The 57671-nt window shown below is 66.1% G+C and carries 47 protein-coding genes and 2 pseudogenes (2 of these 49 cut by a window edge); 28 read left to right on the top strand and 21 right to left on the bottom strand.

Annotation, left to right across the window (positions count from 1 at the left end):
* The 6 genes from ACQP06_RS18655 to ACQP06_RS18680 all read left to right on the top strand — a co-directional run.
* Positions 1 to 66 carry the end of a histidine phosphatase family protein gene (locus tag ACQP06_RS18655; protein ID WP_433665816.1) on the top strand. The gene continues 675 nt to the left of window position 1, outside the view, so the window shows 66 of its 741 coding nt (coding positions 676–741); its start codon lies beyond the left edge, outside the window; the stop codon is at positions 64 to 66.
* 20 nt (positions 67 to 86) lie between these two features.
* Entirely contained in the window at positions 87 to 692 is a 606-nt protein-coding gene (locus tag ACQP06_RS18660; RefSeq protein ID WP_433665817.1) for a DUF3090 domain-containing protein, read from the top strand.
* A gap of 4 nt (positions 693 to 696) precedes the next feature.
* Positions 697 to 1494: an SCO1664 family protein gene (locus ACQP06_RS18665; protein ID WP_433665818.1), complete on the top strand. Its 798-nt coding sequence runs from the start codon at positions 697 to 699 to the stop codon at positions 1492 to 1494.
* A gap of 167 nt (positions 1495 to 1661) precedes the next feature.
* Positions 1662 to 2900, top strand: a complete 1239-nt coding sequence (gene mshC, locus ACQP06_RS18670) for a cysteine--1-D-myo-inosityl 2-amino-2-deoxy-alpha-D-glucopyranoside ligase (RefSeq protein WP_433665819.1) — start codon at positions 1662 to 1664, stop codon at positions 2898 to 2900.
* Positions 2901 to 3020: 120 nt separating this feature from the next.
* The gene (locus ACQP06_RS18675; RefSeq protein WP_433665820.1) at positions 3021 to 3935 is read left to right on the top strand and encodes a GNAT family N-acetyltransferase; all 915 of its coding nucleotides are present in this window, start codon (positions 3021 to 3023) and stop codon (positions 3933 to 3935) included.
* 120 nt (positions 3936 to 4055) lie between these two features.
* Positions 4056 to 7130 (top strand): type II toxin-antitoxin system Rv0910 family toxin, encoded by a 3075-nt coding sequence (locus ACQP06_RS18680; protein WP_433665821.1) that lies wholly within the window; start codon positions 4056 to 4058, stop codon positions 7128 to 7130.
* Between the two features lie 37 nt (positions 7131 to 7167).
* Here ACQP06_RS18680 and ACQP06_RS18685 read toward each other — a convergent pair whose 3' ends face one another.
* Positions 7168 to 8703 (bottom strand): multicopper oxidase family protein, encoded by a 1536-nt coding sequence (locus ACQP06_RS18685; RefSeq protein WP_433665822.1) that lies wholly within the window; start codon positions 8701 to 8703, stop codon positions 7168 to 7170.
* A 233-nt stretch (positions 8704 to 8936) separates the two neighbouring features.
* Here ACQP06_RS18685 and ACQP06_RS18690 point away from each other — a divergent pair, with 233 nt between their 5' ends.
* On the top strand, positions 8937 to 10043 hold the full coding sequence (locus ACQP06_RS18690; protein ID WP_433665823.1) for a sensor histidine kinase: 1107 nt from the start codon (positions 8937 to 8939) through the stop codon (positions 10041 to 10043).
* A complete protein-coding gene (locus tag ACQP06_RS18695; protein ID WP_433665824.1) occupies positions 10040 to 10672 on the top strand; it encodes a response regulator in 633 nt (210 codons plus the stop codon). Before ACQP06_RS18690 ends, ACQP06_RS18695 begins: the two co-directional genes overlap by 4 nt.
* Before the next feature lie 7 nt (positions 10673 to 10679).
* On the opposite strand, the gene ACQP06_RS18700 is transcribed toward ACQP06_RS18695, so the two are convergent.
* From ACQP06_RS18700 to ACQP06_RS18720, 5 genes are all read right to left on the bottom strand, one after another.
* A complete protein-coding gene (locus ACQP06_RS18700) occupies positions 10680 to 11333 on the bottom strand; it encodes an enoyl-CoA hydratase-related protein (RefSeq protein WP_433665825.1) in 654 nt (217 codons plus the stop codon).
* Between the two features lie 23 nt (positions 11334 to 11356).
* Positions 11357 to 11953, bottom strand: coding sequence for a TetR family transcriptional regulator (locus ACQP06_RS18705; protein WP_433665826.1), 597 nt, complete (start codon positions 11951 to 11953; stop codon positions 11357 to 11359).
* Between the two features lie 91 nt (positions 11954 to 12044).
* Entirely contained in the window at positions 12045 to 13847 is a 1803-nt protein-coding gene (gene fadD11, locus ACQP06_RS18710; RefSeq protein ID WP_433665827.1) for a fatty acid--CoA ligase FadD11, read from the bottom strand.
* 86 nt (positions 13848 to 13933) lie between these two features.
* Positions 13934 to 15310 (bottom strand): SPFH domain-containing protein, encoded by a 1377-nt coding sequence (locus ACQP06_RS18715; RefSeq protein WP_433665828.1) that lies wholly within the window; start codon positions 15308 to 15310, stop codon positions 13934 to 13936.
* A 158-nt stretch (positions 15311 to 15468) separates the two neighbouring features.
* The gene (locus ACQP06_RS18720; protein ID WP_433590278.1) at positions 15469 to 16047 is read right to left on the bottom strand and encodes a TetR/AcrR family transcriptional regulator; all 579 of its coding nucleotides are present in this window, start codon (positions 16045 to 16047) and stop codon (positions 15469 to 15471) included.
* A 94-nt stretch (positions 16048 to 16141) separates the two neighbouring features.
* On the opposite strand from ACQP06_RS18720, the gene ACQP06_RS18725 reads away from it, so the two are divergent.
* The 3 genes from ACQP06_RS18725 to ACQP06_RS18735 all read left to right on the top strand — a co-directional run bounded on the left by ACQP06_RS18725 (position 16142) and on the right by ACQP06_RS18735 (position 19185).
* Positions 16142 to 16960: an SDR family oxidoreductase gene (locus tag ACQP06_RS18725; RefSeq protein ID WP_433665829.1), complete on the top strand. Its 819-nt coding sequence runs from the start codon at positions 16142 to 16144 to the stop codon at positions 16958 to 16960.
* A 14-nt stretch (positions 16961 to 16974) separates the two neighbouring features.
* Entirely contained in the window at positions 16975 to 18048 is a 1074-nt protein-coding gene (locus tag ACQP06_RS18730; protein WP_433665830.1) for an NAD(P)H-dependent amine dehydrogenase family protein, read from the top strand.
* 129 nt (positions 18049 to 18177) lie between these two features.
* Positions 18178 to 19185 (top strand): pentapeptide repeat-containing protein, encoded by a 1008-nt coding sequence (locus tag ACQP06_RS18735; protein WP_433665831.1) that lies wholly within the window; start codon positions 18178 to 18180, stop codon positions 19183 to 19185.
* Positions 19186 to 20431: 1246 nt separating this feature from the next.
* On the opposite strand, the gene ACQP06_RS18740 is transcribed toward ACQP06_RS18735, so the two are convergent.
* Positions 20432 to 20842, bottom strand: coding sequence for a hypothetical protein (locus ACQP06_RS18740; RefSeq protein WP_433665832.1), 411 nt, complete (start codon positions 20840 to 20842; stop codon positions 20432 to 20434).
* A gap of 910 nt (positions 20843 to 21752) precedes the next feature.
* Here ACQP06_RS18740 and ACQP06_RS18745 point away from each other — a divergent pair.
* The 4 genes from ACQP06_RS18745 (at position 21753) to ACQP06_RS18760 (ending at position 26759) form a co-directional block, all read left to right on the top strand.
* Entirely contained in the window at positions 21753 to 22538 is a 786-nt protein-coding gene (locus ACQP06_RS18745) for an FkbM family methyltransferase (protein ID WP_433665833.1), read from the top strand.
* Between the two features lie 168 nt (positions 22539 to 22706).
* A complete protein-coding gene (locus ACQP06_RS18750; protein ID WP_433665834.1) occupies positions 22707 to 23189 on the top strand; it encodes a cation:proton antiporter regulatory subunit in 483 nt (160 codons plus the stop codon).
* A 6-nt stretch (positions 23190 to 23195) separates the two neighbouring features.
* Complete coding sequence (locus ACQP06_RS18755) at positions 23196 to 24374, top strand: cation:proton antiporter (RefSeq protein ID WP_433665835.1); 1179 nt, start codon at positions 23196 to 23198, stop codon at positions 24372 to 24374.
* A gap of 291 nt (positions 24375 to 24665) precedes the next feature.
* A complete protein-coding gene (locus tag ACQP06_RS18760) occupies positions 24666 to 26759 on the top strand; it encodes an acyltransferase family protein (protein WP_433665836.1) in 2094 nt (697 codons plus the stop codon).
* A 424-nt stretch (positions 26760 to 27183) separates the two neighbouring features.
* Here ACQP06_RS18760 and ligA read toward each other — a convergent pair whose 3' ends face one another.
* The 4 genes from ligA to ACQP06_RS18780 form a co-directional block, all read right to left on the bottom strand.
* A complete protein-coding gene (ligA, locus tag ACQP06_RS18765; protein WP_433665837.1) occupies positions 27184 to 29175 on the bottom strand; it encodes an NAD-dependent DNA ligase LigA in 1992 nt (663 codons plus the stop codon).
* 151 nt (positions 29176 to 29326) lie between these two features.
* Positions 29327 to 30238: a pentapeptide repeat-containing protein gene (locus tag ACQP06_RS18770; RefSeq protein WP_433665838.1), complete on the bottom strand. Its 912-nt coding sequence runs from the start codon at positions 30236 to 30238 to the stop codon at positions 29327 to 29329.
* Positions 30239 to 30354: 116 nt separating this feature from the next.
* Positions 30355 to 30723, bottom strand: a complete 369-nt coding sequence (locus ACQP06_RS18775) for a hypothetical protein (RefSeq protein ID WP_433665839.1) — start codon at positions 30721 to 30723, stop codon at positions 30355 to 30357.
* Positions 30724 to 31103: 380 nt separating this feature from the next.
* The gene (locus ACQP06_RS18780) at positions 31104 to 32204 is read right to left on the bottom strand and encodes a GGDEF domain-containing protein (protein WP_433665840.1); all 1101 of its coding nucleotides are present in this window, start codon (positions 32202 to 32204) and stop codon (positions 31104 to 31106) included.
* 548 nt (positions 32205 to 32752) lie between these two features.
* Here ACQP06_RS18780 and ACQP06_RS18785 point away from each other — a divergent pair.
* Positions 32753 to 32959 carry a hypothetical protein gene (locus ACQP06_RS18785; RefSeq protein WP_433665841.1) on the top strand — a complete coding sequence of 69 codons (207 nt, stop codon included), beginning with the start codon at positions 32753 to 32755 and terminating at the stop codon, positions 32957 to 32959.
* A gap of 285 nt (positions 32960 to 33244) precedes the next feature.
* Here the strand turns inward: ACQP06_RS18785 and ACQP06_RS18790 are convergent, their stop codons facing one another.
* The 4 genes and pseudogenes from ACQP06_RS18790 to ACQP06_RS18805 form a co-directional block, all read right to left on the bottom strand.
* Positions 33245 to 34513: a diguanylate cyclase domain-containing protein gene (locus ACQP06_RS18790; RefSeq protein ID WP_433665842.1), complete on the bottom strand. Its 1269-nt coding sequence runs from the start codon at positions 34511 to 34513 to the stop codon at positions 33245 to 33247.
* 751 nt (positions 34514 to 35264) lie between these two features.
* Positions 35265 to 36125: pseudogene (locus tag ACQP06_RS18795) on the bottom strand (DUF4158 domain-containing protein); the annotation flags it as partial.
* 212 nt (positions 36126 to 36337) lie between these two features.
* Positions 36338 to 36463: a hypothetical protein gene (locus ACQP06_RS18800; protein WP_433665843.1), complete on the bottom strand. Its 126-nt coding sequence runs from the start codon at positions 36461 to 36463 to the stop codon at positions 36338 to 36340.
* 78 nt (positions 36464 to 36541) lie between these two features.
* Positions 36542 to 37225, bottom strand: a complete 684-nt coding sequence (locus ACQP06_RS18805; RefSeq protein ID WP_433665844.1) for an alpha/beta fold hydrolase — start codon at positions 37223 to 37225, stop codon at positions 36542 to 36544.
* Positions 37226 to 37359: 134 nt separating this feature from the next.
* Between ACQP06_RS18805 and ACQP06_RS18810 the strand changes: the two are divergent.
* Positions 37360 to 37818: pseudogene (locus ACQP06_RS18810) on the top strand (ATP-binding protein); the annotation flags it as partial.
* A gap of 465 nt (positions 37819 to 38283) precedes the next feature.
* Here ACQP06_RS18810 and ACQP06_RS18815 read toward each other — a convergent pair.
* On the bottom strand, positions 38284 to 38655 hold the full coding sequence (locus ACQP06_RS18815; protein WP_433673361.1) for a nuclear transport factor 2 family protein: 372 nt from the start codon (positions 38653 to 38655) through the stop codon (positions 38284 to 38286).
* A gap of 1210 nt (positions 38656 to 39865) precedes the next feature.
* On the opposite strand from ACQP06_RS18815, the gene ACQP06_RS18820 reads away from it, so the two are divergent.
* Positions 39866 to 41725, top strand: coding sequence for a CHAT domain-containing protein (locus ACQP06_RS18820; RefSeq protein ID WP_433665845.1), 1860 nt, complete (start codon positions 39866 to 39868; stop codon positions 41723 to 41725).
* A 212-nt stretch (positions 41726 to 41937) separates the two neighbouring features.
* Here ACQP06_RS18820 and ACQP06_RS18825 read toward each other — a convergent pair whose 3' ends face one another.
* Positions 41938 to 42492, bottom strand: coding sequence for a hypothetical protein (locus tag ACQP06_RS18825; protein ID WP_433665846.1), 555 nt, complete (start codon positions 42490 to 42492; stop codon positions 41938 to 41940).
* A gap of 186 nt (positions 42493 to 42678) precedes the next feature.
* On the opposite strand from ACQP06_RS18825, the gene ACQP06_RS18830 reads away from it, so the two are divergent.
* Positions 42679 to 43086, top strand: coding sequence for a hypothetical protein (locus ACQP06_RS18830; protein ID WP_433665847.1), 408 nt, complete (start codon positions 42679 to 42681; stop codon positions 43084 to 43086).
* A gap of 182 nt (positions 43087 to 43268) precedes the next feature.
* On the opposite strand, the gene ACQP06_RS18835 is transcribed toward ACQP06_RS18830, so the two are convergent.
* Positions 43269 to 44396, bottom strand: coding sequence for an NADH:flavin oxidoreductase (locus ACQP06_RS18835; RefSeq protein ID WP_433665848.1), 1128 nt, complete (start codon positions 44394 to 44396; stop codon positions 43269 to 43271).
* A gap of 431 nt (positions 44397 to 44827) precedes the next feature.
* Here ACQP06_RS18835 and ACQP06_RS18840 point away from each other — a divergent pair, with 431 nt between their 5' ends.
* From ACQP06_RS18840 to ACQP06_RS18865, 6 genes are all read left to right on the top strand, one after another.
* Positions 44828 to 45742, top strand: coding sequence for a cytochrome P450 (locus tag ACQP06_RS18840; RefSeq protein ID WP_433665849.1), 915 nt, complete (start codon positions 44828 to 44830; stop codon positions 45740 to 45742).
* Positions 45743 to 45747: 5 nt separating this feature from the next.
* On the top strand, positions 45748 to 46623 hold the full coding sequence (locus ACQP06_RS18845; protein WP_433665850.1) for an SDR family NAD(P)-dependent oxidoreductase: 876 nt from the start codon (positions 45748 to 45750) through the stop codon (positions 46621 to 46623).
* A gap of 38 nt (positions 46624 to 46661) precedes the next feature.
* Positions 46662 to 47513 (top strand): acyl-CoA thioesterase domain-containing protein, encoded by an 852-nt coding sequence (locus ACQP06_RS18850; RefSeq protein WP_433665851.1) that lies wholly within the window; start codon positions 46662 to 46664, stop codon positions 47511 to 47513.
* Between the two features lie 148 nt (positions 47514 to 47661).
* The gene (locus ACQP06_RS18855) at positions 47662 to 48888 is read left to right on the top strand and encodes a cytochrome P450 (RefSeq protein WP_433665852.1); all 1227 of its coding nucleotides are present in this window, start codon (positions 47662 to 47664) and stop codon (positions 48886 to 48888) included.
* A gap of 11 nt (positions 48889 to 48899) precedes the next feature.
* Positions 48900 to 50072: an acyl-CoA dehydrogenase family protein gene (locus tag ACQP06_RS18860; RefSeq protein WP_433665853.1), complete on the top strand. Its 1173-nt coding sequence runs from the start codon at positions 48900 to 48902 to the stop codon at positions 50070 to 50072.
* A 9-nt stretch (positions 50073 to 50081) separates the two neighbouring features.
* Positions 50082 to 51194 (top strand): acyl-CoA dehydrogenase family protein, encoded by a 1113-nt coding sequence (locus ACQP06_RS18865; RefSeq protein ID WP_433665854.1) that lies wholly within the window; start codon positions 50082 to 50084, stop codon positions 51192 to 51194.
* 86 nt (positions 51195 to 51280) lie between these two features.
* On the opposite strand, the gene ACQP06_RS18870 is transcribed toward ACQP06_RS18865, so the two are convergent.
* Positions 51281 to 52099 carry an acyl-CoA thioesterase domain-containing protein gene (locus tag ACQP06_RS18870; protein ID WP_433665855.1) on the bottom strand — a complete coding sequence of 273 codons (819 nt, stop codon included), beginning with the start codon at positions 52097 to 52099 and terminating at the stop codon, positions 51281 to 51283.
* Positions 52100 to 52216: 117 nt separating this feature from the next.
* Positions 52217 to 53749, bottom strand: a complete 1533-nt coding sequence (locus ACQP06_RS18875; protein ID WP_433665856.1) for a DHA2 family efflux MFS transporter permease subunit — start codon at positions 53747 to 53749, stop codon at positions 52217 to 52219.
* A 91-nt stretch (positions 53750 to 53840) separates the two neighbouring features.
* On the opposite strand from ACQP06_RS18875, the gene ACQP06_RS18880 reads away from it, so the two are divergent.
* Positions 53841 to 54560, top strand: coding sequence for a TetR/AcrR family transcriptional regulator (locus ACQP06_RS18880; protein WP_433665857.1), 720 nt, complete (start codon positions 53841 to 53843; stop codon positions 54558 to 54560).
* 56 nt (positions 54561 to 54616) lie between these two features.
* Here the strand turns inward: ACQP06_RS18880 and ACQP06_RS18885 are convergent, their stop codons facing one another.
* Entirely contained in the window at positions 54617 to 55366 is a 750-nt protein-coding gene (locus ACQP06_RS18885; RefSeq protein WP_433665858.1) for a hypothetical protein, read from the bottom strand.
* Between the two features lie 511 nt (positions 55367 to 55877).
* Here ACQP06_RS18885 and ACQP06_RS18890 point away from each other — a divergent pair.
* Together ACQP06_RS18890 and ACQP06_RS18895 are read left to right on the top strand one after the other, a co-directional pair.
* The gene (locus ACQP06_RS18890) at positions 55878 to 57131 is read left to right on the top strand and encodes a phthiocerol/phthiodiolone dimycocerosyl transferase family protein (RefSeq protein WP_433665859.1); all 1254 of its coding nucleotides are present in this window, start codon (positions 55878 to 55880) and stop codon (positions 57129 to 57131) included.
* Positions 57132 to 57145: 14 nt separating this feature from the next.
* Positions 57146 to 57671: the beginning of a cytochrome P450 gene (locus tag ACQP06_RS18895; protein ID WP_433665860.1), read on the top strand. 671 nt of this gene lie beyond the right edge of the window; the window shows 526 of its 1197 coding nt (coding positions 1–526); it begins with the start codon at positions 57146 to 57148; the stop codon falls past the right edge of the window.

Genomic DNA, 57671 nt, shown 5'->3' on the forward strand with positions numbered 1-57671 from the left:
GGAGAAACGGGTACCACCGACAGTACGGATAATGGGGCTGGCGAACGCCCCGATTCATCAGTGTGAGTGAACCGAATGGAGGTGCAATGGGCCGGGCAATCCATATCTTCCGCACCCCCGATCGTTTCGTCGCCGGCACCGTCGGCGAGCCGGGCGACCGCGCGTTCTACCTGCAGGCGGTGCAGGAGCCGCGGGTGATCAGCGTGCTGCTCGAGAAGCAGCAGGTGAAGGTGCTGGCCGATCGGATGGGTCTGCTGCTCGACGAGGTGCAACGGCGCTTCGGGACCTCGGTGCCCCCACAGGCCGCCGACGTGGCCGACACCGCGCCGCTGGTGACGCCGATCGACGCCGAATTCCGGGTCGGCACCATGGGTTTGGGCTGGGACGCCGACGCGGGCGCGGTGGTGGTGGAGCTGTTGGCGATTACCGAGACCGAGGTCGACGAATCGGTGGTTCTCGACGACACCGAGGAGGGTCCCGACGCGGTGCGGGTGTTCCTGACCCCGGTGCAGGCGCGGGAGTTCGCGTTGCGGTCGGCGCGGGTGATCGCGGCGGGCCGCCCGCCGTGTCCGCTGTGCGGGGAGCCGCTGTCCACGGCCGGGCACATGTGTGTGCGGACCAACGGCTACAAGCGCGGCGACATCTTCGGGGCCACCGAAGCCGACGACTCCGACGACGATTCCGAGGACTGATCCGGTGTCGGCCTCCAGCAGCCCCACGGCAGACCGGTCGTGGCAGACCGCCGAGTTGACGGTGATCGGTCAGGTCACCACCGCCAGCAACGTCACCCTGGTGTGCGAGGCGGGCGCGGGCGGGCAGCGGGTGGTGTACAAACCCGAGCGCGGGGAGCGGCCGTTGTGGGACTTCCCCGACGGCACCCTGGCCGGGCGGGAGGTGGCCTCGTATCTGGTGTCGCAGGCGCTGGGGTGGGGCGTGATCCCGGAAACGGTGTTGCGGGAGGGACCTTTCGGGCCCGGCATGGTGCAGCGCTGGATCGACACCGCCGAGGACGAGCCGAGCCCGGGTCTGGTGGATCTGTGCCCGGTGAGCGCGATCCCCGACGGGTATCGGGAGGTGCTGCGGGCGCTGGATCCGGGCGGGCATCCGGTGTCGCTGGTGCACGCCGACGACGAGCGGCTGCAGCGGATGGCGGTGCTCGATGTGCTGATCAACAATGCCGACCGCAAGGGCGGGCACGCCCTGCTGGGTCTGGACGGGCGCGTGTACGGGGTGGATCACGGGATCTGCCTGCACACCGAGCCGAAGTTGCGCACGGTGTTGTGGGGGTGGGCCGGCGAGCCGGTCGCCGACGAATTGCTCACCGACATCACGGTTTTGGTGAAGGCGCTGCCCGGGGAGCTGGGTGAGCGGCTGGCGGGGTTGATCACCGACGCCGAGATCGACGCGCTCGAGGCGCGGGGGCGGGCGTTGCTGGACGAGCCGGTGATGCCGTTGCCCGCCAGTCAGCGGCCGATTCCGTGGCCCGCGTTCTGACCCCCGGCGTTCGGGTCGCCGCGGCGTTCTCGTCGCGCTGATTGCAAGCATTGACACCGCCGGGTCGGCGACTAGGGTGCAGGTCGGCCCGGTCGGGCGCGTGTCGTGGGGCACACCGGTGCGGGGGCGGCGACGTCGCGGCCCGATCCCAGGGATAACCTCGGATCATGCAGTCCTGGTCCGATACCGCTGTCCCGACCGTCCCCGGATCCGGACCAGCGTTGCGTTTGTTCGACACCGCCGACAAGCAGGTGCGCCCGGTGACCCCCGGCGCGACCGCGACGATGTACGTCTGCGGCATCACCCCCTATGACGCCACCCACCTCGGCCACGCCGCCACCTACCTGACCTTCGACCTGGTCAACCGGTTGTGGCGCGACGCCGGCCACGAGGTGCACTACGTGCAGAACACCACCGACGTGGACGATCCGCTGTTCGAGCGGGCCGAACGCGACGGCATCGACTGGCGTGAGCTGGGCACCCGCGAGATCAACCTGTTCCGCGAGGACATGGCGGCGCTGCGGGTGATCCCGCCGCGCGACTACATCGGCGCGATCGAGTCGGTGCAGGAGGTCGTGGAACTGGTCGACAAGCTGCTGGCCTCGGGCGCGGCGTACGTGGTCGACGACCCGCAGTATCCCGACATCTACTTCCGTCACGACGCGACCGAGCAGTTCGGCTACGAGTCCGGCTATGACCGCGAGACGATGGACCGGTTGTTCGCCGAGCGCGGCGGGGATCCGCAGCGGCCGGGCAAGCGTGATCCGATCGACGCGCTGTTGTGGCGGGCCGAGCGGCCGGGTGAGCCGTCGTGGCCGGCGCCGTTCGGGGCGGGCCGTCCGGGCTGGCACATCGAGTGTGCGGCGATCGCGGTCAACCGGATCGGCACCGAGTTCGATATCCAGGGCGGCGGCAGCGACCTGATCTACCCGCACCACGAGTACTCCGCCGCGCACGCCGAGGCGCTGGTGAAGGGCCGTCGCTTCGCCCGGCATTACGTGCACGCGGGCCTGATCGGGCTCGATGGCGAGAAGATGTCGAAGTCGCGCGGCAATCTGGTGTTCGTGTCCAAGCTGCGCGCGGCGGGCACCGATCCGGGCGCGATCCGGTTGGGCGTGTTCTCCGGGCACTACCGCAGCGACCGGGAGTGGTCGGATGCGGTACTGGCCGAAGCGGTTTCGCGGCTGGCGCTGTGGCGTTCGGCGGTGGCGCTGGACTCGGCCCCTGATGCGACCGACACGGTGGCGCGGGTGCGTCGGCACCTGGCCGATGACCTCGACACCCCCAAGGCGCTGGCGGCGCTGGACGCGTGGGCGCAGCAGGCGCTGGCTTACGGCGGCCCCGACGCGACGGCTCCGGCGTTGATCACCGACACCGTCGACGCGCTGCTGGGTATCGCTCTGTAGCGCCGCTGCCGCGACCTGTCGACGCGCGAGCCCGGATGTCCGGGCTCGCGTGTTCTTGTGTGCGGCGCGGGCGTTAATGAGTCGACCCGGCGGTGGTGGACGGCGCATCCTGGGAGCGGTGTGTCGTCGATCGAGGAGGGCTGTTCGGTGGGTGCGGCGGAGTCCGGTGTGGACGGGTTGGCGGTGGGTGCGGCGCGGTTCGCGCGCGCGACGGCCCGGCTCGACGAGTGCGCGGCGTTCTATCGGGAGATCGTCGGTCTGACACAGCTTTTCGCGTTCTCCGATCACGCGGGTTACAGCGGGTTCGTGTTCGGGTTGCCGGGGCCGCGCGCCCAGCTCGAGCTGGTGCGCCGCGACGACGCGCCCGCCCCGCCGCCGGTGGACCCCGAGGACGCGGTGGTGCTGTATCTGCGCGGCGGGTTCGAGGCGTTGCGCGAACGGCTGGCCGATCATGGTGTGGCCGAGGTGATTCCGGACAATCCGTATTGGGTGGCGGCGGGCGCGTTCGCGGTGCTGGATCCCGAGGGATGGATGCTGATCGTGGTGCCACCGGACTCCGATGCCGACGCGGTGCGGATCGAGAAGTTCACCGGTGATCGCGAGGAGATCGCGTGGTCGTTCCGGATGGCCGAGGATTCCGAGCCGCTGCTGGCCGGGTACATCGGGCGCGGGCGGGTGTGGGTGGCGCGCAACGCGTCCGGGGATGTGGTCGGCCATATCCAGGCGGCCCCGGAGACGGACGAGTCGACGTGGGAGATCGTCAATACCGCGGTGGTGCGCCCGTTGCGCGGGTCCGGGGTGGGACGGCGGATGATCGACACGGTGGTGGCGGCCGCGACGGCGGCGGGGGTGCGGCGGCTGGAGGTGGCCACCGCGACCGCGGATGCCGGGAATCTGCGCTTCTACCAGCGGTGCGGCTTCCGGATGACGCGGATCGTGCCGGATGTGTTCACCGCGGCGGCCGGGTATGAGGACGTGGTGATGGTCGACGGGATCCGGATGCTGGATCAGGTCTGGTTCGCCCGCGAGTTGTGAACGGCGATTCGCGCCCGAATATTGCTGGGGGTGCGAAGTTGCGTTGACTCTTCCCGTGGTGGGTGAACGGCCGATACCGTGAGGGCCGGATGGTGTGGACCCTCAGCGAGGAGGTGGGCCGTGAGTGCGGTGCCAGGTTTCGATCGTGTGCGTGCGGTGGTGGAGCAGGGACTGGGCAAGGGCGCGTCGCTGCGCAAACAGGTCCGCGCCGGGGGCCGGTTACTGGACACCGTGCGCCGCGATCCGCGGATCGTGCGGGAGTTGATCGCGGGTGTGACCGGCCAGGGGGCGCCGGTGGAGGCCGCGCCGGTCGAGCACACCCTGCCCGAGGGCCTGTCGGACTATCTGCGCACCGCGCACGCGCATCGCGATCTCGAGACCGGTGCGGCGGCGACGCTGGCGTATCTGGCGCAGTTGCAGCGGCTTCCGGAGTGGGTGAGTTTCCATGCGGGCTGGCGTGGGGAGGCGCCGGGGTCGGCGGCGGTCGGCGTGGAGTACACGCAGGTCGCCAAGTTCATGGGTATTCCGGCCGATGTGGAGTGGCTGGTGACCGAGGTCAGCGACTCGCGGCTGGGGTTGCGCGGGCGCGGCCCGCAGGGTTTGGGCCTGGGGTTGTGGATCACGGTGGCGCCCAACGGTTCCGGGTCGAGCGTGTACATCGACGCGGGGTTGTCGGGGCAGCCGATCGAGGGCCCGCTCGGTGGCACGGTGGCCCGCGCGCTCGGTGACGCGTTGACCGAGTCCCTCGACAGGTTGCCGGCGGTGCTGGCGGGGACCGCGCCGCGAGCGGGGCGCGCGGAGCGGAAGGCGGTGCGGCACCGGGCTTCCGGGGTGGTGTTGGCGCCGACGACGCCGGTGCTGGTGGGTGTCGGGCAGATCGTGCAGCGAACCCCCGACGCGTCGTATGCCGATCCGTCGCAGTTGGCGGTGCGGGCGTTGCGGGCCGCGGCCGCCGACGCCGGGGTCGGGGACGGGTTGCTGGGGCGGGCGGACGCGGTGTTCGCGGTGTCGCCGACGTCGTGGCAGTACCGGGATCTGGGTGCGCTGGTGGCGGCCGCGGTCGGCGCGGACGGGGTGGACACGGTGCAGTCGAGTCCGTTCGGTGGTGACGGCGGCCAGTTGGTGATCAACGAGGCGGCCGCGGCGATCGCGGCGGGCGACTACGACCTGGTGTTGGTGACCGGCGCGGAGGCCGGGGCGACACAGGCGGCGGCGCAGCGGGCCGGGGTCGAGGTGGCGTGGCCGGTGCAGGACGGCTCGGTGTCGCCGACACGGACGGTCGGGATCGACAAGGCGGCCAACAATGCCGCGGAGTCCGCGGCCGGGTTGCAGGCCCCGATCAATATGTACGCGCTGCTCGAGTCGGCGAACCGGCACCGGATGGGTCGCACGCCGGCCGAGCACGCGACCGCGGTGGCGGAATTGTGGTCGCGGTTCTCGGCGGTGGCGGCGGCCAATCCGCAGGCGTGGCAGCCGCAGGAGTTCACCGCCACCGACATCGCGGCGGTCACCGAGGCCAATCGGATGATCTCGGCGCCGTACACGAAGCTCGAGTGCGCGAATCTGACGGTGGATATGGCCTCGGGCATCATCGTGGCCTCGGCCGCGGCGGCGGAGGCGGCGGGGATCCCGCAGGACAAGTGGGTGTTCCTGCATGCGGGCGCGTCGGGCACCGATGAGTGGTTCGTCAGTGAGCGTGCCGAGTTGGCGGCGTCGCCGGCGATCGGGGCATTGGGGGCCGCGGTGTTCGAGCATGCCGGGATCACGGCCGAGGATCTGGGTCCGGTGGACCTGTACGCGTGTTTCCCGGTGGCGGTTCAGATCGCGGCGCGTGAGCTGGGTTTGCCGGTCGACGACCCGAAGCGGCCGCTGTCGGTGACCGGTGGGCTGACCTTCGGCGGCGGTCCGGGCAACAATTACGGCGGGCACGCGGTGGCGTCGCTGGTGGGCCGGTTGCGCGCCGAACCCGAATCCTTCGGTCTGGCCACGTCTCTGGGCTGGTATCTGACCAAGCACGCGATGGGCGTGTATTCGGCGACCCCGCCCGCACAGCCCTATCGGCACCTGACTCCGGTGATCGAGCATCCCCCGGCCCGCCCGGCGCGCACCGGCTACGACGGCGAGGCCGTGGTGGAGGCCTACACGCTGCCCTACGGTCGTGACGGTCATCCGGAGGCCGCGATCGTGAGCCTGCTGACCCCGGCCGGTGATCGAGTGCTGTTGCGGTCCACCAATTCCGCGCTGCTGGCCGCGTTGACCGAGGACGACTGGCTGGGGCTGCCGGTGACCGTGGTCGGTGACGCGATCACCCCGGCCGGGGCGCAGCGTCCCGAGTCGGGTTCGGACGCCGAGGAATCGGCAGCGGGAGAATCGGCAGCGGAGCCGGTGTTGAGTACGGCGGGTGTGGCGCGGGTGCCGTTGCCGCCTCCGCCGCCCGCGCCGGTGCTGATCGAGCGCCGCGGCCACATCATGATCATCACGATCAATCGCCCCCACGCCCGCAACGCGATCAATCTGGCGGCGGCGCTGGGTTTGGAGCGCGCGATCGACGCCTACGAGGCCGACCCGAACGCCCGGATCGCGATCCTGACCGGCGCGGGCGGCTATTTCAGTGCCGGAATGGATCTCAAGGCGGCCGCGCGCGGTGAGGTGCCGGTGACCGAGAAGCGCGGCATCCTGGGCATCGTGTCCCAGCCGCCCCGCAAACCGCTCATCGCCGCGGTGGAGGGCCCGGCGCTGGCCGGCGGCTGCGAACTGGCGCTGGTCGCGGATCTGATTGTCGCCGCGAGCGATTCGACCTTCGGTATCCCCGAGGTCAAACGTGGCCTGGTCGCGGTCGGTGGTGGCGTGCTGCGCCTGTCGCAGCGCCTACCGCGCGCGATCGCCATGGAGTTGTCGTTGACCGGCGACCCGATCAGCGCGGCGCGGGCCGCGCAGATCGGGTTGATCAATCAGGTCGCCGAACCGGGCAAGGCACTCGATGCCGCGCTGGAGTTGGCGGCGCGGGTGGCGGTGAACGCGCCGTTGAGTATCGACGCGAGCAAGCAGATCATCGAGCAGGCCCCGGATTGGTCGGTCGCCGAGGCTTTCGGCAAGCAGGGCCAGGTCGCCGCGGCGGCGCTGTCGTCGATGGACGCCGGCGAGGGGATGCGGGCGTTCGTGGAGAAGCGTCCCCCGGTCTGGCAGGGCCGCTGACCCCGAGCCCCGGTACGGGCGGTGCGGCGCGCGGCGGTCAGTGACCGCCATGGGTGCCGGATCCGCCCGCACCCATGGGCATGTCGCCCATCGGAGGCGGGGTGAAGGCGGGGGCCTGGCCGGGGTCGAGGATCAGGAATTGGCCCATCATGCCCTGGTCTTCGTGGTGGAGCAGGTGGCAGTGGTACATGAACGGGTGGGCGGGGTCGGCGGGGCCGAGGAAACGCATCGCCAGTTCGTAGGTGCGGGCGGGTTCGGTGTAGACGGTGTCCTTCCAGCCGGCCAGGTGTGGGGGCGGGGGTGTGCCGTCGATGGCGCGGATCTGGAATTGGGTGTCGTGGACGTGGAAGTTGTGGGGCCAGTCCTCGCGGTTGGTGACGGCCCAGACTTCGGTGGCGCCGGTGGGGACGGTCAGGTCGATGCGGGTCATGTCCATCTTCGCGCCGTTGATCATGAACCATTTCAGGTCGAAGGTGCGGGTGACCGGGAGGTCGGGGGCCAGTGGGGTGAGGGCGGCGAGGACACCCGGTAGGGCGGGTGCAATTGGCGCGACCGGCGCGATGGTGGTGGCGCGCAGGGTGAGGATGTCGAAGGTGTCGTCGAAGCCGAAGCGTTCGGGGCGGTCGATGCCGGTGCGGGTGGTGACGGGGTAGGCGCGCAGGGTGGCGATGTGGCCGGGGTCGAGGTCGACGAGGATCTCGGCGCGTTCGCCGGGGCTGAGCAGCAGGCGGGTACGGGTGACGGGGGCGGGAAGCAGGCCGCCGTCGGTGGCGATGAGCGTGAATTCGCGGTCCTCGCTCAGGCCGATGTCGAGCAGGCGGCCCGAGGATCCGTTGAGCAGGCGCAGGCGGGCGCGGCGGGCGGGCAGGTCGTGGTGGCCGGGGACGGCGCCGTTGACGATGAGGGTGTCGCCGAGCAATCCGTAACTGCTGGAAGAGGTTTCGTCGAGGCGGCCGTCAGGGGAGAAGCGGCGGTCCTGGATGACGAGGGGGAGGTCGTCGATACCGTAGCGCGAGGGCAGGTTCAGGTGGTCGCCGTTGTCGTCGTCGAGGTAGAACAGTCCGGCCAGTCCGCGGTAGACGTGTTTCTCGGTGGAGCCGTGCGGGTGCGGGTGGTACCAGAGGGTGGCTGCGGGCTGGTCGATGTGCCAGCGCGGGGTCCAGGTGGCGGCGGGGGCGATCATCTGGTGCGGGCCGCCGTCGTCGGCGGCGGGCACGTGCATGCCGTGCCAGTGCACGCTGGTGGCTTCGGGCAGGGTGTTGGTGATGGCGATCTCGACGGTCTCCCCACGCCGAGCCCGCAGGGTGGGGCCGAGGATGGAACCGTTGTATCCCCAGGTGGGTGTGTGGGTGCCGGGCCGGATCTCGTGGCTGCCCGCCTGTGCGGTCAGGGTGAACCGGCGGACTCCGTCGGCGTCGACGCGCGATGGGGCCAGGGGCGGGATGGGCAGGGCCCGGGTCCCGGTTCCTGTGCCGGGTCCATTCGTGCTGGGTCCGGGTTCGCCGCTGGTGCAGGCGGTGAGGCCCAGGGGTATGGCGGCGGCGGTGAGGAGCAGGCGTCGTCGCGAGATCACAGGGTCCCTCCTCGGGTCGATGCGGCGCGGGGTTGATGCGCCGGTCCCAGCCTGCTGATCGCGGTGGTGTCGTTTCCCCCTCCCGTGAGCCGCGTTCACGGCCATGGATGCGGCCTGGCGAGTCTTGCGGGCAAGCTATCTCTGTGCTAACGCGACCCGTGTGTGCCGGGTCGGGGTGCGGTCTCTACGGTGGTTTGGTGCCTGCTCCCCACTCTCATCCGATCCGCTGGAAGATGGCACGTTTTGTGCCGCTGCTGCTGATTCCGTTGTTACTGGCGGCGAGCACGTTCCCCGGTGAGTACCACGTCCCGTTAGTTTACTGGCTGATTGCTGTGTCGGCGGGAGTGTTGTTCGCGGTGGGTGGCCGGTGGCCGGTGGCGATGTCGCTGGTGTTGTCGGGGCTGGCGGTGGCGATGTTCGTGATCCCGGCGTGGGGGCCGTCGGAGTTGGTGCCGTATCTGGCGGCCTTGGCCGTGGTGGAGGCGGTGACGCGGCGCGGGACCCGGGCCGCGGTGCTGGTCGGTTCGGTGTGGGCGGTGGCGTGGCCGGCCGGGCATTGGGGTGGGCATACGCCGTCGTTCTGGCGGGGCGCGACATTCGTGGAAGCCCTCGCCTATGTGGGGTTGCCGGTGCTGCTGGGCTTGTATCTGCGGGGGCAGCGCGAGCTGACGGCCAGTCTGGCCGCGCGGGCCGCGGAAGCGGAGGTACGGGCGCGCGCGGAGGAGCGCACGGCGCTGGCGCGGGAATTGCACGATCTGGTCGCCCATCACATGGCCTCGATCGTGTTGCGGGTCAAGGTCGCCCGCCGGGTGCTCGGCGGCACGGATCCGCGGGTGGCGGAGGTTCTCGATGACGTGGGTGAGACGGCGTCGGGGGCGTTGACCGATATCCGGCGGCTGCTGGCCGCGCTGCGGGATCCGATGGTGGGGGCGGTGCCGTTGCTGGATGCGACGGTGGCTCGGGCCGAGATCGAGGCGGCGGTGGCCCGGGTGCGTCAGGGCGGGTTCACGGTGCATGGCGATATCGACGCGCGTCTGGACGGGGTGGACGCGATCACCCGGCTGACGTTGCTGCGCTTGGTGCAGGAGTCGCTGACCAATGTCATGAAGCACGCCGACCGCGCCCACCCGGTGCGGGTCGCGGTGTCGCGCACCGATTCCGGGGTGACGGTGTCGGTGCGCAGTGGCGGCGGGTCGGTGGCGGCGGTGCCGGGGCACGGGGTGGCCGGAATGCGTGAGCGCACCCAGATGGCCGGAGGCAGCCTCGAGGCGGGTGCGCGCGACGGGATGTGGGTGGTGCACGCGGTGCTGCCGGTGGCGGAGGCGGTGGTGTCGCGGTGATCCGGGTGTTGCTGGTCGATGATCAGCGTCTGGTGCGGGCGGGGTTGCGGATGCTGGTCGAAGAGACCGCAGACCTGGCGGTGGTCGGAGAGGCCGCCGACGGGGTGGCGGCGGTGCGCGCGGTGGCGGAACTGTCACCGGATCTGGTGCTGATGGATCTGCGGATGCCCGGCATGGACGGGGTGGAGGCGACGCGGCAGATCACCGCGGGCACGGATGGGCCGAAGGTGTTGGTGCTGACCACCTTCGACGACGACGAGCACCTGTATCCGGCGTTGGCGGCGGGTGCGAGCGGCTATCTGGTGAAAGACACCGAGCCCGATGCGTTGCTGTCGGCGATCCGGCGGGTGATGGACGGGGAGCTGCTGTTCTCCCCTTCCCTGTTGCATCGCCTGGTCCAGCGCGCCCTCGACACGCCCACCGAAACCACCTCTGCCCCAGTGGATCTGACGCCGCGGGAGCTGGATGTGCTGAGTTTGGTCGGGGAGGGTTTCAGTAATGCCGAGATCGCGCAGCGTCTGAATCTGGGGGTGACGACGGTGAAGAAGCACCTGGTGCAGCTGATGGACAAGACCGGCTGTGACAACCGGGTGCGGCTGGCGGTGTTCGCGGTGCGCCGCACCCGGTGACCCGGGGTCAGGCGTTGTTGAGGGCGGAGACGGCGTCGGCGAACATGGTGGCCTTGATCGCGCCGAGGGTGTCCTGGTCTTTCGCGCCGATCGGGCCGAGCATGCCCAGCGCGGTGTCGGTGAGGGTGTCGAGGTCGCCGATCGCGTCGACGAGGTCGTAGGCCAAGGCGTCGGATCCGCCGAAGCGGCGCCCGGTCGTCATGGACGCGACGGCCGATCGGGGGGTGAGTTTGGCTTGGATGAGCGCGGACATGCCGCGGGTGAACGGGATACGGATGTCGGCTTCAGGGAAGCAGAAGTAGCCGCGGTCTTCGCGCATCACCCGGTAGTCGTGGGCCAGCGCGAGCATCGCGCCGGCGCCGAAGGCGTGGCCGGGCAGGGCGGCGGCGGTGGGCAGCGGGAAGGTAAGCATGCGCGCCAGCAGTGACTGCACTTGCGCGACATACCATTCGGCGCGCTCACCATTGTTGGACAACCAGTCCAGGTCGAGGCCGTTGGAGTAGAACTTGCCCGACGCGGTGGTGACCAGTGCGTGAGCACCGTCGGCGATGACGGTGTCGAGAAGGTCGCCGACGGAGGTCAGGAAGTCGGGTGAGAAGCGGTTCTCGTCGCCGCCGAGGTCGAGGACGGCGATCTTGTCGCGGTAGCTCAGAGTGGGCATGGGGGTTCCTTCGCGAAAGTGGGTCAGGCGGGTGCGGGCCCGATGTCGAGGACCGCGCGGACCGCGGCCCGCAACTGCCGGCGGGCTGTGGGATCGGCGAGCCGGTCGCGGTCGAGCAGGATCGCTGTCGGCAGGTCGACCAGGCAGATGGTGAGGGTGTCCACGGCGTGGGCGTCGCGACGTTGCCACAGCCGGTGGGCGAGGGTCTTCATCAGCTCGACCAGGGTTTTCTGGGTGGCTGCGAGTTCGGTGCGGACGGTGTCGGGCAGGTCGTCGCCGAGCAGGTCGTCGCGGCGGACGGTGAAGAACAGTCGGGTGGAGAGCGGGTGGCGGGCGGCGAATTCGGCGGGGGCTTCGGCGGCGGCGATGACCGCGTCGACGCCGTCGCTGGCGGCGGCGACCATCTCGGCTTGCAGGGCGAGGAAGCGGTGGGCGGCGCGAATCCAGGTGCGGCCCAGCAGTTCCGCGCGGGAACCGAAGGTGTGGTAGAGCGCGCCGTTGGAGACGCCGGTGGCGGTGGCCACGGCGCGGATGGTGACCGCGGCGGGTCCGGAGCGCACGGCGAGCGCTTCGGCGGCGTCGAGCACCCGGTCGGGGTCGTGGGTGCGGGGGCGGGGCATGCACCGACCATAACAGAGCACTTGCTCTGTTATGAAGGGGTGAATCCGGCACCCCAGCGCTACCGCCGGGTGCCGGTGTCACAGCAAGGGGTCAGGCCGGTCCGGGTTGGTGGACGCCTTCGACCAGTTCCGGCTGGTACATGCGGTCGATGTCGGCGAAGTACTTCTCGGCGATCGGTTTGCGCCGCAGCTTCATGGTGAGTGTGATCTCGTCGCCGCCGGGCTCCCAGAAGGTGGGCAGGATCGTGAATCGTTTGATCTGTTCCACGCGTGAGAGTTTCGCGTTCCCGGCGGCGATCCCGCGCGCGATCTCCGCGATCACCGACTTGTCCCCGGCCAGCGTCGCCGCCGAGGCGTCGGGGAGCTCGTGCTGGGCGGCGTAGGGGGGCGCGGATTCGGCGTCGAGGACGATGAGGGCGGTGTTGTAGGCGCGATTGTCGCCGATGGTGGCCAGCGCCCCGATGAGCGGGGCGGCGGCTTTGATGGTGTTCTCGATATTGGCCGGGGACATGTTCTTGCCCGCGGAGTTGATGATGAGTTCCTTCTTGCGGTCCACCACCCGCAGATACCCGTCGGCGTCGCAGGTGATGATGTCACCGGTCGCCAGCCACCCGTCCGCGTCGAGGGTGTCGGCGGTCTTCTGCGGTTCCTTGCGGTACTCGCGCATGACCAGCGGCCCGCGCACCAGGAACTCACCGTCCTCGGCGATCTTGGATTCCAGTCCCGGCAGCAGCCGCCCCACGGTGCCCAGCCGCGCCTGCCCGGGCGGGGCGACGCTGACGATGCAGGTCAATTCCGACATGCCCCACACTTCCGAGATCGGGATGCCGAGGCCGAAGAAGAACCCGAGGGTTTCCGCCGGGATCGGCGCGGCCCCCGACAGCGCCCATTTGAGTTGATCCAGGCCCAGTTTCGCGCGCAACGCCCCCAGCACGGCGGCGTCGGCGCGCGCCCATTCCTCGGCCAGCCCGTCGAGCGGCTGCCCGGCCAGTTGCGCCGCGGCCTTGCGGGCGGCCACGTCCAGCGCCCACACCAGTGCCGCCTTGCGGGTGGGGTCGGATTCGGCGGCGACCGAATACTCCACGGCCGCTTTGAGTTTCTCCCACACCCGCGGCACCGCACCCCAGATGGTGGGGTGCACGTCGGCGAGGGCGGCGCCGAGCTGGGTGCGATCGGGGACGACGGTGATCTGGGTGCCGAAGTACTCGTGCAGGTACAGGCCGGTGACACGGTCGGCCATGTGCGCGGTCGGCAGGAACGAGGTGATGCGGTCCCCGAACTCGACCGGCATGACCGAGGCATAGGCGCGGCATTCGAACGCGAGACCCGCGTGGGAGATCTCCACGCCTTTCGGATTGCCGGTGGTGCCGGAGGTGTAGCAAAGGGTGACGATGTCCTCGCCGGTGATCGCCTGCCAGGTGGCGTCGAAATCGAAGTCGCTGCGCCCGAGCTGTTTCAACTGCGCGACGCTCAGCGTGCCCGGCGTGGGGGTGTCCACGCACACGATGGTCTGCATGGGCACCCCGCACGCGCGGATGCGGTCCACGTATTGCGCCTCGCACACCACGACCCGGTTGCCGGCGTTGCTGAACACGTAATGCAGTTGTTCGGCGGACAGCGTGTTGTACACCGAGAACGAGGTGGCGCCGGTGTGCTGGGCGCCGACCTCGAGGGGGTAGAACTCGACGCGGTTGGCCATCATGAACGCCACCGTGTCCCCGCGGCCCACGCCCAGCGCGGCCAGGCCCGCGGCGATCTCGCGGACCTGGGCGGCGTAGTCGCGCCAGGTGAGGGTCAGCGTGCCGCCGATCGAGCGGACCGCGATCGCGGCGGGGTCGATCGCGGCGGTCGCCTGGAACACCGCGGGTGTCGTATTCGGTTCGCTCATCACCATTCTCGATCCACTCCCACCGTCGAGGCCTTCTCAGACGGTATGACGGCGCGTGGGCGTGGCGGGGCCGAATGACGACACCCGACGCGTCAGGATTGTCCGGTTTTGCGGATGGCGGTGATGATGTCGGACAACTGCGCCACCACACTCGCCAATCCCGTGGTGTCCCCGCCGATCTGCACGGTCCGCAACTCCGTCGGGGTGGGCAGGTTGTCCACGATCTCGGGCAGCGCCTCGATCAGCTGGGCCTGCATGGTGGCGGCATTGCGGTTGTTGGCGTTGTCGATGCCGACCCGTTCCCGATCCAGTTCCAGCAACGCGGCCTCGTGCGCGACTCGGGTTTTGGCCTGCGCCAACGCCAGATCGGCTTCCTGACGCTGCGCGGCCCGCTCGGCTTCGCGGCGGGCGTTGTCGAGCTTCTCGGCGTGCTGTTCGTGTTCCAGGCGCAGCGTGTGCAACGCCGACTGCTGGGCCAGGTCGGCTACCTCCCGGTTCACCTCGTGCTCGCGTTCGGTGCGGCGCAAACGTTCGGCGGATTCGCGGTCGAAGGACGCGGCGTCGTTGCGGGCCCGCAATTCGGCCAGCTCCCGCTCGTTCTCGATGCGCCGCTGCTCGGCGGCCCGCCCGGCGGCGGCCTCACGCACCGACACCGCTTCCTGGGCGTCGAGTTCGGCCAGGCGCGCGACCCGGTTCTGTTCGCTGCGGTAGGGCTTCTGCAGGTTCTCCCACAACGTGTTCGAGGAGACGACGGCCTCCTTGATCTGCACGGTCACGATCGACAACCCCAGCCCCCGCGCACCGTCGCCGGCGCCCTCGGCGACGGTGCGCAGCCGCGCGGTGAGCTCCTCGATGATGGGCTGCTTGTCCGACAGCACGTCGCGCACCGCCATCGTGGACACCTTGTCCTTGATCGCGGCCTCGGCCTGTTCACGCAGCTGCACATTGACCAGCCGCATCGGATCCTCCGGGTCGGAGAAGTCGAGTTTGCGGTAGGCGGTGGCGAAATCGTCGATGATCCACTGCACGTACCCCTGCACCAGCACGCCCTGCAGTTCACTGCAGATGCAGTAGGCGTTGATCAGGATGGTCTGGATCGCGCCGGGCACCACCAGGTAAGAGTCCTTGGTGGGGTCGAACCGGAACGACACACCGAGTCCGATGTGCAGGGGTTCGGCCGCGCCGCGGCGGGTGTGCACGACGAACGCGTTGGGCGGCACCAGCACCGTGCGCCACCGCCACCAGCCGCTGACCCGCACCTCCACCGGACCCTGCGGGGTGTTCTCCCGCACCGACCCCACGCGCCCGGCCCGTTTGGCCAGTGCGCCCCGCGGTCCCGGGGCGCCCGGCGGGATCGGCATCGCCGCGGGTGCGGGTGCGGACCGCGCGAACGCGGGCCGCAGGTCCTCCTCCAGTTCGGCCTGTTGTGCCACGACCTGATCGAGATAGCTGTTGTTCTTCGCCGCCATGGCGGGCAGGCTACCGGCGAAAGACCGTTCGGCCCATCGATATTCGCGCAGCGACTCGTCCGCGAACGTCGCCCGGGCATCGGGGAGTGACGGGGTGCGCGAGTCGCGGCGGGTCCGGTGATGAGGAGTCTGCGGAACAGACCCTCCCGGTGTCTGGGTTAGTCGGCGGCGGGGCGGCCGAGAATGCCGTAGAGGAGCAGGTCCTCGAGGGAGGCGGCGAAGCCGTCGAGATCGTCGATATCGCGGATGCACATGGCGAACAAGGCCGCCCCGGCGATGGTGTCGAGCACCGTGTTCGGGTCCAGGCCCGGGCGGGTGTCCTGGCCGGGCAGGTAGTCGCCGAGTTCGTCGCGGGTGGGGGAGTCCAGGCGGGCGGACAGCTTCTCGTAGAGCCCGGAATCCTCCCGCATCTCGGCCATGAGACCGGGCATGGCGGCGCGGGTTTCCGCGGACCCGAACAATTGGATGGTGCCGCGGATGACCTTGCGGATCTCCCCGAGCAGATCCGGCGCCACCACCGCCGAGCCGACATCGGGGAACACCGCCTGCGCGATCAGGTGCGCTTTGGACGGCCAGCGCCGGTAGATGGCCGGGCGCGACACTCCGGCGCGCGCGGCGATGGCGTCGATCGAGGTTGCGGCATAACCCTGTTCGACCACCAGGGCGCGGGCGGCGTCGAGGACCGCGGTGTCCACCGCCGGATCGCGGTGCGGGCCGAGCCGGTGGCGTGTGGTCACGGATTTCGTCCTTGTCGCTGCGGGCACGAGTCGTTACAGTCTGTCACAACTAAGTCGTTACGCTCTGTAACGGCAGAGGACTCGAGGAGGAGTCGTGTCAGCCGCCCCGCACATCCCCGACACCTATCGCCCGGTACCGCTGCTGGCCGGAAAAGTCATCGTCATCTCCGGCGTCGGCCCCGGACTGGGCCACTCCCTGGCCATCGAAGCCGCCCACATGGGCGCCACCCTCGTGCTGGCCGGACGCACCGAGAAACGCCTGCACGAATACGCCGACGAAGCCCGCGCCCTCGGCGCCACCGCCCACGTCGTCCGCGCCGACATCACCGAGGAAGACCAGCGCCGCGCACTCGCCGAACGCGCGGTCGCCGCAGCCGGCCGCGTCGACTGCCTGATCAACAACGCCTTCGCCATCCCGCCCATGTACCCGATCACCCAGATCGACGTCGAAGCGCTGCGCGACGCCAACGAAACCAATGTGTTCGCGCCGCTGCGGCTCTCGGCCCTGTTCGCCGACGCGCTCGCCGCGTCCCGCGGGTCGATCATCATGCTCAACTCGTGCGTGTCCTACAGCTCGCAGCCCGAATACTCCGGTTACAAGCTGTCCAAGGGCGCCCTCGCCCATCTGGCCTCATCGCTGGCCACCGAACTGGGCCCGCGCGGCATCCGCGTCAACTCCGTCGCCCCGTCGTATGTGTACGAGGACATCAACAAGGCCTACTTCGACTGGCTGGCAAGCCAATCCGGGGTCACCCACGACGACATCTACCGGCAGAAGGCCGCGCCCACCGACCTGGGCCGCCTCGCCGGACCCGAAGAGGTCGCCCGCGCGGCCCTGTTCCTGGCCAGCGACCTCGCCACCGCGGTCACCGGCCAGATGCTCACCGTCGACTGCGGCGAATTCCACCGATGAATCCAGGAGTCACCATGACCACCAAACGCATCGTGCTGTGGGGGACCGGCGTCGTCGGCTCCATGGTGCTGGCCGAGATCCTGCGCCACCCCGCCTTCGAGCTCGTCGGCGTCGGCGTCAGCAACCCCGACAAGGTCGGCAAGGACGCCGGAGACCTGTGCGGGGCCGCGAAAACCGGTGTCCTGGCCACCGATTCGGTCGACGAGCTCATCGCGCTGCGCCCCGACGCCGTCGTCCACTACGGGCCCACCGCCGCCTTCGCCGAGGAGAACATGCGCGTCATCGGCGCGTTCCTGCGCGCCGGCATCGACGTGTGTTCGACCGCCATGACCCCGTGGGTGTGGCCGCAGATGAAGCAGCTGCCCGCGGTGTGGCGCGACCCGATCACCGAAGCCTGTCAGGCCGGGGGAGCGTCGTGCTTCACCACCGGCATCGACCCCGGCTTCGCCAACGACCTGTTCCCGCTGACCCTCATGGGCCTGTGCGGTGAGGTGCAGTCCGTGCGCGCCTCCGAACTGCTCGATTACACCGACTACGAGGGCGACTACGAATTCGAGATGGGCATCGGCCACCCGCCCGAGTTCAAAGCCCTGCTCGAACACCCCGACATGCTCATCATGGCGTGGGGCGCAACCGTTCCCATGATCGCGGCGGCCGCGGGCATCGAACTCGACGCCATCACCACCACCTGGGACAAATGGGTCACCCCGACCGACCGTCCCTCCGCCAAGGGCGGCGTCAAAGCCGGCACCGTCGCCGCCATCCGCTTCACCATCAACGGCGTCTACAACGGCCGCGAGGTCATCACCCTCGAACACGTCAACCGCATCGGCCTCGACGCCGCCCCTGACTGGCCCGCCGGCACCAAGGACGACGTCTACCGCGTCGACATCCTCGGCAGCCCCTCGATCGCCCAGGAAACCTCGTTCCGCTTCACCGACGGCTCCGGCCGCACCCCCGCGGTAGCGGGCTGCCTCTCCACGGGCATGCGAGCCCTCAACGCCGTCGCGGCCGTCAACGCCCTCCCGCCGGGCTGGGTCACCCCCCTGGACCTCCCACTGATCCCCGGCTTCGGCACCATCCGCTGAACCTGACGAAAACCGCTGCTTCCGGGGCGAAATCTCTCACTTCGCCCCGGCAGCAGCACATTGCGTCGATGCCGGTCATCTACGGCGTGGTGTCCTTCGCTGTCTCAGGTCCAGCGTCATGATGCCGGGGTGACCTCGAGTGAGCCGACGTCGTCGGAAGCGCCGAAAGCACCGGGAGCACAGCGGCCGCCACGGACCGTGGCGGGTGCTGTGCGCGGCTGGGCCAACAAGGACTTGTGGACCGCATTGGCGGCCATCACCACCGCGACGGCGGCGGTCGGGGCGCTGGTCTTCACGGGTCTGAATCTGCGCGAGACACGGCACCAGTACGGTCTGTCTCAGCAAGTGGAAGTCACCGATCGTTTCGGTAAGTCCGTCGAGCATCTGGGTTCCGACCAGCAGACTGTGCGAGTAGGCGGGGTCTACGCGCTGGAGCGCATCGCGAGAGATTCCGCGGCCGACTCGCAAACGGTGGTCGAGGTACTCAGCGCGTTTCTGCGGTCGCGTGAATTGACCAATTGCCCGGATGTCGAGCTGCCGGTAGACACCTTGCCGGTTGCGGAACCGGCACCGGCCGACCTGTGGGCCGCCGCGGCGGCCATCAGTCACACGTACACGCCGTTCCCGGACCACCAGCTCGATCTCCGGAAGACCTGCCTGGTCATGATCGATCTGTCCGGCAAGCGTTTCAGCCATACGGTCTTCATGCATGCGTGGTTGACATGGTCCAAACTCTGCGCGACCACACTGGATGGCACCAACTTCCAGGGCGCGCGAATGGACTTCGCAAACCTGGAGGGTGCAGATCTTTCCGGCGCCAACCTCGAGTTTGCGAATCTGTCCTACTCGAGGTTGGACCGTGTGAACTTATCGGCGCCGGACGGCAGAGGTGCTGACTTGGCGCACGCGGATCTGCACGCGACGTCGTTGCGGGGCGCGAATCTCTCGCGCGCCAATTTCTTCATGGCGGATCTCAGTGACGCCCATCTGGAAGGAGCGAACCTCGCGGATGCCGATCTCCACCACCTCATGAGCACCGACCATCTGACCTACGACGACAAGACGGTGTGGCCCGAGGGGTACAAACCCCCGCCCAGTGCCTCCGCGCCCGATTTCCAGTCCAGTCAACAGTGCTGATTCCGTCGAAGTCAGCGCCGTCGCCCCATCAAGGCCCACCCGATAATGAATGACAGGATCGTCCAAATGACAATAAAAAGGACGATAAGTTCTGCAGTTGCCAACCACTGACCTCCGTCAAGGGGACAATTACTTTGCGTGCCGCCATTCGAACCTCACAGGTCGTTGGCGATCAAAAGACTTCGTACGCGCTCTTCCATGAGCCGGCGAGCACGCACGGCGGACCATCGGTCTTTGGCATACAGCCCCGGGAAATCCGCACTGAAGGCTATGAAGAGAGACCTCTCGCTGCTCCATACGACCTGAACGTTGCCGAACGTTACGCTCCCCGACGTCATCGTGTTGTCTTCCTCGACTCGCGATTCGATGCTTCGGAAGAGTGGCGGAAGGGGACATGCCGAAATAAAACTCTCAGATGGCGACGCAGGGCTTGTCGGGCGGTGCCCGCGTAGGACGGCGCCGTCGATGGCGTAACGACCATTTCCTCTTCCTGTTCGCTTCGTATCGTACGGTTCGGAAGCCCGGACGGTGGTGCCGCTGGACTCGGCGGCACCACCGCACAACATTGGGGGCGTGGGTGGGCACGTTCCCCAATCGGGGATCCGCATTGAGGGATTGCGGATCATTCGCCAGATTACCGCTAGAGAGCTCATTTTTAAACATTAACCGCAAGAAATTCCGATTTGTCCATTTAATGACCGGCCCATAACGGGCAAAATGGATGCCATGGGGCTATATTTCCGCAGTTGAACGCGAGGGCCGGCGTCGCATACGACACAGGGTCAACGCTCCAGTATCGTTGCCATGAAATAGCCAAATTCGTGGTAGCGGTGCCCAGCGAGTGAGACCGATCGGCCCGGGCAGTGATATCGACAATTCTGAGAATGACGCACTGCGTGAGATCACCAAAGGAAGCTCTGAGCAAGAGGCGACCGGCCCTTCGCCGAACTCGAGAAGGTCTTCATTTCCCGCAGTAGGCCGCCGAAAGCACTCCGCATGGACAAGGTCCGGAGAATGCCTGCCTGCAACAGTCCTCGATCAAGCCGAGCTGGAGGGCGGCGGACCTGGCCGGCTTCGGCAGGGAACCCTGACAGCCCTCAGCGATCACTCATGAACAAACGGTAACGACGAAGCCGCCCGCCGTCTCGGTGCAGTTCGTGCCCGAGGCGACGGGTTGAGATCGCTTGCGCGGCGATGGAATTGGTCCTGCGCCCGAGGCGCAGGCAGGCGCTGACCGAGTGCTACGTCAGTGCCACGAGTGTCGGCCTGTTCGGCTTGTGCGGGCGACCAGGCGGGCGGTGACCTCGCCCAGCCCGCCGACTTTGACCTTGACCAACTGGCGGGCGTGCGTGGCGAACACCGGCAAGGCCCCGCCGACGTCGTTCGTCGCCCGACGGGCGATCAGGCGGAACGGTCGCTTCGATGGAATCGCGACGAACGCTGTTGTGGTGCCGCGCAACACGACAGCGGCGGGAGTGCTCCGAGTCAGACTCTCGAGGCACTCCATCAGAAGCTGTTCGCGCTCGTCGCCGGACAGCGTCGTCGTCCGACCGGCAGGGGCCGACGAGAGAACGCGGACAACTCCGCTCAACTCCACGTCCATCCCCTTGGGGGATACCAGGGTTGCGAGGTGCTCGGCTACTTCCGGTGAAGTCATCAATCCGTCCCAAATCTGCTCACATGTTTCTTGGAATTCTCATGAGGCTCCTCGCGCGACTGCCGCCGGCTTCACCGGCGCCCGCAGAGTCTCGAGACACTCGATCGGCACAGCGGCACAACGCGGCGGGCCAACAGCCGCCGCTAGATGATAGGCACAGCATGTGGCAACTGTCTCGCAATTTGACATGATCTGGATCCTCTAAATCTCGCGGGACACACACACGCTGCTTGCAGCACATCAGATGCGAATCCGCGGAGCGTCAGCGCGACATCCTCTCGACAGTGAAGCAAGGTTGATTCGGTGGCAAAGCGTTCGCTAACAAGGACGTTGCGGCGGCGCAGGCCGCCTGGCGGTGCCGTTCAGAGCGACTGAAGACCAGACCAAACGGACATACTTGATCAGATTTAATGCGACCCTTTCCGGTAAATACAGGACGCGAGTCGTCGCGAGGGCTACAGTGACCCGCTAGGTGTACGACGACCGTCGACGCCGGGCTGCGGGGTTCCGGCGATTCGAAATCTGGTCGTGGTTCGGTGTATCGGCGCGGTGGATCCGATACGTGCCATCGCGCACGGGACCGAAAGCGGTCCCGGCGCGGCACCGTTCGAGGGGGCTCATCGAGCTTCGATACGACGAAGGTCCGGGGTCGGGGTGGCGACCGCCGGGTAACTCGCTGCGGTGGGCGGCGACCGACTCTTCCATGGGCTCAATAGTTTTCGCATGGCGGATACAGCCCTGTTGGTCCGGTTCGTCACGTTGAGGGGTTTTCGACGCAGCAGTCGTGAACGCGTGGCGGCGCTTCATCAGCGGCCATATCTGCCACACCGTCGTCGATACGCGTCACCCGAATCGATTCACCCCACAATGCCGGCCGAGATCGGCCCTGTTCCGGAAAGGTGCTTGGCGAATGTTGACTTCTCTCAAACGACTGACCCTCAAGGACGGCAGGTCGGTGACCTGCACGAGCCCCGCCGAGGCCCGGATGCTCTGGGACGAGATGTCGAGCCAGGGGTACTACCGACGGGCGGCCGCTCAACTGCACCCCGACGACATCGTGCTCGATATCGGTGCGAACATCGGTCTCAGCGCAATAGCGTTCGCGGATACCTGTCCCGGGGTGCGCGTCATCGCCGTCGAGCCCGCTCCACTGACATTCGAGTGCTTGCGCCGCAACATGGTTGCGCACGTCCCCGACGGCATCGCGCTCGAAATCGGGGTCGGCGCGGCGAAGGGCACCGCACAGTTCACCTGGTACCCACGGGCGTCAGCGAACTACAGCCTGTACACGGACCGTCAGTGTGACAACCAGTCGACGACGATCTTCCTGCAGAATTGTGGCCTCGATCAGAAGGCGATCGCTCTCGTCACCAACGACCTGCAGGACGGGGAACAGATCGACGTGGAGGTCACCACGGTGTCGGCATTGCTGGCGGACCAGGCACCGGCAGGCGAAATCGGTTTGGTCAAAATCGATGTCGAGCGAGCGGAACTGGATGTCGTCCGCGGCATCGCCGAATCGGACTGGGCTCGGATGCGAACCGTCGTCGCCGAAGTCCACGACTGCGGCGATCGCCTGGCACAGTTCTGCGCGCTGTTGCGCTCCCAGGGTTTGGTTACGGAGGTGCGTCAGGACGCCTTCCTACGCGGAACGGAGCTCTACGAGGTCTTCGCCTTTCGGCCTCCAATCTGGTGACGGAGTGACGAGCTGTCCGGGTCTGCCGTTGGCCGCGCATACTCGGAACCCTTTGCTCTGCAATGGATCTTCCTGAGCATCGACGAGTACTGACCACTGTCGATCGGGACGGCGGAGGGGTGCTGAGGTCCCCGAACCCCGTGAGTGAATGTCCGTTATGTTCGATTTGTGAATATTGATGTGACTCCCTTGCCCGGCATCGGCATACGGAAGGAGTTCGAGCTGTCCGGATCGCGTCGCCGCGTCGGCGTGATCGACCACAAGGATGGATCCATCGATCTGCTCATCGGCCGCGTCGGCAATCCCGATGCCTCGGAACAGATTCCGATGAGCGGTCCCGAGGCCGCGGTGCTCGCCAACCTCCTGGGGGCACCGCAGCTGATGGCCCAGCTCGACGACGAACACCGGGAATTGACAGGTCTGGCGACCCGGCAGCTGCCGTTACGTGCCGGATCCCCGTATGACGGACGTCCACTCGGTGATACCCAGATGCGGACTCGCACGACCACCTCCATCGTCGCTGTCATGCGCGCTGGTCACGTGCTGCCCTCGCCCGGTCCCGATTTCGTGCTGACCGCCGGTGACATGCTCGTCGTGGTCGGCACAGTCGACGGACTCACCGCGGCCGGCCGGATCCTGACGGACGGCTGAGGACTGATGGCACACGAAACAGCCCTGTCCCTGATTCAACTCGGTGCGGTCTTCTTCGGACTCGGCCTGCTGGGCCGCCTGGCCGGCCGGATCGGTATGTCGCCGATCCCGCTCTACCTGGTGGGCGGTCTGGTGTTCGGCACCGGCGGTCTCATCGAACTTCATCATGTCGACGAATTCATCGAACTCGCCAGCGAGATCGGTGTCATCCTGCTGTTGTTGCTGCTCGGTCTCGAGTACACCGCCTCCGAACTGGTGACCGGACTGCGCAATTCGTGGGCGGCGGGACTGGTCGACGTCGTGCTCAACGTCACCCCCGGCGTCGCGGTGGCGTTGCTGCTGGGCTGGGGCGTCACCGGTGCCATCGCCATGGCCGGTGTCACCTACATTTCCTCCTCGGGCATCGTGGCGAAGGTGCTCAACGACCTGGGTCGAGTCGGGAACCGCGAAACCCCCACCATCCTTTCGATTCTCGTGTTCGAGGACCTCGTCATGGCCGGCTACCTACCGGTGCTGACCGCGGTGCTGGCGGGGGTGGGTTTCGTAGCCGGATTGCAGACGGTCGGCATCGCGCTGGCCGCGGTCACCCTGGTGCTCGTAGTGGCCTTGCGCTTCGGCCGCTACGTGTCGTTGATCGTCGACAGCAGTGATCGCGAGATCTTCCTGCTCAAGTTGCTGGGCTCGGCGCTGCTGGTCGCGGGATTCGCCTCCGCGTTGCAGGTTTCGGCGGCGGTCGGCGCGTTCCTGCTCGGCATCGCCATCTCCGATTCCACCGCCCACAACGCCACCAAGCTCCTGGAACCGATCCGGGACCTGTTCGCGGCGTTGTTCTTCGTGCTGTTCGGGCTGAGGACCGATCCGGCGAGCATTCCGCCGGTGCTGGGCTGGGCAGTGCTGCTGGCGGTGGTCACGGCGGCCACCAAGATCGCCACCGGCTGGTGGGCCGCCGGGCGGGCCGGGGCTTCCCGCTACGGACGTGCTCGCGCTGGATCCGCGCTCGTGGCCCACGGTGAATTCTCCATCGTCATCGCCGGTCTCGCCGTGGCCGCGGGCGCCGCACCACCCGAGTTCGCGGCACTGGCGACGACCTATGTGCTGTTGATGGCCATTCTCGGTCCGGTCGCCGCCCGCGGGCTCGAACCGATTCTGCGTAGCGTCGATCGGCTACGGGTACCCACGGCCTGACAACGGGCTCGCACCGGCGATCACCGCTGGCGTGTTTCCGTGCCGGTGGGTCGAGCTCGGCCCGCGGGGGAGGAGCGAGCTCGACCCACCCCTCGCCGCGACGGGGCGACACGGACCACCCGTTCGCTGGAATACGCCCGGGGCGGGAGCTGTGAGTGTGGTGTGAGTGACGGGTGCGTTCGTTTGCACTGCTACCGATCGTGGTAAACAGTCCGCTGTCCACTTTCCGTCCGCCCTGCATCAGCCGACACGTTCGCTGCATCGCAGGACCTTTGCTGTCAGGGGTAGCCGATGAGGTTGTCGACTCGCGTCCGCGAGGAGAACCAGCATGCGCCGCGTCGAACGGCGGGCGCGGAGTACCGGCTGGACCTGGACGGATTGCGTGGACTGGCGGTGGCGCTGGTCGTGATGTTCCACATCTGGATGGGCCGCGTGTCCGGCGGCGTCGATGTGTTCCTGGTGCTGTCTGGCTTCTTCTTCACCGGGATGCTGATACGTCGAGCCGAGTCGACCGGGTCTGTCGACGTGGTCGCCATGGTGCGACGTACGCTCGCGCGGCTGGTCCCGGCAATGGTCGCGGTACTGGCCGCGGTGGTTGTCGCCGCGTTCTACATCAGCCCGTACACGCGGTGGTCCGACATCGCCACCCAGACGATGGCTTCGATGTTCTACTACCAGAATTGGCAGTTGGCGCTGTCGTGGTCGAACTACCTGGCCGCAGACCCGAGCGTGAGTCCACTGCAACATTTGTGGTCGATGTCGGTGCAAGGCCAGTACTACCTGCTCGCCATCACGGTCGTGGCCGGCGTGACCTGGGCGCTGTCCCGTCGCCCGGGCACCGCCCGTTTGCTGCGCCCCGTGCTGCTGACCGTCATCACCTCTGCTGGTGTGGCATCTTTCGCGTATGCCACGCATGGTGCGGCCACGCATCAGGGCTGGAACTACTACGACAGTTTCGCGCGGTTGTGGGAGCTGCTGGCCGGTGCGGCGTGCGTGATCGTGGCCCCGATGATCTCGCCGCCGCGGCCGATGCGGTGGCTGCTGGCGATAGCCGGTGTGGCCGGGGTACTGGTTTGCGGAGTGGTCCTCGACGGCGCCGATCTGTTCCCGGGCCCAGCCGCGTTGCTTCCGGTCGGTGCGACCATCGCGTTGATCGCCAGCGGCGCCAACACCGATCCCGCGTCGCGGCCCCTGCCCAACAGGCTGCTCGGCACTCCGCCGGCGGTTCGCCTGGGAGAGCTGGCCTACGCGCTGTATCTGTGGCATTGGCCGCTCCTGATCTTCCTGCTCGTCGAAACCGGCCGCCCGCGGGCGGGATTCACCGACGGTGTGTTGATCATCGGCGCTTCGCTCGTACTCGCCTGGATGACCCATCGGTGGATCGAGCAGCCGCTGCGTTCGGGGACACGGACCCAGACCCTGCCCACCGGAATTCGGCGGGCCGCATGGTCGATGATCGCGGTGCTCGGCGTAGCGGTGATCGGCGTGACCTCGGCGTGGCATTTCGTCATACGCACCCAATCCACATCGGCCGTCAGTGCATTTGCCTTGGATCCTGCGATCTACCCCGGCGCTGAGGCATTGGTCAGCGGTGCAGCCGCACCACTCGCGAAGATGCGGCCCACCGTGTTGGAAGCGCCCTCGGAATTGCCGCCGCCCACCCTCGATGGCTGCATCGCGGACTGGAACACCCGCGACGTGGTGACTTGTACCTACGGAGACGCCACCGCGGAGCGCACGCTGGCGGTGGTGGGCAGTTCACACGCCGAGCACTGGCTGCCCGCCCTGCAGATTCTCGCCGCCGAGAACGATTTCCGGATCGTCGTCTACTTGAAGATGGGCTGCCCGCTCACCGTCGCCGAGGACGCCATGTACAAAGGCCAGCCCAATCCGGACTGCCGAGACTGGTCCCGTGAGGTGATCGACCGTCTCGGCGCCGACCGCCCGGACTGGGTGTTCACCACTGGCACCCGGCCCGTGGACGACGGTGGTGACGAAACGCCCCAGGACTACCTGGATGTGTGGTCCCAACTGTCCGCCCGCAATCTCAATGTCATCGCCGTCCGCGACACCCCGTGGTTGCGGCGCAATGGGATTCGCTACAGCGGGATCGACTGTTTGAGCAAAGGCGGCGACCGGCTCAGCTGCGGCATGAAACGCGACTACGCCCTCAATCCGGTCGACCCGGCTCTCGAGCCCGCGGCGGCCTACCCCAACGTGTTCCCGATCGACCTCACCAATGCTGTTTGCGAACCTGATATCTGCCCGGTGGTCGAGGGCAATATCCTCATCTACCACGACGAGCATCACTTCACCGCCAGCTATTCCAGGTCGCTGGCCCCCGCGCTCGGCCGGGAACTCCAGCCGATCCTGGGGTGGTGGTGACCGGCCTACCGGTGGCTCCAATTCGCCCGAACACCAACAACTTCCACCACCCAGCCAGCCCACCACAATACGTCACAGTGACGTATTAATGGGATCTCGCGAGTCCGGGGGAGCGGCCCAAAGGAGGTCAGCGCTTTCGTGATTCTGGTGCGTTCGTCGACGACGGTCGGTCAGGCTGATCGGTCACGCACGGGAGGCGGCCGGTCAAGCGCGTTGCTCTCGGACTCACTGATGTCGATTGCTCGGTGAAGTAGTCGTTCGTCGTGTCGGCTGCCGTTAAGCCGTCTGGCCTGCTGGGTCAGCAGTTCGTCGTAGCGGGCGGACAGCTCAGCGGCGCAGCCGTCGATCGCGACCGCGGTGACCTTTCATCAAGTCGTCAACGCGCCGATCCCGGAAGGGTCTCCGCTCGGGCGAAACCAGGGGCCTACGCGACGTTGGCGTCGATCAGCAGTTTCCAGATGTCGGCCTGATCGACCACCTCCACCTCGAGTTTCGCTGCCTTGGCGATTTTGCTGTCGCCGACACCGGCACCGGTGATGAGCATGTCGGTGTTGGCCGAGACCGAGGAAGCGGCTGTGGCCCCAGCTTTTTCGCACAGGCGCTGGAAGGTCGGGCGGGCGACTTTCTCCCCGGAGCGCGGGTCGCTGATCGCACCGGTGATCACGACGGTCTTACCAGTCAGGGGAGCGCCGGCGGCGACGACAGGGGGCAGGTCCTCCTCACGCACGTCAAGAGAAACGCCGTGGGCCCGCAGCCGCTCGAGTTCTGGACGCAGGCGGGCGAGGTGCGTGTCGAGGGAGGCAGCGACCTTCGGTCCGATGTCCTCGACCTCGACCAGTCGTTCTTCGCCGGCGTCGGCGACCTCTTCGAGGGAGGCGAATCCGGCGCGGGCCAGGCGGGCGGCGGTGCCGTCGGAGGCCGTGGGGATCGCCAGGCCGATGAGGGCGCGGCGCAGGCCGACGGGGCGGCTGTTGTCGATGGATTCGATCATGCGGGCGGCGGAAACCTCACCGACACCATCGAATTCGAGCAGCTGCTCCTTGGTGAGAGTGTAGAAGTCCGACGGATTCTCCAGCAGGCCCGCCTCGGCGAGGCGTTCGATCCACTTCTGTCCGATCGCGTCGATGTCGGCGGCAGCGCGTGAGGCCCAGTGGATGAGCCGCCGCACCGTCTGCGCGGGGCAGGAGACGTTGGTGCAGAACAACTCCCGGCTGTTGCCCTGCTCGGTCACCGGCTGCCCGCAGGAGGGGCAGATGGTGGGGGCGACGATGTCGAGCTCGGCGCCGGTGCGCGCGGCCGCGTCGAGCACGCCCGCGACGAACGGGATCACATCGCCCGCCCGGCGCACCAGCACGGTGTCGCCGATCTTGATGTCGCGGGCGCGGATGACCTCCTGGTTGGCCAGGGTGGCTTTGGTGACGGTGGTGCCGCCGACGAACACCGGCTCGAGCCAGGCGACCGGCACGATCTTGCCGGTCTTGCCGACGTCCCAGATGACCTCGCGCAGCAAGGTGGTCTTCTCCTCGGCGGCGAATTTGAACGCCAGCGCGCCGCGCGGGGAGTTGGAGCGGGTGCCGGCCGCGGCGTAGGCGTCCCGGTCGGATAGGCGCAGGACCGCGCCGTCGATGTCGTAATCCAGTGTGCTCCGGCTATTTTCGATGTCGGTGATCGCGGCCTGGGCCTTCTCGGCGTCGGCGCAGTGCCGCATCGCCGCGCCGGTGAAGCCCAGCGCTTGCAGCCCGTCCTCCAGATCCACCGCGGTGTCGGCGGCGGGGGTGTCGAGGTCGAAGCCGAAGAACTGCAGCCGCCGCTCGGCCACGGTGGCCGGATCCTTCGCCCGCAGCGTGCCCGCGGCGGCGTTGCGCGGATTGATCAGCGGTTTGTCGGGGTGGGCGGTGTTGTAGGCGGCGAAGGTGGAGCGCAGCATCACGGCCTCGCCACGCACCTCCACACGGCCCGAAGGCTCGATGCGGTCGGGGACGCCGTCGACGAGGGCCCGCACGAGCGGGGTGACGTCGTCGCCGGTGGTGCCGTCGCCGCGGGTGACCGCGCGGGCCAGGCGGCCGTTGTTGTAGACCAGCGACAGCGAAAGTCCGTCGAGTTTGGGCATCACGACCACCGACTGGCCGGGGAAACGCGCGAAGAACGCGGCGACCTGCTCGGGCGTGGTGGACTTCTCCAGCGACAGCATCGGACGCGCGTGCCGGACCGGGGCGTGCAGCACGCCCGGCGCACCGACCTGGTCGAGCGGGTTCGGATCCGGAGTCAGCCCGGGATGGGCCAGGATCAGACCACGCAGCTCGTCCTCGATGACGTCGTAGTCGGCGTCGGCGACCAACGGCGCGCCCTCGTAGTAGGCCGCGCGCAGCACGGTGATGCGGTCGGCGAGTTCTTGGATTCGTACCCCAGGTTCCACGACACAGGACGGTACCGATACCGGCCGACAGTTCACCGGGGTTGGTGCGGCGCTACGCGGTGGTCAGCTGCAACGCCTGACCTGCCAGCCGGGTGCTCGCCTCGTAGCGCGGGGCGGGCACCGCTATGCCGAGTCGGGCGCCTTCGACGGCTCAGCGTTCAGCGACCACGTCCGCGCGCTGGCTCCCGGAGGGGTTCAGCACGTAGTGCTCTTCGTGTACGACGGAACGGGCGCGAACCTCCTCGGCGAGCTGACCCCACCTGGTTTCAGCAGTCCAGGTCACCTCGGAAATGTCCTCCCATCGGGGCAGTTTCGTGCCGGTGAGGTCGGCGTCCGACAGGTCGGTCCTGGCCATCTGCGCGCCGGTCAGGTCCGCGCCTCTCAGGTCCGCACCTATCAAAGATGCGAGTCCGACTCTCGCGCTGGTGAGATCAGCTTCGGCCAGGCTCGCGTAGTGCAGCCAGGCCCCGATCAGGTTGGCGCTGTGCAGGTTCGCGCTGGTGAGGTCCGCCTCCGGCAGCCGCGCGTTACCCAGGTCGGCAAAACTCATCTCCGCGCCGGTCAGGGTTGCGCGGTGACCGTGGGCGTCGGCCAGGGTGGCGCTGGTCAGGTTAGCGAGGGTGAAGTCCGCGCCGGCGAGGTTCGCCTGGCCCAGTTCGGCTTCGGTGAGGTTCGCGAGGGTCAGTTTCGCATCAGACAGGTTCGCGCGGTACAGGAATGCCAGAGTCAGGTCCGCGTCGTGCAGGGTCGCGTGGGTGAGATCCGCACCCATGAGGTTCGCCTCGTGCAGGTTCGCGCCGGTGAGGTCCGCATCCTGCATCCGCGCACTGCGCAGGGCAGCGTTGGTGAGTCGTGCGTATCTGAGGATGGCGTGGCCGAGGTTCGCACCGTCGAGCTGCGCGCTGGTCAGATCCGCGTTGACGAGTTCGGCCAAGTACAGGTTCCTGCCCCGCCACGTGGGCTTGGTGTAGGGATGAGCTGGGGTCACGTCCACCGCGCTCGAGTCACGCGGTGTCGCGATGTCGCGGTCCACCGTCATCTCGGGCAGTCGATAACGCGTCAATGAGGCCCAATAGCGTTGCAGCAGAGTGTATCCCGCTCGTCCGCGCGGAGTTGCCGACCCTCTGTTGAGTGGCGAGGTGATCGAACGCCAGTACCGGCTACGCAGTGGGGGGTTGGTCATTGCGAGTTCTTCTGTTCCGCGGCGGCTCCGGTCGCCTCGTTCAATTCTCTCATCGACCGCGCGGCTCCGAACTGCCCGAACAGCGCAGGCGCTGCAGCACCGACGGCGACTGCGGCGACGACGGTCGTTACCTGGCCATGGAACGCCGCGCCCGCCCCCGCGCCGAGCAGCAGACGAGTCGCGGCGGCGAGCGCGTCCGGCAGCGGGTCGAAGTACCTGCTCCACGGCGGCATCGCTCTCCGGCGGCTGGCAGCGCGGACTTGTCGGCGTGCCAACCGGTACTCGTTGAGGTTCGCCAGGAACGCGACAGCTTCGACAACGAGACCGCCCCCAGCTCCGGCGAGAATGGTGACCTGCCAGTTCACCGGCGCTCTCCTCGATCTCAGCCAGCAATAGCGGATCCATCAGCTCCGCCTGAGTCGGTAATCTATCGCCCCGCAATGCAATTGGCCGCGACTCACGCCAAAGAGGGCGGTTTGGGCGGCGTGCACTTCCGGTGCCGGCGCTCAACAGAGTCCTCCAGCCGAAGCCGCCGATTTCACCGCATCGGTCAGCCTCCGGCCAGTGAGGAGCGTGGCACCGATACTCACGTTCTCGAAGAATTGTCGGTCAACCTCGGCGTCGGCGACCACCATCAATCTGTCGTCGTCCGTGCCCCACACCAGCACCTCGGTCTCACCCCGCCACCGAATGACACCGGGCCACGCTGACGCGGATTCAACGGTCTGTGGCGCGCATCCGGTCGCTATCGGGCAGGAGGGTGGTGATCGTTCCCGGGCGGGACAAATTCGTCGACCTCCACCAGATTCCCGCCGGACTGTTTGGCCCGGTACATGGCGGCATCGGAGGACTGCAGCAGCCGATCGGTGGTCGGGCGGGGGCACTGCGGGCAGGTCGTCGTGTCGAAGACCGCAACTCCGATGCTCGCGGTGACCTGGACTCCGGTCTCCGACGGTTCGGCGACCGCGCGGCGCAGCCGTTCGGCCTCGGTGCGTGCGGCGGCCGCGGTGATCGGAGCGGCGACCACGAACTCCTCACCGCCCGTGCGTGCGACCACGGCTGTTTCCCCGGCAGCATCCAGCAGCCGCCGGGCGGTCGAGACCAGGACGGCGTCGCCGACGCGGTGGCCGTAGGTGTCGTTGATCTTCTTGAACTCGTCGAGATCGAAGGTCATCACACAGACGGCGGGATGGCTGTCCACCAGCGGGGGCAGCCGGATTTCGAGACCCCGCCGGTTCAGCAGTTCGGTCAGCGGATCCGACAGCGATTCGGTCCGCAGCAGCCAATTCATGATCTGATACGCGAGCGCGCTCACAACTGCCGCGAGTAGCAGCAGTCCGACTGCCAGGGCCAGGCGGACGTCACCGCCGCCGGTCACGATACGCACCGAGAACACGATTACCGACAGCACAGACCATGCCGAGTGCACGGCCAAGGCCCGCGCGCCATGGAAGAAACTGACGTAACTGCCGGTGACGACGAGCAGCACCACGCCCATAGCACCGAACAGCCGATTCGGCAGTAGTAGGAACTCGGTCGTGAACAGCAAGTCGGCACAGCCGATCAGTACCAGCGACTCGGTCCTGCTCGGCCAGGGCAGCAGCCACCAGCGCAGCGCCCACAAGATTCCCGACGCCACCCCGATCGTCGCGGCGATGCCCGGTTGACCGGGCGGCCCCACAGGCGTGCCTGCGATCACCGCGCCCATCACCGCGATCGCCGCACCTGCCAAGCCGATCAGGACCTTCACCGGACCCAACGTCGACCGTGCTGCAAGGGTGCGGACCAGCCACCGGTAGTCGACCGGGTCATGCCACCAGGCACCGAGTGTCTTGCCCGCATTCATCGACTCACCTCCGGTCCTGCCCGCGACGTATTGACACCCGGCATACCGGTTGGCTGGCGGACGTGAACTCCGGGCAGGTTAGGCTGCCCCAGCTGTGACGTCCGTAGCGGCGAGAATGTTACCGCGCAGAGCCTTATCGACCTGCTCTGCGGCGTGCGGTGCCAGCCGCCAGGAATCACCAGACGGACGGCCCGGCCAGCTCATCTCCGACGCCACCATGCCAGTATTCGCCGTCGGTACCGCCGTGCAGGCATTCTGTCCGGCGTCGGTCACGAAGAGTAACCGTGGCCGCGTCCGGTTGCGTTACGCAACGCGTGGGATGACAGCCATCGAATCGTCAGGGTGGGTGGCCGACCACACGGGTTGTTCTGCTGCTGCCGCCTTCTGACACGTCAGTCTGGGACTGCTGATCGCCAGGGGCGATCGAGTGTCACGATCTCCAACCAGCCGCCGGTTGCCTGCGGCGTGAGCGCCACACGAGCGTGAGCGCCGTCGAGCGGATGGCGACACGAAAGCTGTACTCCACGGCTCGCTGATCAGGGGCTCGGGTGAGCGAGCCGGATCCAGAGGAGGCGCAGGCACGGGTGTTCCTCGCCGAGCTCGAACACCATATGGGCTCTCTGATGCGACGGCGCGGCCAATGGCGCAGCGGAGAACCGAATCAGGCGATCGACGCCGAACTCGAGCGGATTCGACGACAGATCCGCACCATCCACCGCCGGTTTCCACTCCTGAACCCAGTGCCGCCCAACTGATTCGGTGCGCAGCTCGCACCGAAGCTCATCGATGACGTGATCGGTGGGCCAGGTCGGCGAGCAGAGTTCAACACGACCCGATCGGCCTGGGTGATACGCGCCGAGCCGCTGCTTGTCCCAATTCGCCTCGGCCAGTGGGCTGTTCGGGTCTATGCGCTGGGAGCAACAGCGCGTACTGCCAGACCGCGCTGCGCGGACACGGTGTCGATACCTCGATCACCGATGTGGGCCCGGCCGACCACAACGGTTCCGGCATCGGCGGAACCGCCTTGGCCGTGCGCTGGTTCATGGACTCGACGGCAGATCGCCGTCCGCGGTGAACCGGCGAAGCACCAGCCGATCCGCCCCGTTTGTCTTGGCTTCGTAGAGCACCCGGTCGGCGGCATCGAGGACCTGGGTCGGATCGTGTCCGGTCATCGGGCCCAGCACCGCGCCGACGCTGACGGTGATGCTGAGGTCGTGGCCACCGATATGGTACGGCTCGCGCAGCGCGGCCTGCAGGCCCGAAAGAATCGCATAGATCCTGTCGGTGTCCGTCCCCGGCGGTATCACCGCCACGAACTCGTCGCCGCCGACCCGGGCCAGGAACCAGTCAGCGCCCACGACCGCCGCCTGCATCCGATGCGCGACCTCGACCAGCAACTGGTCACCGATGAGGTGACCGTGCCGGTCGTTCACCGGTTTGAACGCGTCCAAGTCCAGTGCGCACACCCCGACCGTATCCAGAGGCCCGCACGAACCGGCCGTCCGTCCCAGATGCTCGAGCAGATGCCGGCGGTTCGCCAGCAGAGTGAGGGGGTCGTGCAGGGCCTGCCACTTCAGTTGTTCGGTAGCTTTTCGCTGCTCGGTGATGTCCTGGCCGAATCCGAGCATGTAGTGCCGGCCGGACCTCGACGTCGCCGGAAGCCCGGTCCAGGCCATCCAGATCTCGGTCCCATCGGCCTGTGGCAGCGGTCCTTGGGATGTGAAACGTTGCCCCGATCGGAGCGTGCTCAGGACCCGCTCACGCTGGTCCGGCGGCAACAGCCGATATCCCGGGGTGCCGCGCAGATCGCTGGCGCGAACCCCCATCAGCCGCTCGAATGTGGGGTTGACCTCGTAGATCATGCCGTCGGTGCTGCCGATCACGATAGCCACGGGCGTGTTGAGGTAAGCGGCCTCCATCGCTTCGAACCGGGCCTCGGCGGCCTCGGCCGCCGCCCGGGCGAACCCTTCGCCGAATGCGCCCACGATCGCGGCGACCCGATCGGCCGCGCCGTGACCGGCCCGCTCGGCCAGGCCGCACAGGCTCGGTACCGAGCGGGCGACGACCACCGGGTCCGCGGCGCCGGCCGCCACGAGATCGGCCGCGACCTGCCGCACGACCTCAATATCGGGATACTCGCCCGCAAGGGCGGCAGTGAGCCGGCCGACCGCCGTACGAACTGCCTCGACGAGCTGCGCAGACTCGATCTGCGGCAGGGCACAGTGCGAGAGGCTCTCGATCCACTCGGCATCAATGGTCGCCGGAATGTCGCGTAACCTCCGTCCGGGGCCGACCCCGACCTTGGCCATCCTGCTGCCGCCTTCGGCAGCCGGGCCAACTGTGTGCCCGGCGACGGAAGTCTAGTCCGTCCAGCACCCAGCCGCCACCGTTCCGCGAGGTCATCGGTGCCGCGGACTCGTCGTGATCACCGGCGCGGCCGCGCCTACCGAGACGGCCGCCCTGGAAATGATCGCAGTCGGTCTGGCCAGGTGGATCCGCGTGCCGATCGAACCGACGCTCTGAGCCCCACCCGCTCCATCATCGGCCCGGGGGACTGAGCGAGCGGGCCGGGCACCACTGCGTCATTTCCAGACGCCCGTGATCATTGCCAACCGGTGGAGTGCATGTATTCGGGATCTGCGGTATTCCAGCGGCGCTGGTCATGCCTCGGTCCTGCGGTCGGCGCGGGTGCCGAAGGGCCACGGGTCACTGCAAACTCCAGGCAGCGGTGGACGTAGGGGCTCGGCTGGAGGACGCCTTCTTGGCGGTTGCTTGGTGACAGGTTGGTGCGCGCGTGGCGGACTGGCTGAAGATGATGTGTCGCTGGCACGATCGCCCCGATGAAGGTGCGTGATGTCACGGTGGGTGGGCCAGGAATCTCACCAGCCGGTATGTCTTCGGAAGAGGGTTTCGATCTGTGGGCGACCTTCCAGCGCGAGTCGATGGCGCCGTGCTCGGTGGAGCCCCTGCCCGGCAAGCCGTTCCAGGCCATGATCGAACCGTGCGTGGAGTCGGACCCGATATCGATTGCTCGGTTCGGGGTTTCGGGCACTATCTCCGCTATCGAACCTGCCTTGACGACTGGTGTCGAGACACTGGTGGTTGCTGCGCCGACCTAGTTCGAGAACGTGTCGTGTCCACCATGTGGGCGACAGCCGGATGCCACGGCCGATCGGAGGGGCCGCAAAGGTACAGGGACCGTTCGAGATTGTGTTCGATCGGAACCAAGACCAGGTCCTCACCTTTCATACCCGCAGCGGACCCGAGTACCACGGTCACGCCGATTCGGCCCTTCCCTGACGGTTTGAACACCGCCCGTCGCAACCGCTCCATATCGATGACCTTGCGCCGGTGCTCCACCCGAGGCTCCAACATGCCCAACAACAGCCGCTCATCCGCCGGGGTCAACGGGGCACCGAGCTGCGCCCACAACCGCTGATCTGCGGTTTGACGGCCCGCCGCGACCAGTCTTTCCAGGGTCGTCACCCCTTGCGGCAGCAGGGAATTACGATTCCGTAGCCACGTGACCGCGCCGTCGAGGATCGCTTTCGGGCCGTCGCCGGTCATCCACGCCTGATCGGCGATCCACGCCACCAACTCGGCCTCGACCTCGGCGAAGGGCACAAGGTCGCACTCGCGCTGGATCTCCCAGGCGTGCTCGAGTTTGGTCTTGTCCCGATCGGTGTAGGACGTCACACACGCCGGATCCGCGATATCGAGCTGGGCGGCCAGGTACTCCACCAACTCCGCAGGCACCTCGAGCGGATCGGGCAGGAACATCCCTATATGACGGACAGTAACCAGTTGTAGGGCAAACCCGAGCCGGTTCGAATCCCGGCGTCGGGCCGCGATCAGCTTGCGGTCCTCATCGTCCAGATCGAAAAACCGTTCCAACTCGACCCGGGACAACGCACCGTACCGGCCATATGCCGCCGCGCGCCCTCATCCTGCACAGCCGCAAATGAAACTACCAGCTCCACAACCATGCTCGCGATTTCCGAATCAAAACAATTGGTTCGCTCACCGACCAATCCGTAGCGCCGGATCCCGAAGGCTTAGCGCCGGATCCCGTTCAGTTACACCACTACTGCCTATCCGACCTTTGTTGGATTCATCGGCGGCCGAAGCAACGCTCAGTTCAGCAGTTTGATGGTCACGGCCTTGGCCAATCTGCCTGCCTCGCACATGGTTTGCAGGCCGTAGCGGCCGTCGGCCTGATCCAGCGCCGATAGGGCCGCGCCGACGGTGGGCGAGGCCATCGCGGATAGTGGCCACCTTGCTCGCCGGCTTCGGAAAGCCGTGTGTGCCGCCCGAGCATGCGAGCGGCACACAGGGTCTCACTGGAGCGTCGCCGCGGCCTTCTTGATCAGGTCGGCGACCACGCCGGGCTGCGATACGTAGATCGCGTGGCTGCCGGGTGTCTCGGCGACGGTGGCCCCGATGCGTTGCGCCATCGAGGCCTGGGCGGTCGGCGGGATCATGCGGTCTTCGGTGACGTGCAGGTACCAGCTGGGCTTCGATTGCCAGGCGGCCTTGGTCACGACGCCTCCGAGTGCGTCCAGCCCCCACGGCACTTGGGAGTCGGCCATGAACGCCGCCTCCTGTTCGGAGACGTCGGCTGCGAACGATGCGGCGAACTTGTCACGGTCCAGGAACAGGTAGCCGTTGACCGGCGGCAGGATGGGGGGCTGGGGCCCGTCGGTCGGGAAGGTGCCGAGCAGGGTGTTGACCGATTCGCCTTGGTCGGGGGCGAAGGCGGTCACGTAGACCAGCGCGCCGACTTTGTCGTGGTTGCCGGCCTCGGTGATCACGGCACCGCCGTACGAGTGGCCGACGAGGACGACAGGGCCGTCGATGCCGTCGAGTACATCGCGCGTCGTGGCCGCGTCGTCGGCCAGCGACTTCGTCGGGTTCTGCACGATGCGGACATCGAAGCCGTCGGCGGTCAGCCCGTCGTATACCCCGCGCCAGCCGGCGCCGTCGACGAAACCGCCGTGTACGAGAACGATGGTGGCACTCATCTTGTCTCCTTCGAAACCTGGTGGACAGCAGTGAATCTACGAACTCCGGCAGCCACTACGAATCGGTCAAATGACTGTCTTTGGCAGTCCGAACGCCGTCCCGCCGGTAGTAGGGTCTGGATGTGCAGGGTTGGGTGTCGCCGGGACGGCTGGTAGGACGTGCGCGCGAGCTGGGCCTGCTGTACGGATTCGTCGAATCCGCGGTGGCCGAGGGCGGGGCGCGGCTGGTGGTCGGCGAAGCGGGCGTCGGGAAGACCGCGCTGCTCGGCGCGGCGGCCGCCCACGCGGCCGAACTCGGTGCGCGTGTGTTGCGTGCCTCCGGCGTGGAATTCGAGGCGGAGGTGAGCTTCGCCGGCCTGCACCAACTGATCGCTCCACTGTCCGCCGAGGTCGCGGCAATCCCGCCCGACTCTCGCCGCGCGGTCGGCGTTGCCGTCGGCGTCGAGGAGGGCCCTGCGCCCGATCAGCTCGCGCTGACGAACGCACTGCTTGCCCTGCTGTCCGCGGCCGCGGCCGAGTCCTCGGTACTGGTGGTGGTCGACGACCTGCAGTGGCTCGACCGAGCCAGTGCCACGCTGTTCGGCATCCTCGCGCGACGGCTGGACGGCACGGGCGTCGGCTTGCTCGGTGTGGTGCGCGCGGGGGAGGACAGTGTGTTCGAGGGTGCGGGGCTTGCGGAGATCGTCGTCGGACCGCTCGACGACGACGCCGCGACGGAGCTGCTCACCGAGGCTTTCCCCGAGCTGCCGCCACGGGCGATGCGGCAGGTACTGGCCGACGCGCAGGGAAACCCATTGGCGCTGATCGAACTTCCGACGCCCGCCGGCCCGGCCGCTGCCAACCTCGGTCGCACGCCCGTCGGCCGACGACTCCGGCAGACCTTCGCCCGGCGTATCGAAGGGCTCCCCGCCGAGACCCAGCGGATTGCGTTCGACCGCACCATTACCCGGCGAGACATCGAACAGCTTCACCGCAGCGCCTGGCCCATCGGTCAACACGACTGTTCGTCGACCTACCTGGCCGTTCCGAGACCGTCCTGTGCACCGACTACCGCATCGTTAGGACGGCGGCCGGAGCTCCGTGACGATGGTATAGAGCTCGGCGATGCGACCGTCCTCGATCCGGGCGATGTCCATCCCACTGACCATCGGGGGCCGGTCGGGCGGCCCGTAATGGAAGCCGAGGTGACCGATGTCGTCGAGTCCGGACGCCGAGCCCGCGGGCCAGAAGACCCAGTCGGGGTTCTCGGCCAGCATCTCCGCGGCCCGCCGCTCGAATTCGGTGCGTCCCTCATTGATCCGATCCGGTTCGTGCCACACCACATCGCGGGTGTACGTCTCGGCGATCACGGCGGCCCGGCGACCCGGGTCGGGTTCGTTGAAGACATCGAGCAGGTTGCGTCGCATGAGCTCGGCGGGTGAACTGGTCATGGCGAATCCCTTCCGATCCCGGTGTCAACGTCGCTGCCGATCATCCATCACCGGGTCGGCACGGCCAAGGACCATGCCGCCTTCCATGCCTTATGGGCGACCTCAAGACTGTTGCCACCTGCGTCGCGCAGACATTAGCGGTGAGGAAACCGGGAACGAACGCTTCGACGCGCAGCCGGCCTCGTCGCCGCCTCGTACCAGGCGTGGCAACCGGGTTGCCGCCCAGCGACGCCCGAGCAACACCCATGCCGTCACAGTGACGTAATGCGCCCAGGGTGGTCCCTGCTCACCACCCCGCAGTGGGCAACTCGCCCGAATCCGATCCGCAGCCGCACGGAACCCAGACCGAAGTCCAACGTCCCACCGACATCGGAAAACGAACCGGCGACGCCCAACCGGCCGCAGCGCGTAGATCTCCAGCACGGGCAACGCAAGCTGACGTCGACGACCAAATCCGCAGTGTCTGTTCGCAGTTTAGTTGGCAGTCCTGACCTGGTAATTGACAGGTTGGATGCGACAGATTCCGCCCTTGTTGTCGCGCTTTAGTTGTCAGTTCCGGAGGGATTCTCGCTCTATTTGTCAGTTCCGGAGGCGTTTGGGGTCGTTGGCGGCTCACTGGTGAGAATTCGAGGGGGCCCCTGCTGGGAAGTTAGCGTCACTGTGACGGAAAGTTGGGGTGTTTGCCTCCTTCGGTGACCCGTTGGCTCCCGCGACTGAGCGGAACCGGCTCGCACGGGCCTGCATCGAGAATCTGATCAGCGCCGAGCAGGCAGGTATCGGCTGCGGGCCGTTCACGGCGCCGACTCCGAAGTCATGATGAAGTGCCGAACCGTCAATCAGCAGCTGCGCGAGGTGATTCGGGCGGCGTTCCCTGCCGCCAGCCCGGTGTTGCGCCACTTCCTCTGGAAGGCTCGGCTACCCGGTACTTCGAGACTATGGCGGCGGCTGCGGGGAATCGGTTCACGGGCAGGGTGGCAGTCGAGGCTCCGGGGTGCCGCCACCCCTGATCTCCACGCGGTTGAAGGCTCAGAGCGTTCGCGTGGCGGAAAACCACAGGCCGCGTCGGCTAGGTAGCGGTATTATCTTCGGCGGCAACAGGTTTGGCTCCAGATGGTGCAGGCGTGGCCGTCAGTGAGTGCCGCGCGATACGGAGGGTCCGGTGGGTGTGGAGGCTGTCGGGTCCGGTCGAGGGGTCATCACGGACGCCGATGTGCACGCGGCCAGCAAGGCCTTGGCAGCCGCGCTGGCCCTCGCCCGCGACGCCCGGGTCGGCGCCGGCGTCCCGGATGTGGTCTTGACTGAATTGAGTAACGCCATCGAGGCAGGTGACGAGTTCACTCGTCGACTGCATACCGAACCGACCCGGGTGGCCACCGAGATTGCCCTGCTGTTTTTCACCGAACATTCACGGTGCGCGCTGCAGTGGGTTGAGATGAGTTACCAGATCATCAAGATGGACTCCGCCCGCGACCAGATCATCTGGCGATACCGCCACCACTGCCGTGAGGTGATCGTCGGCGCGAAAATACTGGCAGGGAAACAAGCTTCGGCGAGCTACCCGACACGACGTCTGGCCTTGCTCGAGTTCGACGCGATGATTCTGGGCTGCGAACTCGCTCTGGTGTTGAGGAATCGCCCGCCGGACGAAGGCGCGTTAGCAGGCCGACCCGGCCGCGCGATCCGTGAACGCGCCCACCGCTTGGTGAGTCGTGTCAACGCGTTGGCCGATGTCGATGACCCGAGCCGGGTGTTCGGGTGGTCGATGGTGGCCGCCGCGCGGGCACTGTCGGTCTGTGGTGACGAGACCGGGGCCGCACAGGCGCGAGCGCTGGCGTGGCGAGACGCCTATCGTGATCACCACCTGCTGATGAATCTGTTGATGACCGAGCTCGATCCGACGTTGCCGACGCCGCGACTACTCAAGTCCGTGCGACGCCTGGACACCATCTTGCTCACCCAACCCGATCCGATGTACAGCCCCGTACGTGCCGGCTACGTCGCGCGGGTACGAGATCACTACACCGGTGTGATCGCGGCCCTGGCCGAACGTCCCGACGAGCTCTCACGGCAAGGCGCGGCCCAGTGCGTGCGGGCGACGACCTGCTGGTGGACTCAGCGGCAGCAACACCCGTTGCAGGACACGGTGTGTCACACCTTCGTCTCCGGAACTGACGTGGTCGCCCTCATCGAGCACCGTGGGCAGGTCGAGGTCGTCACCGCGCCGCTGCCCAGGGCCTCTACCCGACAACTGCTCGAGATCGGTCTCAAACCTCCCACCGACGAGGTCCTCATCTTCCGGCCGTTGCGGGAAGCGCTGAGTGCATCGCTGGCCCCGATCCTCGACGCTCTCGAGGCCCATGATCGCGTGCGTATCAACAGCCTGGGATTCACCGGTTGGATTCCGTGGGAGACCCTCAAATACCGCGGCGGCACCCTGATCGGTGCTCGCGGGATCGCCCGATTCCACCCCCACCACCGCGCGATCGAACAACGCGAGCCCGACCCCACTGGCCCGCCGCGGGTCGAGCGGGTGTGCATCATCGACGATCGGGCGGTAGAGCTACCCGCAGCGGTCAGCAAGGTATTTCGTGCGCTGCCGGTATCGCTGGTGGAGTTCGACTCCGAATCCGACTCCGCGGCACTGACCATCGAACAGATCCGGAAAGTTGCCCGGCCCGGCACCGCGCTGGTGTTGTTCTGCCACACCCGCAGCGATGTGTTCGACTATGCCCGCGCCGGTATCAAAGCCTCGGCGTCGTCCGCCCTCGGGCTCGGTGAACTCAGCCGCCTCGACCTGACCGCAACACCATGGGCGGTGGTGGCCTGCGAATCCGGGCGGGCCAACACCTTCACGCCCGCGACGTCGGTCGCGCACGCGCTGGCCTACGCCGGTGTCGCGACCGTCGCGGGAACGCTGTGGGAGATCGCCGCCAAAACCGTTGGCCCGCAGTTCCTCAAACAGCTCCTCAAAGCGCTCAACACCGACTCGGACGATCTGGCGCGGGCGGTCACGACCTGCGTCTCGGCCGATCCCACGAGGATGATGCCGTTCAGCCTCATCTCGTCCTGATTCGGGTAGGGTGCCCGCAACCGGACCCGACTGCGAGGTCGGTGATGAAAAGGGTCGGGTGTGTCGCGGGATTGGTGGGGGAGACCATGGCACCGTATCCGCACGATGGCATGTGTGCGGTGCGAGGGTGACTGTGCCCGACCCGGTTGACCTTGATCAGGGCGACGTTGGCGATCCTGGACGTCGCAGCGGCGCCGATCAAGTCCGGGCTCTCATGCAAGAGACCTGTCGGCGCGCATGCGCCCGAAGCTCCGAACGACGGTCGTGCTGTACGCCGTTCGCTTGGTTCGTACCTCCTCGTCCTCGTGTTCCCAGCGCCGTAGCGCGGATTCATGACCCTCACCGGTGAAAGCGGCGGCCCAAACCGCGTCGACTGATTCCCCGAATTTCATGGTGGCGGTATGGAGCATGGTTAGCTCAGCGAGAATTTCTTCCGGGCAGGCAAAGTGTGCGGCGCTGTGTGCTTCTGCGTAGGAGAGCCACTGCGCTAGGTAGACGCCGTGTAGGAGCCCAGCGTTCTCATTACGGGCCAGGTCGCCGTCATGGGTGACTGCGACGACCGCGTTGGCCGCCTCCATCATTCGCGTCGAACGAAGCAAGTATTCACGGTGATCAGCGTATTGGCGGTCGAGGATCGTCTGGTCCCGCGCGTCTCTTGCAAGCGCACGCTGGGTGCGTACCGTCAACGCCGTCACCGCAAGCGTGCCAGCCGAGCCCAGGAAGGCCCCGGCGAGTGTGAATATCCCCGTCGTAACGTCAGAAGGCATGCACCACAACATATCTTGCACTGGTTGCGTCAGGTACAGCTGCAGCTTCCGCCCACCCAGATAGCGGTGGGGATTCACCGAGAGTTGGGGTACTGGGTCGGCGAGGTACCCCTGGTGGCCGTGGCGAGGCGCGGTGGCCGCGCAGTGCGCTACATCAACCTACGGGGGGCACCAGATTTGATCTCGTTGGCCATCGACCCGCAGGTGATCGCGCGGGTTCGGGCCATCCGGCTGCCAGCATCCGCCTTGCTCGCCACCACCGCCGCACAGCGGGCAGTCGACGACGCTGTCGCTGAGATGGCTGCCGCCCAACAGCTTCGCCCCGACACCAGCGCTCTCGCCGACAACGACGAGATCTACCGCTCGCCGATGGCGATCGTGCTCGCAGAACTCTCTGGTCGCGTCGTTAGTGAGCCAGCGCGCAGAGCCAGCGAACAGATGACCGTCTATCGAGTCCGATGTGACGACGTCCGGTCGAGTCTTCAGGCGGCCCTTGCGCAGGAGTATCTCGCGAACATGGCTGTGCAAGTGCGGGATCGACTGCTCGGCAAGATCGCAACCTCGACCGGACGGATGCCACCGTCAGATGTGTGAGCTGGCCGAGCTGATCGTGACACCGACAACAGTGGTCGCAGCGTTCGACGCGCAGCCATGGCGGTCAGCACTCCGAGCCTGACCTGTACCCGGGCCGGCGGGTCGCTGCCGACGGTCTGTTTGCTTCCGAGATTCCACCTACACTCGACCCTCGCACCGTTCCTAGTGTCGGCCGGAGTTGGCTAGTTCAGCGTCCTCATCGCTGCCGCGTCGTAGGGCGTCAGCTCGCCGATCCGACCTGCTAGGACCTTGGAGGCCCACTCCGGGTCCTGAAGTAGAGCGCGGCCGACGGCGACCAGATCGAATTCCTCACGCTCGAGACGGTCGATGAGGTTGTCAAGGCTGCCGAGTTCGGCGCCCGCCCCAGCGAACGCATCGAGGAAGTCGCCGTCGAGGCCGACCGAACCGACGGTGATGGTCGGCTTGCCGGTGAGCTTCTTGGTCCAGCCAGCCAAGTTCAGATCTGAGCCCTCGAACTCTGGAAGCCAGTAGCGGCGGGTCGACGCATGGAAGGCATCCACGCCAGCCGCGGCGAGCGGGGCCAGAATCGCTTCCAGCTCCTGTGCAGTATCGGCGAGCCGCGCGTCGTAGGCGTCCTGCTTCCACTGCGAGTAGCGGAATATCACCGGGAATCCAGGCGATACGACGGCTCGGACCGCCTCCACGACCTCTGCCACGAACCTGGTTCTCGCCACCGAGTCGCCACCATAGGCGTCGGTTCGGCGGTTTGTTCGCGTCCACAGAAACTGGTCGAGGAGATATCCGTGTGCACCGTGCAGCTCGACGCCGTCGAAGCCGATTCGCTCAGCAGCCGCAGCGGCTTCAGCGAAGGCACCGATGACGTCGTCCATATCGCGTTGGGTCATCGCGTTGCCGGTCCCTTTGGTTCCGTCGACGCGGATGCCAGAGGGACCGACCGCAGGGGCCTCGGCGCAGGGCGGTTCGCCGTGCTTGCGGACCATTCCGATGTGCCACAGTTGCGGCACGATCGCACCGCCCTCTGCGTGTACAGCCTCGGCGACCTTCGCCCACGCCGCCAACTGCTCATCACCATGGAACCGCGGCACCTCATCGCTCTGCCCGGCCGAGTCGTGGCCGACGTAGGTCCCTTCAGTGACGATCAGGCCGACGCCGCCGGCAGCGCGGCGGGAGTAATAGGCCCGTACGTTGTCACCGGGAACACCGCCCGGGGAGTACATGCGCGTCATCGGTGCCATCACGATGCGGTTTGGAACTGTCAAACCGTTGAGCGTGACAGGCCGGGACAGGGCACGGGCCACACGGGAGGTGTCGGAGGCGGTGACTGTCACGGGATGCTCCTTATTTACGGCCGAGAAATCAAATCAATCTGCTCGGACGTTAATGGTTGGGGCCGGGCGTCGCCAGGCCAGGTCATGAATGGGCAGTCATATGCCACGGTGGTGGCATTTTCCTGCCGCCTCGAAACCTTGCTCCGGTGCAGACCAGCGTTGGACACTCGTTTCGGTTCATCAGTTCTGCTATCGCCGAAGGAAAAACTGATCGAATGGCGAATCCGCTACTTGTACGGGGTATGTCCCCAGCTGGAGATCCGGCATGGATTGTGAAGGATCACAAAACATGCCGAGACTTACTCACCGACGATCGACTTCGACGCTACCCCTGTCATGACATAGTCGACTCTTCACGATTCACGACATCGGTTAGCCTTCAATTTCGGCCGGGTGATTCCAATCCGTGGCCGGACGACCTGGTCCGTCGAGTGCTCGGATCCTCGTTCTCGCCGCTGCGAATGAAAGCGCTGGAGCCTGCGATCGCCAGCATCGCGCGAGACCTGATCGATGACATGCGTAGGGTGGGTCCACCCGGTGATATCAGGGAGAGTCTGGCAGAGCCTCTTGCGGCGTCGGCCATCAGCCTGATCCTGGGTATACCTCGAGAAGACCACGACAAGGTTCTCGATTGGTCCGAGGGCTGCCTCGACATTCGGAATATCGATCGGGCCACGGAATCGGATATGCAGCTCACGGAGTATATGGAGCGGCTCCTGGACCAGAAGCTTCGCAACCCTTCCGAAGACCTTCTCTCTGATATGAGTATCTATATTCGTGACAATCCGCACGAGTCACGAAGAGAGATCATCGGACTGGCCGCAGGCCTCCGGTTCGCCAGCCAGTTGAACACTCCTGCGGCGATCGACCGGGCCGTGTACCTCTTTTTGACGCATCCGGAATACCTGGACGAGCTTCACAGCGGATCAGCCGCGCTGAAGCGGGCGGTCGAGGAAGTTCTGCGCCACCCCCATCCGGTATCGCCGAGAGTGGCGGGAATTCCGCGCTATGCGCACGAGGACATCGGGGTCGACGCGCATACGATTCAGCGAGGGGACCTCGTCATCTTCGACCTCGACGAGGCCAATCGTGACTCCAGCGTGTTCGACAGCCCCCTGGAGTTTCACCCCGATCGTCGGGCCAACCAACACTTGGCGTTCGGCTATGGGGGGCATTACTGCGTCGCTGCGTCTCTGGCGAGGCTCGAACTGAAAGTCGTGTTGGAGACAATTTTCGAGATGCTGCCGAATCTTCGCCTCGCTACAGATATAGACAATCTATCGCGGAACAGCGAGCGGCTGTCGGGCGGGTTGACAAAGCTACCTGTCAGCTGGGATCAGGGATAGCCGGCATGGAGATGAATGCAATGGACGAGATCGCGGCCGAGGGTCGGCGAAATGTCGTGGTCACAGGTGCTGGTGGCAGCCTCGCTCGCCACCTGGTCGAATCGCTAGCCCAGAACGGGTTTGCCGTGCATGCCGCGGTACACAGTCCTTCGCAGGTCGACCTGTACTCCGGAATACGACACGTTCGTACCGGTGTGATGGACGTTCTGGACGCGGATAGTGTCAGTGACTACTGCAGTCAGGTCATCGGTCGATCGGGCGGCCTCTACGGCCTGATCAACTGCGCCGGATACGCCGTTCAGGGGCCGCTCGAACTGATGACTCGAGAAGAGTTTCAGAACGTGATCGGCGTCAATGTCGGCGGTGTTCTCCAGGTTACCAATGCGCTGTTGCCGGCGCTTCGTGCATACACCGGACCAGGGAAAGCCCGGGTGCTCAATATCAGCGCAGGCACTGCACGCACGGCCGTGCCGATGTTCGGGCTCGTATCTGCCAGTAAATCGGCTCTCGACTCGATCAGTGCAGCGTACCGGATTGAACTTGGCCGCTGGGGCATCCGCGTGACTTCGGTGGCGTTGGGTGCTACGGAGAGCGCGATCCACGAAAAGTCCGGGCTCGCATTGATGCGGGCGGCTGAACGATCCTCGGAGATCAGCACCGCGCATTATGGAGCAACGATCGAGAAGCTACTCGCACGATTGGACGGCTACACGCTCATGAATCCAGCGCACGCCGCCCGCCAGGTCATCGATATCTTCGAGAAGCCTAATCCGCGGGGCCGCTACATCGTCGGTCGCGATGCACGTGTTCTCGCGGGAATTGCAGTTCTCCCGGACAGCCTTCGAGATCGCATGATGGCCGTCGGAATGGGAATCGAATAGTCGATGACAAACTCCTACTAGTACAGATTGGGGGAGACATGGCATTCTTCGAATGTCGAAATGGGGACTTCTATCCCTTGGCGCTTGCTTCAAGCCAATGGTCGGCCGATCGTATCAACGGTGCGGCAGTCGCCGGGCTGGCCGCGTATGTCGCCGAGCATGAGCATTCCGATGGTGACGGGCTGATCCCGGCCCGGTTCACCGTCGACATCTTCCGCCAGGGCCGCTTCGAGGCGACCAGCGTCACTACCACTCGAGTTCGCACTGGACGCAACGTCCTGATCGCGGACGCGCTGGTGACCCAGGCCGACCTGCCTATCGCCCGTGCGACAGCCGTTTTCGTGCGACCGTCGCGGGAACCCGGTGGTCAGCGGTGGCATCCTCCGACCGGCTCGTATGCTCCGCCTGGACTGATTCGTCAGGCAATGCCTACACCAGGCATCTGCTGGGGCAGTGATGCCCACGAAGACAGGTGGAGTCTGATGATGTCCGAGCATCAGAACGCCAGCCGCAAGCGGCTGTGGATCAATCAGACCAATCTTCTCGACAACGAGGATTCCTCCCCATTTGTGCGGACGGCGATGGTGGGCGAGCTAACCAATACCCTGACCAGTTGGGGCGACACCGGCATCGGATACATCAACCATGACGTCACCATTGTGCTGGCCCGTACACCCATCGGGTCGTCGATTGGTTTAGAGGCCGACAGTCACGCATCTGGGGTCGGTATCGCCGTCGGTACCGCGAGTTTGTACGACGAGCGGGGCCGTTTCGGTTCTTGCTCCGTTGGTTCGCTCGCCTACGCTACCGGCAGTCTCGATGTTTCGGGTGCGCCGAGTCAGGCGGAATGGGGATCGCGTCGTGGCCGGGCGCCCAAGGCCTCGGCCTGAGTTGGTGGCGACATGACCCCTGCGGTGAAGAGGTCGGATCGCTTTCTCGCAGTCCAGCAGACGGCCTCGAACATATTCTTCGAGGTATGGGCGAATGCAATCGACCACATTCTTGAGGATATCGACAACACGGAGATAGAAGATTCCAATGCCTGAAATACCTTTGCATAAATTTCCCTCCCGATCGCAGCGCAGTCTGGGCTTGGACCCAGTACTTGACGAGGTCCGCAAGAGCGATGGGCTGGCACGGCTTCAGTTGCCCTTCGGTGATCCATGCTTCGTTGTCACCGGTTACGACGACGCCCGTCAGGTGTATTCGGACAAGCGATTCAGTCGCACGGGGATGGCGAGCGAAGCTGCGCCCCGGCTCACGGCCGGCGTCTTGCTGCAAGGTGCGATCGGCGGACAGTCCGACAGTGACCATCTCAAGCTCCGAAAAGCGACCCTGCGCGAGATGGACTCCGCGCGGATCGATCGACTGGAAGCACGAGCCGAGTCGATTATGGCCGAGCTCCTCTCGTCGATGGCCGCGAACGGGGGTGGCGACTATGTCTCCGAGATCGCCAAACCCTTCGCAGTCGCCGTGCTCTGTGAGCTGCTGGGACTTCCGCGAAGTGACCACGATCGCCTGACGTCCTGGGTTTCCGCTCTGCTCAACGATTCCTCTGTCGGCGATGCCACCGTCGAGAATCATGCCGCGGTTGCCAAGGACGTTGGTCAGTACGTCTTGGCTCTGATTCGTGAGCGACGTGTCACCCCCGGCGACGACCTCATTTCGGCGTTGGCTGGACGACGCGATGAGCTGAATACCCGTGAGGTTGCGACCATCGTCTTCGCGCTGATCATCGGCGGATTCGAGACGACGGCTCACATGTTGAGCAAGTTCGTGCTGCGGCTGCTGAGCCAGCCGGACCTGTGGGCGACGCTGCGCGCAAGACCGGAGTCCATCGCCGCCGCGGTCGAGGAACTACTGCGAACGACATCCATCGCGGGTGGCGAAGCACTGCCTTGGGAGGTTCGGGAGCCGGTTACGCTCGCAGGCGTCGAGATGTGTCCGGGGCAGTTCGTCCTGCCCGCGGTGGGCGCCGCGAACCTGGATCCGATCGTTTTCGACGAGCCAGAGAAGGTCGATTTCGATCGAGCGCCGAAAGGCCATCTGACCTTTGGTTTCGGATCACACTTCTGCCTCGGATCGACGATTGCGCGGATGGAGCTTCGTGTCGCCCTCGAGGCGCTCGTGAAAGAGTATCCGGGCGCCGCGCTGGCTGTTCCTGCCCACGATACTCGGTGGCGGCAAGGGTCGGCGGTGTGGGAACTGCTGAATTTGCCGATCGGGTTGCAGCAGTACGCAGAGCTGTCCAATACGGAATCCTGAGGAAGAAGCTCATGCGGCTTGCTTACACCACGGAGCAGCAGTTACTCCGGTCTCAGATCCGGACCTACTATCGAGAACTTCTCGACGAGACGACGGTACAGGCATTGCGGGAGGATCCGGCTGGTCCGGTGATGCGCGGTGTTGTCAAGCAGATGGGTGCCGACGGCTGGCTGGGATTGGGTTGGCCCTCGAAGTACGGTGGTCAAGACCGAAGTCACATCGACCAATTCATCTTCTTCGACGAATCCATGCGCGTAGGTGCACCGGTCCCCATGTTGACGACCAATACTGTGGGTCCAGCGATTATGGAATTCGGAACAGAGGAGCAAAGGAGCTTCTATCTGCCGGCGATCCTGCGAGGAGATGCGCTCTTCTGCGTCGGATACTCCGAGCCGAGCGCTGGGACTGATCTTGCGGCTCTACAAACCTCCGCGGTGCGCGACGGATCGGATTTGGTTATCAACGGGCAGAAGATGTGGACGAGTTACGCCCGCACCGCCGAGTACTGCTGGCTGGCGGTGCGCACGAACCAGAGCGTATCGAAGCATCAGGGCATTTCAATCGTGATCGTCCCGATGAATGCACCAGGGATCACCGTTCAGCCAGTCTCCCTGGTCGGTGATCATGAGATCTCCGCCGTCCACTACGACAACGTCCGGGTGCCGCTGACCAATGTCGTGGGCGGTATCGACAACGGATGGTCGGTGATCATCACGCAACTGAACAGAGAACGTGTCACTTTGTGCAGTCCAGGAATGGTGGATCGCGCTCTGCACGAGGTGCTCTCGTGGGCTCAGACCACGGACCTTCCCGACGGTAAGAAGGTCATCGATCAGGAATGGGTCCAAAGAAATCTCGCGCTCGCGTATGCGGGATTCGAGTTTCTTCGGATGATCAACTGGAAGGTCGCGTGCGATGCGTCCGAAGATGTGCTTCGGGTGGAGGACGCAAGTACCACCAAGGTCTTCGGAACGGAAAAGTACCTGGACGTGATCCGGCTGCTGATGGAGATCGTCGGTGAAACCGCCTACTTGAAGAGAGGCTCTCCCGGGGAAGTGCTGAGTTCGCAGTTGGAGAGCCTGTATCGCGATCTGGTGATCCTAACGTTCGGTGGCGGTGTCAACGAGGTTCAGCGCGATCTGATCAGCGCCTTCGGGCTGGGCCTCCCGTTGTCGAACCGTTGAAAGGGCATCATGGACTTCTCATTCACCGACGAACAGCAAGCCGTTGTGGAGTCCGCGGCGCGGATCCTCGAATCTCAGGCAACCAAGGACCAGCAGTTGGATGCCGGGACCAGATCGGATGCGCGCGAGACGGTGTTATGGCAGCAACTCGCCGGGGCCGGACTACTCGGTGTCGTGGTGCCATCCGAACACGGCGGACTGGGCCTGGGCTTCGTGGAACTGGCACTGCTCCTCGAACAGGTGGGAAGGAGCGCAGCACAGGTGCCTGTTCTGCCTTCCGCCCTCGCAGCCATGACACTGGCGAAGTTCGGCACAGATGCACAGCGTTCAACACTGCTTCCCGACATCGCAGCGGGTGATGTCGTTGTGGCGCCGGCACTGATCGAGGCGCTCGGTGAGCCACTAGTCCCTTGGACGAGCGCCCGTCGCACGTCGTCGGGGTGGACTCTGGACGGGCTGAAGACGTGTGTTCCCGCCGGACTGTCCGCTGATCTATTGCTTGTGTCGGCGAGGGTGAATGCGAGGGAGACCGGACTGTTCCTGGTGGACCCGACATCGACCGGTGTTGCCCGAGTCGGCCAAGAGACCATGACTGGTGTCACAGAGGCGCAGATCGAACTTCGGAACGTCGAGGTCCCCTCCAGTGCGCGGGTCGGCGATCGTGCGGCCCTCCAGTGGTGCGTCGAGCGGGCGACGGTGGCTGTCTCGATGGTCATGGCCGGCATCTGCGGCGAGGCTGTCAGGCTGACTGCGGACTATGTGAAGAGCCGAGAACAGTTCGAGCGTCCTATCGCGTCCTTCCAAGCCGTCCGACAGCGGCTCGCAGACAGTTTCATCGACGCGACATCCATTCGGATGACCGCGCTCAGAGCCGCATGGCTGTTGAGTGACGGCGACCTCGCATCGAAAGAGGTTGCCGTGGCGAAGTTCTACGCTGCCGACGCAGGGCCACGTATCGCCCGTGCCACTGTCCACCTGCACGGTGGCATTGGGGTAGACCGCAATTACCCACTGCATCGGTACTATCTGTGGGCCAAGCATCTAGAGCTCGTACTGGGCGGCGCCGAAAGGCAATTGCGGATCCTGGGTGCATGCCTGGCAAAGGAATGCGTGAACAGCTAGAACCGGCGACGGCTCCGAGATCACACGCTGACTCGGAGCCGTCGCCGTTTCTACCCGTAGTGCCCAGGGCCCGTAGCCGGAAGGGCTCAGAAGTGGACCTCGCGATGGGTATTCGCGATCGCGGTGATCGACGAGACCCCGACGATCCCGTACTCGTCGTAGAGAGTGGCAGAGCCGATGGCCGTCCCGTTGGCGACGTGCTGTCCGTTCGACTCCATGCCGATGCCCTCGGATTCGGGCATGCGACACAGATTGAGTGTCACATCGGCGTTGATGAAGGGAACGCTGTCGCCGCCCCAGTTCGTGACGAAGCTCGTAGCCTCCGACAGCGTGGCGATGCGAGTGAATGGGGTGGGCTTCTCACCGCGAACGGCGGGGATCATCGTCGGTGTCCACATCCGCTTGCGCGCCGTGTTCCTGTGATCGGCGAAGTTGGATGACCAATCGTGCGGATAGCCGGCGCTGCTGATCATCGGAGCCTGCTCCATTCCATCGGCGGGGCTGGTCGACCATGCCGGCCGGGAGAATTCCAGCTCGGGCGACCATGCATTGGCTCCGGCCTTGTCCGTCGGTGCGGGGCGAACGAACAATCCAGATGCTCTGACCACCACTCGCTCGGACTGAACGAGCTCAATCTGCACCAGCGCCAGTCGCTTGCTCGATCGGATGAGTTCGGTTCTCGTCTGGACCACATCGAAGGTACTCGGCCGGATGAAATCGACTGTGAGTCTGCATCCGGCGGGTTCGACCGGACAGTGGCGCTCCAACTCCCGGGCAGTCAGGGCGGTCAGACCTTGGCCGCCGATCGTGTCGCGTCCCCATGGTCCGCGGGCCGTCTCGAGCGGAACGAATCTATCTTCCTCGGCTACAAAGAATCCGAGTGAAGTCTCGTCGGTATGTGGCATCGTGGATCCTCCCTGTTGCGCGACAATCTGCCGCGATACTAGAACTTGTTTCATATGTGGCCGGTCTCCATCGGGCTGGCACTCGGCGGGGCGAGCCAGAGGGGAGGGCGTGGGGGCTCAGGGCTCGGGCGGAGTGACGGTGCTCGTCGCCGACCGAGACGGGGCCGCGATCGGTGCCGGTTCGGACGAAGGCCTCGATGCCGACCGCCGTCGGAGCATCAGTGCGGGCACGAGGGCGATCGCGATGAAGATGAAGGCCCACCAGTAGGTTTGAGAGAACGCATGGGCGAATGCCTGTGCGGCATCGGCGGTGCGGCCCGGGCGTGAAAGTGCCTCCGCGCCCCCACCGGCATCGGGGACCCTCGATACGATGTTGTGCTGCAGAAGCATGAACAGCGCCGCGACGCCGAAGGAACTCGCAGCCCGGAGGTTGACGTTGGTGGCGGTGGTCGCTGCGGGGATCTCCGATGCCCGCAACGTCAGGTAGCCAGCGCTCATCACCGCTGGCATCATCAGGCCGTGTCCGAGGCCGATCACGAAAAGTGGTAGCAATCTGAGCAAATCGCTGGCATCGGCAGGGACCTGCGCCACACCGACGACGCCGCCCAAGATCACCGGCAGCCCCATGAGGATGAGCAACCATGGCGAAAGCTTGTCGGTCAGTTTTCCGCCGATCATCATCGTCGCGATCGCACCAACCCCCAGCGGCGCCACCATCACACCTGACCGGAGTGGGCTATCGGCGTCGACGGTTTGGAAATGCAACGGCAGCAAAGCCATCAGGCCGGACATGGTGCCGATGTAGGCGAACATGATGAGGTTGACCAACGCGAAGTTACGATCCCGCAGCAGCTGAACGTCGACCAGCGCCGCAGTGCCCTTCCTCGCGGCGTGCAGGACATAACCAGCGACCAATGCGATTCCCAGTAGCAAAGCCGCGACCGTACGAGTATCGGTGAGGCCCGTACCACCGCCGGCTTGCGATGTGCCGTAGACCAGCGCACCCAGTCCGGGAGAGAGTAGTCCGAGTCCGAGAATATCGAGCGAGACCGCGCGGTCGCGTACGTGATCACGAGGCAGCAGCCGAACCGCCGCGACGACCGCGATCGCGCACAGCGGGACGTTGATGTAGAACATCCATCGCCACGACAGATGGCTGAGGATCAGGCCGCCCACGACTGGCCCCAGAACGGGGGCGAGCATCGCTGGGACCGCACCCACGCTCATGACCCGGCCCATCCGTTCCGGCCCGGCCGCGTGGGCGAGCATGGTCTGCCCGATCGGCAGGATCATTCCGGCACCCAACCCCTGCAGTAGCCGGAAAACCACCAGACTGACGATGTTCCACGCTAGGCCGCACAGCACCGATCCCGCGATGAACAGCACCAGCGAGAGAATCCACATGGTCTTGGTTCCAAACCGCACGACCGCCCATCCAGACAGCGGAATGCTCATGGAGAGCGCCAGGGTGTATCCAGTCAGGACCCACTGCACGGCGGACAGGGTTGTGTCGAACTGGGTACCAAGGGTGTGAACGGCGACGTTGGTGATCGTTGTGTCCAGGACCGTCATAGTCCCGCCTAGGACCACCACGAACATGAGTTTGCGCAACGCCGGATCGAATCCTGTTGTTGGCCGCGGGTCTGTCATCGAAGCTACCTATCATCGTTATCGATACACTGTTCTGTGAACAATACGGTGTATGGCCAATGGTTACAGCGTATCGAGTAGACTGCGGGCTGTGGAACAGCACGAGTCCGGCGAAGGCGGGAGTGTCAGCACCCCCATCTGGGCGCGTCCGGCGCCCCAACGTCGACCTTCGGTATCCAGGGACGACATCGTCTCCGCGGCAATGGATCTCGCCAACGAGGAGGGCCTCGACTCGGTATCGATGCGGCGGGTCGCGGCGCGTCTGGGGATCGGCCCTATGGCGCTCTACACCCACATCGACACCAAAAACGACCTGTTCGACCTGATGGCGGATGCGCTGGCGGGCGAGATTGTGCTCGACGATGCCGAGTTCACCGCGGACTGGCGTGAGTCGCTCACCCGAGTTGCGCGCCGCGAACGAGCTTTGATCAAGCAGCACCCATGGGCCACCGAGTTGGTCGGCCGGCGCACCAGCGTCGGACCGAAGGTGCTCCTGCAAGTCGAGCAGTCGCTCAAAGCTCTCGACGGGCTAGACATTTCTCCCGCCACCGCGATGCAGATCGTGAAGGCGGTCGACCAGTACACAACCGGGTTCGTTCTCCGTGAGATCCTCAGCTACTCGCCCGAGGCCTTCGGGCTGGGCTCGCCGGAAGGTACCTACGTTCGCGAGGCGGCCACTCTGGCGGGGCACTCACGGATCTTGAAGCTCTTGGACCACAGCCCTTCCGACTTCCCTGACAATGACACGAGTTTCGAAATGGGACTGAGATGGCTTCTGGAGGGCATCGCGCAGGATCTCGCTGCCCGATGAGCTGCACGCTCCCGGCGCGATGGCCGAAGGTCGGGACACGGTTCACGATCAGACGCCTACGCGCTCAACTCGTGCGCCAGAATCCCCAACTCTGCCGCTCTCATCCCAAGCTGAAACCGGGTGGTGACACCGAGCTGGGTCATGGCCTCGGCCACGTAGCGGCGGTACGTGCGCAGTGAAACGAACAACCGTCTGGCCGCGACCTCATCCGTTTCACCGACACTCAGAGCGTTGATAACCGCGACCGTCGGACCGTCCAGCAGCGGCAAATCGGCTTCCGCGACTGGCGGCAGGCTGGTGGAGTTGCTCCACACCATGACCATGTAGCGGTAAAGCGCTCTCAACACGGCTGGCTCGGTGATGACCGATGCGGAACGCGACGAATCGTCGAGCATGTTCCACACCACGGCAAGTCGGCGATCAACGATAATGGCGTTGTCGAACTCGCCGTCGACGACCCGTACATGTGGTCGGATCCTCGGGCTGTCCCACTTCGAGTCCCGTGAACGCGCATAGGTCGATGACCTCAGCAGTTTGATGCGCCGACCCCCTGCCAGCAACGCCTCCAGCAGTGCCTGCTCATGGTCGTGGTGTCGCACGACGGTGGAAGCCTTCGACACCGCTACGACCACTTCGTCATTGGCGTCGTACAGGATTCGCTGGAGGCTTGCGCTCCAGTCGTCGTCGAGGGTGTCCGGTGGGTTGCAGGCTGCCGCGCCGTTCACGGTCCACGCGATGGCCGCGGCGTCCAGGATCCTCCTCGACTCGATGAGCAAGCGGCCGATGTCGTGCTGAAGTGACGTCACGGAAGCCAGGGTGTGTTCTTGAGTGCGATGGTCCGGTCGATCTGTCATTTCAAATCTCCCCCTTTTCAAGATCGCCGCACTCAACGTATCCAGAATCCGCCCGACGTGCCAACAGGAACGGTCGCGATGCGACCGAACTGTCCACTGGCAGAACGGAAGTCACGTGGTATCCCCAAGACGCGCAGGTGCGATCCGGTTGTATGAAGACCGCTGCCGGACCAGGTCGTAGCGCTCAGCGACGCCGCCATACGGACGCGGTGACAGGTACCGGACACAGTTTCGGTTCCAGATGGCAGCTTCTGTCCTCATCGATGAATCCCCGCGTGCGCGTGATCCGGACCGTGTCACGATCGGTCGTACTACGCATCGTGCGGAAGTTGCGGGGGAGGGCTGGAGTCGGTGTTCAGCCGCGACACGAGATTTGCTCGTCCTCCGAATCGCTCTCCTATTCGGTGGTTGGATCCTCGCCCTTCGTGGCCGAGTAGTGAACCTCATCTCGTCAGGAGCTCGTATGACCATGGTTCAGCGTCCGCTGACCTCCGGGGAATCCGCGACCGTCAGGTCTGGCACCAGTCCGATCTTCGCGGTTCTGACCGTGCAAGGGTCCATTGATTCCGCGCTGCTCGAGCGCGCTTGGGAGTCGCTCGCAATGGAACATCCGTTGCTGCGCAGCCGAATTGTCACTGACGGCCGTGGTGGATACGTCGTCGCTGTCGGCGCCGCCGCAGCCGAGCCAGTCGAATACAGCGGCAGTGAGGACCAGCTCGTCGAGTTACTGCACCGTCGTTGGGCAGTCGGTGACCCGGTCGCCCAAGCCATTCTGTTGCGGGGGTCCGAAACGTGCTTGCTGGGGGTAGCTCTCCATCACGCCGTCGCCGACGGCCGACTCACTGTCACGCTGCTACACAAGCTTGCACACCGTTTCACTCTGCTAGCAACGGCCGCGCCACTGCCACCGATCTCGGCCAGACAGCTCGAAACACCGTTGGAGGACCGGCTGACGCATTTGCGCGGCGCGGACACCGCGCGCGCCGCTTCACCGATCGGCGTCGCGCGCTTGCCTCATCCCGAACACGGTGATGCACGGGAGTCCGGCACGTTCGAGATCCGCAACATCAAATTCACCATCGCCGAAACAGATCGCGTCGAGACGGTCGCGAAGGCCTGGCAGGTGTCGGTCAACAGCGTGCTCAGTGCGAGCGTCATCACTGCGTTGCGGTCGATGTTCGACTCCTCCGGCCCTGTCCCACTCGGAATCGGCTATCCGATCGACCTGCGCAACCGCTTGGATCCACCGCTTCCACCCGACGCTGAACTGTGTTGTGTTGCCTCCTGGAGCGTGATCCTGCAGCCCACAGCAGCAACCAGCGTCGGTGAATGCTCGAGCGCGATCCAAGAGGCACTTGAGCACGCCGTCGCCGCGGAGGCTCCGCAGCGGGCAATGGCCAACGGCTCCTCCGACACCTGGCGCACGAACTCGGTCAGCCTGTCCAATCTGGGACGTCTCGAGCTGCCCGCGGCACCGCCCGGGATGCGCTTCACGCATACGCGGTTCATGGCTATCAGCCCGGTGCCGCATCCTGCGATTTTCGTGACCAACACCGAGAATCGCCTGAACCTGGACGTGGTCTACGACAGGGGCATCGTGTCGGATCGGGATGGCCGGCGTCTCGTCGACCGGGTCGAACGGACGATCCGAACTCTTCCGGGAAACACATCCGGCCAGGGCTGCCCCTTCGGGGCTGCTGATCTCATATCGAAGTAAGGAACTGACAGTCGATGACCACCATGAATACAGTGCCCGAGTATCCGTTCGGTGTGGCGACCCGCCTGGACCTGCACCCCAACTATACGGAACTCCGTGGCAGCGGACCGACCCGTGTGCGGATGCCATTCGGCGGTGAGGCCTGGTTGGTGACCAAGTATCAGGATGCGCGGGAAGTTCTGTCGGACAACAGATTCAGCCGCGCACGCACACTCGGTACAGATATCCCGCGGACCCGGCCGATTATCCAGCAGACTCGTGACATCTTCACCATGGACCCTCCTGATCACGCCCGCCTGCGAAGGTTGGTCGCCAAGGCCTTCACACCGCGGCGCGTCGCGACGCTAGAGCCGAGAGTGTCGGCACTGGTGAATGAGCTGCTGACAAACCTGATTGCCCGAGGTGCACCGGGCGACCTGGCAGCGGGTCTAGCCTGGCCGCTGTCGACGCAAGTGATCTGCGAGCTCATGGGAGTTCCAGTCAACGATCAGAAGCTGTTCCGAGAGTGGGCGGACAAGCTGCTCGCGCTGGGCGACACCG

Source organism: Nocardia sp. CA-136227 (assembly GCF_050955695.1).
Classification (GTDB): Bacteria; Actinomycetota; Actinomycetes; order Mycobacteriales; family Mycobacteriaceae; genus Nocardia.

Bases quoted from the DNA above. Each gene is read 5' to 3' on its own strand.
- ACQP06_RS18730 (WP_433665830.1), top strand. From the start codon at position 16,975: ATGACCACCAAACGCATCGTGCTGTGGGGGACCGGCGTCGTCGGCTCC.
- ACQP06_RS18800 (WP_433665843.1), bottom strand. From the start codon at position 36,463: ATGGCCTCGCCCACCGTCGGCGCGGCCCTATCGGCGCTGGATCAGGCC.
- ACQP06_RS18815 (WP_433673361.1), bottom strand. From the start codon at position 38,655: ATGACCAGTTCACCCGCCGAGCTCATGCGACGCAACCTGCTCGATGTC.
- ACQP06_RS18780 (WP_433665840.1), bottom strand. From the start codon at position 32,204: ATGAATGCGGGCAAGACACTCGGTGCCTGGTGGCATGACCCGGTCGAC.
- ACQP06_RS18690 (WP_433665823.1), top strand. From the start codon at position 8,937: ATGGCACGTTTTGTGCCGCTGCTGCTGATTCCGTTGTTACTGGCGGCG.
- ACQP06_RS18705 (WP_433665826.1), bottom strand. From the start codon at position 11,953: ATGCCCCGCCCCCGCACCCACGACCCCGACCGGGTGCTCGACGCCGCC.
- ACQP06_RS18860 (WP_433665853.1), top strand. From the start codon at position 48,900: ATGCGGCTTGCTTACACCACGGAGCAGCAGTTACTCCGGTCTCAGATC.
- ACQP06_RS18805 (WP_433665844.1), bottom strand. From the start codon at position 37,225: ATGAGTGCCACCATCGTTCTCGTACACGGCGGTTTCGTCGACGGCGCC.
- ACQP06_RS18755 (WP_433665835.1), top strand. From the start codon at position 23,196: ATGGCACACGAAACAGCCCTGTCCCTGATTCAACTCGGTGCGGTCTTC.
- mshC (WP_433665819.1), top strand. From the start codon at position 1,662: ATGCAGTCCTGGTCCGATACCGCTGTCCCGACCGTCCCCGGATCCGGA.
- ACQP06_RS18715 (WP_433665828.1), bottom strand. From the start codon at position 15,310: ATGGCGGCGAAGAACAACAGCTATCTCGATCAGGTCGTGGCACAACAG.
- ACQP06_RS18870 (WP_433665855.1), bottom strand. From the start codon at position 52,099: ATGCCACATACCGACGAGACTTCACTCGGATTCTTTGTAGCCGAGGAA.
- ACQP06_RS18740 (WP_433665832.1), bottom strand. From the start codon at position 20,842: ATGACTTCACCGGAAGTAGCCGAGCACCTCGCAACCCTGGTATCCCCC.
- ACQP06_RS18745 (WP_433665833.1), top strand. From the start codon at position 21,753: ATGTTGACTTCTCTCAAACGACTGACCCTCAAGGACGGCAGGTCGGTG.
- ACQP06_RS18855 (WP_433665852.1), top strand. From the start codon at position 47,662: ATGCCTGAAATACCTTTGCATAAATTTCCCTCCCGATCGCAGCGCAGT.
- ACQP06_RS18660 (WP_433665817.1), top strand. From the start codon at position 87: ATGGGCCGGGCAATCCATATCTTCCGCACCCCCGATCGTTTCGTCGCC.
- ACQP06_RS18875 (WP_433665856.1), bottom strand. From the start codon at position 53,749: ATGACAGACCCGCGGCCAACAACAGGATTCGATCCGGCGTTGCGCAAA.
- ACQP06_RS18865 (WP_433665854.1), top strand. From the start codon at position 50,082: ATGGACTTCTCATTCACCGACGAACAGCAAGCCGTTGTGGAGTCCGCG.
- ACQP06_RS18790 (WP_433665842.1), bottom strand. From the start codon at position 34,513: ATGGCCAAGGTCGGGGTCGGCCCCGGACGGAGGTTACGCGACATTCCG.
- ACQP06_RS18760 (WP_433665836.1), top strand. From the start codon at position 24,666: ATGAGGTTGTCGACTCGCGTCCGCGAGGAGAACCAGCATGCGCCGCGT.
- ACQP06_RS18890 (WP_433665859.1), top strand. From the start codon at position 55,878: ATGACCATGGTTCAGCGTCCGCTGACCTCCGGGGAATCCGCGACCGTC.
- ACQP06_RS18700 (WP_433665825.1), bottom strand. From the start codon at position 11,333: ATGCCCACTCTGAGCTACCGCGACAAGATCGCCGTCCTCGACCTCGGC.
- ACQP06_RS18825 (WP_433665846.1), bottom strand. From the start codon at position 42,492: ATGCCTTCTGACGTTACGACGGGGATATTCACACTCGCCGGGGCCTTC.
- fadD11 (WP_433665827.1), bottom strand. From the start codon at position 13,847: ATGGTGATGAGCGAACCGAATACGACACCCGCGGTGTTCCAGGCGACC.
- ACQP06_RS18845 (WP_433665850.1), top strand. From the start codon at position 45,748: ATGGAGATGAATGCAATGGACGAGATCGCGGCCGAGGGTCGGCGAAAT.
- ACQP06_RS18850 (WP_433665851.1), top strand. From the start codon at position 46,662: ATGGCATTCTTCGAATGTCGAAATGGGGACTTCTATCCCTTGGCGCTT.